Raw genomic sequence first — 50869 nt, 5'->3', positions numbered from 1 at the left:
AAGATAGGCGAGCATCCGAGCACCGCGCAACGCCGCCATGCAGCCGCGCAGTAGGTTGCTCGAGGCGCCCATGACGAACCGGCAAATCCTGGTCATCGGCCCTTCCTGGATCGGCGACATGATCCTGGCGCAGAGCCTTTTCAAGCTGCTCGAGCAGCAGGACGAAGACTGCGCGATCGACGTGGCCGCACCCGCCTGGACCCTGCCGCTGCTGGAACGGATGCCGGAAGTGCGTCAAGCCATCGCTCTGCCCTTTCAGCATGGCAAACTCGATCTGTGGCAGCGCATCCGCATCGGACGGGCGCTGCGCCCCAAGGGGTACGAGCAAGCCATCCTGCTCACCAATTCCTTCAAATCCGCCATCCTGCCTTTCGTCGCCGGCATCCCCCGGCGTACCGGCTTTCGCGGCGAGATGCGCTATGGACTCATCAACGACCTGCGTCGGCTCGATCCGGTTCGGCTGCCCATGACCGTGCAGCGCTTCGTCGCCCTCGGCCTGCCGCCCGAAGCCCCGCTGCCCGAGCCCCTGCCGCGCCCCGAGCTCATCGCCTCGCCCGAGGGGGCTTTGCAGGCGCTGCGCCGCCTGGGGCGCGAGCTGCCTGATAGCCCCGTCCTTGGCCTGTGCCCCGGCGCGGAATTTGGCCCCGCCAAGCGTTGGCCGGAAGAACACTACGCCGCCGTGGCCCGCTGGGCGTTGGAGCAAGGCTATGCAGTGTGGCTCTTCGGTTCGGCCAAGGACGCCGCGATCACCCAGGCCATCGATCGCCTGAGTGGTAACCGCTGCCTCGATCTGGGCGGCAAGACCCGATTGGGCGAAGCCATCGACCTCATGTCGCTGTGCTCGGCCGTGGTGAGCAACGACTCGGGCCTCATGCACGTGGCGGCCGCGCTCGATCGCCCCCTGGTCGCCCTCTACGGCTCCTCCGACCCGCACCACACGCCACCGATGAGCGAGCGCGCCTCCATTCTCCACCTGGGCCTGCCCTGCAGCCCCTGCTTTGCCCGCGAATGTCCTCTCGGGCATCTGAAATGTCTGCGCGACATCGCACCAGAGCAGGTCATCGAGCGCCTGGCACCCCGGCTGGCGGAGGCTTTGCCGAAGGCATGACCCGCCGGACGGACGTGGCGCACGGTGGGCACTCCTCAATAACCGTCCGTCTGCCGATAAGGCTGTACCTGACGCCCGCGCAGACCCGCAATGATCCCTCCGGCCTTGGCGAAATGCCTCAGGCCGTGGTACCAGCTGCGCTTGAATTTCCGATAGCCCCCAAGCAGCATGACTGGGGAAAAGACGAGGCGCAGCGTCCCTTCCACCCCATGCCGCACGAGTTCCTTGACGGCACGGCGTGCGGTTTTTTTGGCTCCGAACAATTTGGACTCGATATAGACGCGATTCGCGCTCGAACGATATTGGCGCTTCAGGCGCCAGCGGATCGTCAGCCGGTTCGGCACGACGGCCTCCGATGCCACGGCGTCGCTCAGATAGACGATGCGCCCGCCCTGGTGGACCAAGCGCATGAAAAAATCGGTATCGCTTCCCCCCGTGAGCGCCATGTTCGTATCGAATTGCAACGACTCGCCTTCAGGCCCGAGCACGCTGGTACGGAACATGACGTTGGCCGTGGCGGCGCGCTTGAGCAAAGCGCCGTGCTTGGTTTCGGCAAATCCCTTGTTCGCCAGCCAATCCTCGTACCCTGGCGGGAAAATGTAGCGCACGGGACCCGTATAGGCTTGCGCCTCGTAGGTGGCCACACCTCGTGCATAAGCCATCAGCCAGCCCGGATCGGCTTCTTCGTCATCGTCGATGAACGCGATCAAGTCCGCCTTGACCGACAGGGCATGGCGGCACACGGCGTTCCTGGCATGAGGAATGCCACGTCGCGGCTCGATGAAATAGCGGATCGGATACTTCGGATCGGGAAATGCACGGCTTATCATCTCGGCGAGATCCGACTGGGCGTCGTTGTCGACCACCACGATCTCGACCTTCCACCCTTCAGGGCATTCCTGTGCCAGCACCGAAGCAAGACAGCGGCGCAGCATTTCCGGACGCCGGAAGGTGCAAATGCCGATGATGAGATGCGGGCGCTCGCTCGAGGCCATCGATCACTCTCCTGGATCTTTCAGGTTGCTCACTGTGCCTCCACTTTGTCCGCCCTTGTCGCCTGTTCCGCTTCTTTGCGCGGCGATGCTGCAGGGCGCTGCAAGTAAAAAGCATAGATGAAGCCAAAGATCACGCTGTTCAAATAGAACCCCGTTTTGTAATTGATGTACGACTCGAAAGAGTTGACGACCCCCCAGAACACGAGAAAGGCCCAGGAGAACAAGAACACATCCCGCGGCATCGCCCCTTCCTGCCAGGCCACATACACGCTTCTGCCGATCGAGCCCACGATGGCGAGCATGCCGGCGAAGCCGACGATGCCAACCGCCACCAGGGCCTCGACATAGGAATTGTGCAGATGGCCGAATCGATCCTTGAACTCGGGTGTAAAGCGCTCATCGGCAGCGATCAATTTTTTGACCGAAAACACTCCCCAGCCGAACACGGGCCTCTCGGCAATCCAGTCAGGAGCAGCGCGCCACAGGGCGATCCGCGCCCCACTGCTCGACAATTGGGCGCGTTCATCGAAACGAGCCGCCTCCCGAAGGGTCTCCACCCCGATCTCTTCTTGAGCAAGGCGCGCAGTGACCCGCTCCGGGACGTCGAGCGCCGCGAACAGTACGGCCGCGATGACGGCTGCCAAGAGCAAGGGGATGGCATGGATTGGACGCCGCACCCAAATCCACACCGGCTGCAGCCCCCCCGTCATCAGCGCAAGCACCGCCGCCGTGAGGAGCGCTCCGAGCAATCCCAGCCACACGGCCCTCGTCTGCGTGGCGACCACCCCGAACAGCATGAGCGCTGCACACGACACGATTCCGCCAAGCGCCATGAGTCTTAGGGGAGACGAGCGCAGACGACCTACTCTGAAGCCGAAGAAAAGGATGCAGAGAAAAGCCGTACCGAAAAAAATTCCTGCGTGTTGGTCATTGCGGAATCCGAAATTGACTCGTTCACCACTCAAATAAATCAGCCAGTGCTTTTCAGGGTCATGTAAAACAAGAAAAAATACCAAACCGAGGAAGGCTCCGGCAAGAAGGTAAAACGGGTCGATTCTTTTCCAGACGATCGTTCCATAAGAAAGGACCAGGAAAAACGAAAAAAAATAGGCATAATTACTCGGTGGACGTCCGCCGAACAGATGATCCGGAACGGTCACATACTGCCAAAGATACTCGAGGTACAACAGCAACGAAAAAGCGAGACAAAAGACCACGAGCGAATTTTTTCTGATCTCCTGCCGCTCAAAGAAGAAAACGAGGAAAAGCAGCAAGAGGGCCTGATTGATCGTTTTCACGCTGCCATCGGTGACGAACCAGACGAAGGGAAAGGCAAGCGCCAAGAGACAAAACAATGCCCCCATCGCCTCCCGAGGCGAAATTTTCCTGATCGAATTCATGCTCGATCCATCCAAGGTTCGCCGAAAACGGAAATCATCCGCTCGATTTGAGCATCGTTTCGCTCCCGGTTTTTCTTCCACAGGCTGGTAGACTGGCTGCCGCGCCAGGGATAAGGAACGTGTTTCGTTCCTGAATGACGGACGAGCCGTCCATTGAGCCGCACCATCCAATACAGCCAGACATCGTCCGCTTCGGGACAGAGCTGCATGAATTTCTCCCGCTCGAGCACGGCAGGATGAAAGCAGCCAGGCGGATACAGAACCCCGCCGATGCCGATGGCGAAATTCACCGGACTGGCGCTCTGGTCGGTCACCTCGAGGGCCCATTCCTTATACGGACGGATGGCATCTCCCTCCAGGCGGATGCGGCGGAGTCGATGTGCGATCACGTCCTGCGGATGCTGGCGCCATGCCGCCACCAGCTCGGCCAGCCAATCCGGCCAGTAGTAGACGTCGTCGTCCGCCGTGACGATGATCGCCTCGGGGAACGATTCGAGCGCCGGAATGATCTTCTTGTACGATTTGATGTCCTCGCAATATCGGATCTCGAGCCCCTCTCGTTGCAGATCGAGTATTTTTTGCGGCAAAAGATCGGCATCCGCATGGGCGATCCAAAGGATCAGCCGCGTCGGCTTCAGACGCTGCAATAAAAGACTTTTCACGGTGAAATGCAGCGTCGCAAACCGTGGAGGATAGGAGGTCAAGGAGACGATCAAGTCGGGTTTACCGGAATAAACCGCCGGCGCATGGAATCGCCGTAACCGCCAGCGGCAGGAGAGGCGCAGGCGGTTGCCGAGCGGCATGAAGCGCTTGCGCCATTTTTCTTTCTTCTTGCGCAGAAATTGCCGTAGCTTCATGAGCATCGCTTTTGCTGCGGCGAGGAAAAGGAGCGCAGATGGTCGATCAGCTTTCCTTGCCGCACTCTGTCCCGATCCCCGAACACCCACGCGAAATAGGCTTGCCGCCGCGGGCGGTACCGATCCGCCTCGGCCAGGGACGATTCGATGAGATGCGGCACATTTTTTTCTTCCCGCGGCATCTTCATACCACATTCAGACAAAGAGAAAAGTTTCGCGATGTATTCTGCCGGAAACCTCTGGCTCAAGTCCGCCCTCCTGCTCGGAGAGAACCACGTCCCTTCCACGAAGAGGAGCGGCAGATCGTAATACAGCGCTTTTTCCGCCGCGGAGGCGCCATCGGCGATCACCAGATCGCCGATGGCGAACAAGGTCGACAGTTTGCAGGAAGTCAGATCCAGCAAGGTGTTGCCTCGTTCGCGGCACAGCCGCTGCAGACGCAGGAAACCGAGACGGTCTTTGAGGCGGGCCGTGACCGACTGGCTCGGATGCGGCCGCAGGATCAGGTTGTAGCAGCGCGGCACCTGCCGCAGTAGTTTCTCCGCCATTACGTCCCACGAGCCGTGAGGCTTGCCCATCGGAAGATAGAGCAGCGTCTTGGCCGCAGGATCCAAACCGGTTCGAGTCAAGAAGTTTCGCTTCAGTTCGGGCGTACGCTCGGGAAAAGCGAGAAAAGGCAGATAGCCGGAGGGGATCAGTTTTTCCTGCAGGTCGGAGGCGGCCAGAAGTTCGGCCATTCTCGGGCCGATGACGCAGATGTGATCGAAATGGCGCATCGCCTCGATATCGGCCGGAGACAGGAGCGCGTAGGCGATCATCGACCTGCTTCCTCGCAGGCAGTACCAAAGCCGAATACTTCCAGCGATTTTTTTCTCTTGAGGTAGGGCGTAAAGGTGTGCAAGCGGCAGTCGGCCAGCGCAGCGACTTTCTCACCATCGTCGCTCTCGACCAAAACCATCATGTCGGAACGCTTCGCGCCCAAGTCTTGCAGGCGCGCGTCGTCGAGCACGGGGATGTCGCGCTGGGCATAATAGATGAGACGCTCGTCGAGCGAATGGTAGGCGTAGAGCGGCACGGGCGGCGCGGTGCGTAGCCATTGCGTGAACGGCGAAAAGGCTGCGACGCGGTACTCGTAGATGCGGGATTCGACGAGGCCAAAATAGAGCGCATAAAGCGCCGGCAAGGCGATGCCCAGCGCCAACACCATCCGACGCAGTCGCGCACCGCCCGTCTCGAGGAGCTCGGCGAGGCGCACGCCCAGCAAGAGGGCGAGGAGAGGATAGATCGGCAGCAGATATTTGGCGTGCTTGTTGCTGAAAAGCGAATAGAGCACGAAAGGGATCGCGACGGCGAGGAGCAGCGCTTTGCGGTCGTGATCGCGCCACCAGCGCCGCACGGTGCGAAACGGCCGAACCAGCAACAAGAGGGATGCCGGGAAGAAATCCCCTATGATCCATATAACATAATCGTAAAATGGATCCGCGGCGGACTCCAGGACTTTGTCCACCATGTCGACTTCGATGATGGAAAACCATACTTCCCAACCCAGTCGCCAGGTCACTACGGCATACCAGGATAGCCCCACCAATAAAAAGACGAGCCAGCCGAGCGGATCGTAGAAGGCCTGCCAATGACGCGCGCTGCGCGATGAAAGGGCCAGAGCGAAGAGCGGCAAGGCGACGAAAAGCAAGACCAGGGGCCCCTTGGTGAGCATGGCTAGCCCCAGCAGCGCGTAGCTCAGCCGCAGCCAGGCGCGCCCGCCGTCGTCACGTATGTAGTGCAGAGCAGCGAGAAGGGAGCCGACGCACAGGGTGGTGAGCAGCATCTCGATCTCGGCGCGCCGTGCGAAGACGGCGAATCCGGCGTTGGCGATGAGGATCTGCGTCGCGAACAAGGCCGGCCACGGACCGAACACCTTCCGCGCATAGCGGTAGCAGACCCACACGCACAGGCTCGCCGCGAGCGCCGAAGGCAGGCGCACCGCCCATTCGTTGGCAGCGCCGAAAAGCCAGGAGCAGGCTGCAGCCAACCAGTAGAGGAGCGGCGGCTTGGCGAGATAGAGCTCGCCGTTGAGCCGCGGCAGCAGCCAGTCGCCGCTGCGAAACATCCCCTCCGCGGGAATGGCACGGCGCGCCTCGTTGAAGGACAGGAGCGCGATGTCGCCCAATCCCCAGTAGAACACCAGCGCGCCGAGGAGGAAGGTGGCAAAGAGCAGTCGCCGGTAGAGGGCGTCGTCGGCGCGAGGCACTGCCGCGGCTTGGACGAAGGACATGGATTCTCCGTCAGGAAGCCTGCCCGGGCAGGGCTTGCCAAAAGCATATCCGCATACCGGGAAGAGCCGTTGCGAGCCCGCCCCGAGGCGCTCGTGCCAGGCCGACAGAACGCAGGCTCATTGCGGCACCCCCTCCTTGGTCACCAGGATGTCCTCCATCACGAGATACTGGAGATCGGAACCGAAGAACATGTCGAGCGCGTCGCTCGGGCTGCACACCATGGGTTCGCCGCGGCGGTTGAGCGAGGTGTTGAGCACCACGCCGTTGCCGGTGAGTTTTTCCAGCTCCCGCATCAGATCGTAGTAGCGCGGATGCTGTTCGCGCCGCAGCACCTGGGCGCGGGCGGTGCCGTCCTCATGCACCACTTCCGGCACCCGCTGCCGCCATTCGGGTGCCACCTCGAAGGTGATGGTCATGAAGGGGGCCGGATGGTGGGACTGCAGCATCTGGGGAGCGACGGTATCGAGCATGCTGGGGCAGAACGGCCGCCAGCGCTCGCGGAACTTGATCTGGGCGTTGATGCGGTCGGCGATGCCGGGCACGCTGGGGCAGCCGAGGATGGAGCGCCCGCCCAGGGCGCGCGGGCCGAATTCCATGCGCCCCTGGAACCAGGCCACCGGATGGCCGTCGGTGAGCAGCCGGGCGACCCGCACGGGCACGTCGTCGATTTTCTGCCAGCGCGGGCGCGCCGGGTGTTTGGCGCAGGCGGCGATGATCTCTTCGTTGGTATAGGCCGGCCCCAGATAGACGTGCTCCATCTTCTCCACCGGCACGCCGCGCTGCATGCTGACGTAGGCGGCGGCGCCCACGGCGGTACCGGCATCGCCCGCCGCCGGCTGGACGAAGAGCTCCTTGACGTCGGGCCGGGCGACGATCTTCTGGTTGAGCTTGACGTTGAGCGCCCCGCCGCCGGCAAAGGCAATCAGCCCGGTTTCGTGGATGACGTCCCCGAGATAATATTCCATCATCTCCAGCGCCAGCCGCTCGAAGAGCGCCTGCATGCTTGCGGCGTAATGGATGTACGGTTCGTCGGCCACGTCGCCCTCGCGTCGAGGGCCCAGCCATTCGATCAGCTTGGGCGAGAAGTAATAACCTTTGCCTTTTTCCTTGTAACGGCGCAGACCGACGACGTTGACGTAGTCGGTATTGACCACCAATTCCCCATCCTCGAAGCGCGCCAGACGCGAGAAATCGTAGCGGGTGGGGTCACCGTAGGGCGCCATGCCCATCACCTTGTATTCGCCATCGAGCATCTCGAAGCCGAGGTATTCGGTGATCGCTCCGTAGACGCCGGCCAGGGAATCGGGATCGTAGAATTCCTTGATCTTGTGGATGACGCCGTTTTCGCCGTAGCCGAAGAAGGTGGTGGCATACTCCCCTTTGCCGTCGATGCACAGGATCGCCGTCTTGTCGCGAAAGCCGGAGCAATGATAGGCGCTGGCGGCATGGGCCAGGTGGTGTTCGACCGGGACGATCTCGGTTTTGCCGAGGTCGAACCCTAGCTGCTGCAGGCACCATTCGATGCGCTTCTGGTAGCGGTGGAAACGGCGGTTACCGGCAAAAATCGCATCCAGCGCCCGATCGGGCGCGTACCAATAGCGCCGGGCATAATGCCAGCGCGCAGGACTGCCGAAAAGGGGGATGGGCGCATAGGGGATGGCTACGGCGTCCACTTCGTGCGGCCGGATGCCGGCCCACTGCAGGCAGAATTTCGCCGATTCATAGGGCATGCGGTTCTTGGCGTGCTTGTCGCGCACGAAGCGCTCTTCCTCAGCCGCGGCGACCAGCGTGCCGTCGATGTACAGTGCAGCCGAGGGGTCATGCCCCAAGGCACCGGACAATCCCAGAATCTTCATGTCGTACTCACTTTTTCCTCGATGATCGACAGGCCGGCCCGCCGCAGCACCGGATCCGGCCCATAGACGCGCCGCAAGGCCGATTCCAGCAGAGCGCGGACCGGCGGCGCGTCCTGCCAGTTTTGCAGGAAGCGGCGCAGATCGCGGGCATGGCGCCTGCGGTACCTGCCGCTACGGGCGTGGCGGTATTGGCGCAAGGCATCGAGATCAAGCAGCCATGCACCTCGGTCGACGATCTTGAGGTTGTCGGCTTTGAGGTCGCCGTGCTCGATGCCCAGCAGGTACAGCTTGTGCAAGAGCTTCGCCAGGCGCTCGGCCACTTCGCGCCGGACTTCGTCAGCGACCGAGGCATCGGCGAAGAGTTCGTCGACAGCGGGGCCGTCCACCCATTCGGCGAAAAAATATGCCTGCCGCCGCAGCGGACCGAAGCGGCGCTCCAGCACGGCGAGCGGACGCGCCGTGGCGATGCCGTACATGCGCAGCAGATGGGCGTTGCACCAGGAACGCACGGCCCGGGAACGGCGCAGGGCGATCTTCAGGCCGTGCCAAAAGCCCTTGACGTTGTAGCGCTTGATGACGATACGGCGCGCGCCGGCGGTCACGACGCCGATGGTGCAGGTATTGCCCGTCTTGAGGCGGCGGCATGCCGGGCGCTCCAGCCAGTCATCGGGGCGATCGAGCAGCGCGCGCAGCTCGGGGCCATCATGGGCGCGGGCCACGGCAAGGAAACGATCCCAGCGCTTTTCCACGCGCACGTCGGTGCAGGTGCGCAGGACTTTCCTCATGGCGTACTCTTGCGCCACCTGGTAGCGATGCCGCCAGACGGCCTCTTCGAGACGCCGCAGCATCCGGGCATCGGTCTGCCAGCCGCGTACTTCGGCGTAGACCTGCAGCAGCTGGGGAAGATGAACGTCCTCCTCGACGTCGAACTTGGAGAGCAATAGCGCCAGATTGCGCAGCGAGCGGCGCGGACCGAGCGGGCCTCGTCCGGCACGGATCCCGTCGCCGTCGAGGGTGTAGACCCGTTCGCCCTGGATGAGGAAATTCTTGAGATAGAGATCGGTCTGGCGCACTCCTGCCTGGTGATGCCTCGCCACCACCCGCACCAGCGTTTCCATCAAGCGCAGGCGGGCCTGGGCGTCGCCGGCAAGGGACGCCAGATACTCCTCGGCGTTACAGGAATCCTCGATGGCCTCGAAAAGGAGCACCCATCCGGCGCCGTCGGGCAGCTGCGCTTCATATAGCAGCGCCGGCGTATCGATGCCCCGCTCCTGCAGCCAGCGCACACCGCGCCGGTCGCGTGCGGCGTGGCGCTCGGCGCGGGGGCCGATGAAAATTTTGGCGTAGATCGCCCTGCCCTGCCAGCGGCCAGAGCAGACGAGCCGGGCGCCGGGCACCCGACGGACCACGCGCTCACACACCACGCTCGTGCCGTCGCTCAAAGGCAGGGAGAACGGCCCGTCCTCCGCACCGAGCACGGCGGGCGATCCCAAAATCACGGTTTGCGCCGCAGTCTGCATAGATTCAGTTCGTCGACCGAGGTCACGAGTTCGACGTCGATTCCTTCTAGGGCAGGCGGTTGCTCGGTGATCAGCCAGATCTCGCCCCGCTGCTCGAGCAGGGCAGGAAGATCTTTCGCGGCCACCGGCGGAATCACCCGTCCGGCATAGAAGGAAATCGCGCCATCGCCCGGTTTGGCATCATTCGGCCTGTCTTGATAGAGTGGAACTTCCGGGCCGGGAAGTTGGGCAGCCAGCGTCTTGGCGGCGGTCTTGTGCGGCTCCTTCGACAGATTGGCCTCGCCGTAGAGATAGAGCGCCGCGCTCACCACGGCCACCAGCAGCACGGGGAAAGAAAGCACCCGGGTATTCAGGAGCCGGTACGACACCAAGGGCAGCGCCAGAAGCGCCAGCCAGGGCAGAAATTCCAGCGCCGCGCTTTTATTCTTGAAGACCAGGTAGCCCATGGCCGCGAGCGCCGCCACACAGAACAGCCAGAACAAGATGCGGTTGAAGCGGACGAACCCGCCGCCGGCTTCGGCCAGATAATGGCCGAGGATCAAGGAAAGCGGCGGCGCAAAGAGAAGCGCGTACTGCATCTGCTTGTTGACGGTGAAGGAGAGCAGGACGAACACCACCGCCAGCCACAGCCAGGCGAAACGGATCACCGGCGGCAGACTCCCCTGGCCGCGCTGCCGATGGGCCCACCAACCAGCCGGCAGCAGCAGAATCCCCCAGGGGGCGAAGAATTCGAAGAAATGCTGCGGATACCACCACAGCGGCTTGGCATGGGTGCCGCTGACGAAGGTTTCGTCCACTTGCCTGCCGATGAAATACTGGGCGGCATCAGGCAGCGTCGCCAGCAGCCAGGCATACCAGCCGAAGGCGACGAGGAAGAGAACTGCCAATCCCGGCAGGCTGAAGCAGTTCTGCAGGAACTGCCGCACCCCGGCGCCGCGCCGCTGCAGCAGCGACCACGAGAGCAGCGTGAGGAGCGGAATGGCGAGCGCCGCCGGACCTTTGCTCAGGAAACCGAGCCCCAGGAGCAGGCCGAAGAGCATGCGGCGACGGAACTCGCCGCCCCGTTCGAGCAGGTCGTAGCCGACGAAGCAGGCTGCGGCGATGAAGAAGAGCAGGATCGCATCCGCCTCGCCGCTACGAAAGTAGCGCAGGCCGATGAAACTGACCACCAGCACCAGGCCGGCGTTGGTCGCCGCCCTCGCCCCTAGCCGGGGCATGCTCCATAGCGTCAGAAGAAAGGCCGACAGCAACCCGAACAGCACCGCCGGCAGGCGCGTGGCGGTCTCGTTCACACCGAACAGCCGGTAGCTCGCCGCGGTGAGCCAGTACGGCAGGGGCGGTTTCTGCAAGCGGAGCTCCCCGTTGTAGCGCGGCACCAGCCAGTCGCCGCTCACCACCATCTCGCGCGCCGTCTCGGCAATGCGCACTTCCTGGATCTTGTACAGCGGCCGCTCGCCCAGACCGATGAGCAGGGCCGGCAGCAGCAGCGCAAGCATCACGAGCAGCGAGGAATAGGATGTTTTCATCGTCGTGTCCCTGACAAATTTCCAGTCTCGTCGAACGGCGTCCTCAGCCAGCGTCCGTGGAACTTGTGGTAGAGCCGGCGCGCCCGCGCTTGCACCTGCCGCCAGAACGAGCGCTCGCCGACGAGGGTGCGGCGCAGGCTGCCACGGTAGAGGCGGATGAAGCGCAGGCAGTCGCGGCGGCTCAGGCCGATGTCCAGCGCCGAGAAATACAAGGCGGCAAGGTCTTTCATCCGATCGCGCCGGGAAGTGACGCGACGCACACCGACGCGGTGCAGGTCCATGAGATAGATCAGGATCTCCCCCTGCCGCAGGCGCTCCCCATCGAGGCAGAAATGGCAGAGATAGAAGTCGCGGTGGTTGAGCCCGTGTTCGTGCAGCGTGCGCGCGATGCGCGCGACTTCGGCGAGGATCGCGCGCTTGTGCGCCAAGGGCGGCGGGGAATGGGGCCAGTCGCGGCAATGATCTTCCAGCGAGACGATGTCCCCCAGGTCGCGCGTCATCACGAAGGAGCGTCGCCGGGCGGGGTTCGAGCCGCGGCTGGCATAGGCGACGCCGGGTGTGGTGGGAATGCCCAGCGCTCGAAGCCGCTCGATGGCGCGCCACTCGACGGAAGCATCCACCACGGGCCACTTGCCGGAGAAGAGATTCTTGAAGATCTCGCGCCACCCCACGCCCAAATGCTGCTTGACGAAGTAGGATTCGTCCCCTAGGCGCACCCTCAGGGTGCGCCGGCCGGGGACGTCGCGAAACACCTCCCCCTGCAGCGCCATGACGCGTTCGAACGGATCGCCGGGTGGCAAGAGGGAAAGGATCTCGGCGGGCAGATGATCGGGCGGCCGTCCCGCGCGGCACGGCGGCGCGGGCACGCCGCCCATCGCTCCGCCCACGGCACTTCGCGCCTGCGTGGATTCAGTCTCGACCACGGCCTTTCCTCTTTTCCCGGGCGATCTCCTCCAGCAGCTCCGCCTCCAAAGTAGGAGAACGGCGCGCGGCGATGTCCGCGGTGTAGCGCCTGCCGGCCTCACCCCATTGCGCGCGCTCCTGGGGCGAAGCCAGCATGCGCGCCAGGGCTTGGTCCATTTGGCGCTGATCGAAAGGCGACGGCAGCACCAGGCCGGCGCCCGCCGCGGCGACGTGCTCGGCGTAGCCACAGACGTCGGTGACGAGCACCGGCAGCCCCGCGGTCATGGCTTCGATGAGCACGAGCCCGGCGAGCTCGGAGCGCGCGGCATGCACGAGGAGGTCGGAGCCCATCATCAGGCGGGGAACGTCCGAGCGACCCGAGGTGAGGATCAGGCGATCCTCCACCCCCAGGCGCTGGGCGAGCGCCACCATGGCGTTCGGACGATCCTCGCCCACGGCGAGCAGCCAGGTGTCGGTGCGCAGCGAGCGCGGCAAGGCGGCCACGGCGCGGATGGCCCGATCCAGGCCTTTGCGCACGAAGGCGGAGCCCACCATCAGAATGACGGTGGCCGAGTCGGGCAGGCCGAATTCGGCGCGCACCGCATCCCGCGCCTCGCTCCGATCGATGCCGGAAAAATCATCGAGGGGAATGTTGGGCAGGAGCACGTGAAAGCGCGCATCGGGCGTGTGATACCAACGCTGGTAGATGCTCCGCTCGCGCGCCGTCAGCAACAGGATGTGGCAAGAACCCTCGCGGCCCATGACCGCCCTTTCGCACGCGGCGAAGAAGCGGTACCGGCCGGTCAGACGGTAGAGCCAGCCGCGCTCGGCGTGCGCCCGCTCGATGAAACAGGGGTCGGCCGCGTAATAGACGTCCAAGCCGGGCATGCGGTTGAAGCCGACCACCAGATCGGGCTCATCGGCGCGCAGCCGCGCGGTGATGGCGTCGATCAGACGCCGATGGCGCCGATGATTGAGCCCGCCAGAGACCGGCAAGAGGACGACCTCGATGCCTTCCCCAGGCGGATCGCCGCGCCATTGGCCGGTATAGATCCGAACCTCATGCCCCCGCGCCGCGCAATCGCGGGCGATGCGCAGCATGTCGCGCTGCGCCCCGCCGTAGGGAAAATACTTGAAGATCACGAAGGCAAGCTTCATCGAAGACCGTCATCGCCGCCGCACGGCCAAAGTTTCCATTGTATGCGAAAATTCCCCCATGCCACGCCTGCTGCTCATCAAGACTTCGTCGCTGGGCGACGTCATCCACAACCTCCCTATCCTCGCCGACATCCGTGTCCACCATCCCGACATGCGGTTCGACTGGGTGGTGGAAGAAAGTTTCGCCGACATCCCTGCCCTGCACCCGGCGGTAGACCATGTCTTTCCGGTAGCGATCCGCCGCTGGCGCCGCAGCCTTTTTTCTGCCGCCACATGGCGCGAGATCGCCGCGGTTCGCCAGCGCCTCAGGGCGTGCCGCTACGACCTCGTGCTCGACAGCCAAGGATTGCTCAAGAGCGCGCTGATCGCCCTGCAGGCACGCGGCGAGCGGCACGGCTACGATCGGCGCTCCATCCGCGAGCCGCTCGCTGCCCTCTTCTATCCCCACCGGCACACCGTTTCGCGTGCGCTGCACGCGGTGACGCGCAACCGCCTGCTGGCAGCGGCCGCACTCGGCTATCCCCCTCCGCAGACGGCGCCCGACTACGGCATCCGCCCCCCCCGGCAGCCCTTGCCGCTCGAGCTGCCGCCATGCTACGCCGTCGCCCTGCACGCGAGCAGCCGCGATTCCAAGCTGTGGCCGCAGACGCATTGGGTCGAACTCGGGCGCACGCTGGCCGCAGCCGGAGTGCCGCTCGTCTTGCCTTGGGGCAACGAGCGGGAACGGGAGCGCGCCCAGGCGATTGCCGCCCAGGTGCCGCACGCCCTGGTGCTGCCGCGCTTGCGCCTTGCCCAGCTCGCCACGCTGCTTGCCGGTGCCTGGGCCGTGGTGGGCGTGGATACGGGTTTGGTCCACCTTGCCGCGGCGCTCGACGTCCCCACCGTCGCGCTCTACACCGATACCGACCCGCAGCGCACCGGCGTCTTCCCCGGCCGCGCGCAGTCGGCGATCAATCTCGGCGGCGTCGGCCAGGTTCCAGCGCCCGCCGCCGTCCTGGAGGCGCTGGAGCGTCTCGACCGGCCCCCAGCCATGTCCCGGCACAGCGGCTGACCCTCCAAGCCGGGAGCGCGGTTTCCCCTCGCCGCCGTGTTCCGGGCGTGTTTCCTGCGACAAAGCGATCATCGGATCGATGCCACGATCGCTCTTGACCCGTGTCAAGGCGCCGGGTGCAGCGCCTCGCTACAGTGAGCGCCGGAAGCCCCGACATGGAGACATAAATGAGCACGATCGCCACCTTATTCACCCGAGACCACCGCCATGCCGACGACGGCTTCGCGGCGGTGGAAGCAGCGCTGCTCACCGGTCCTACCGCCTCGGCTCTCGACGCCTGGGAAGCGCTGGAGGCCGAATTGCTGCATCATTTCCTCGTAGAGGAGGAGGCGCTCTTTCCCGCATTCGAAGCCACCACGGGCATGAGCAGCGGACCCACCGAAGCGATGCGGCTCGAGCACGCGCAGATGCGCGAGCTCTTCGCGCCGCTTGCCGCCGCCATTGAAGCGGAAGAGACGGAGTCGGTGCGCGATCTGCTCGAGACCCTGCTCGTGATGCTGCAGCAACACAACATGAAAGAAGAGAACGTGCTCTATCCTCTTTGCGACCAGGCGCTGGCAACGGCACAGCGCGAGGCGATTGCCCGACGGCTCGCCGCGACTTCGCCATGACCGGCTCACCCCGCTTCCACCGAGCCCCCGAAGGCTACGCGGAGACGGAGGCGATGCTCTTCGACGCGCGGGAACTGCTGCCGCCCGATCCTTTCGTGCGCACGCTCGAGCTGCTCGAACGGCTGGAAGGTGGGCGCTGGGTGCGGCTGCTGCTCTATCGCGTCCCCTGGCCGCTCTTCGAGGCGATCGAACCGGACGGCTGGACGCACCGGGAGTACGTCCACGACGACGGCACGGTGGAGGTTCATCTTTTCCGCCCCTTGAACGGCATCGAGACGAACGCGCGATGAAAGCCCAGCCGCTCGACGTCAAATCCTCACCGCCGTACGCGGTGCCGCTGCGCTGGTTCGCGCTGGCGCCCCCCATGCTCGCGCTCACCGGCCTACTGCTTCTCTTCGAAGGGCCAACGGCGGTGCTCAGCCGGTGGACACCAGCCGCGCTCGCGCTCACCCACCTCACGGCGCTCGGATTCATGGGCAGCGTGATGCTGGGATCGCTGGTCCAAGTGCTGCCGGTGCTCGCCGGCGCCGTCTGGCCGCCGATGATGTTCCGCTGGCATCTGTTACCCGCCGCCTGGGGAACGGGGGTGCTGCTGCTCGCCGCCTCCTTTCTCTGGCCGAATCCGGCGCTGACGGGAACGGCCGCGATGCTCCTCACGGGCACGCTCGCGGTCTTCCTCTCCATCGCCTTCCTCGCCCTGGCATCCGCCCGCAATCCGGCCGGCGGGGATCTGCGCCGGGCCTTGACCGGATTCGCCCTCACGGCGCTGCTGGGGCTGGGGCTACTCGCGCAGCGCGAGGGAATCTGGCTGGCGGATCATTTCGCCTGGGTGAGCTGGCATGTGGCGAGCGCCTGGAGCGTGTGGGGGCTGGGACTGGTGGCAGCGATCGCCTACGCGGTGGTGCCGATGTTCCAGCTCACGCCGCCCTACCCGGAGCGCTTCCGGGCGCGCTGGGGTAAAGCCCTGTGGCTGCTGCCGCTGGCCGTCGGCGCGGGCGTGGCGTTCGGCAACAAGGTGGCCACGGGCACGGCCGTACTCGGTGCGCTGCTCTTGGTGCCGCCCTTCGCGGTGCAGACGCTGCAGCTGCAGGCGCGCAGCAAACGCCCCCGGCACGACGCCACCTGGAAACTGTGGCGCATGGCCATGGTCTCGACCCTGGCGGCGCCACTCGCGGCTCTCCTTGCGGCGGGAGACGTGCTCTCGCCCTGGTGGGCAGGGGTGATCGTCTTCTGGGGTGGATTCGCGGCGGTGATCTGCGGCATGTGGGTGAAGATCCTGCCCTTTCTCACCTGGCTGCACCTGCAGCAGCGCCCCGGCCGCCAGGGATTCCCCCCGACGATGCTGCGCATCACGCCCGAAGCGCAGGCCGACCGGCTCTGGAGGATGCACGCGCTCGCCGCTGCACTGCTCCTTGCCGGGCTGATCTTCCCCGAACCGTTCATGCGCCTGGCGGGGCTGGCGGTGATCGCCTGCGCGGCGCAGCTGGGGTACATCCTGTGGCTGGCGGTGCGCACCTACCGCCGCTGGCCGAAGACGACGCAAGCGCAGGTCGAAGTACCTCCCTCGACGACCTCACCGGGGTGAGCGCCATGGACTACGACACGCTCAAGACCTTGCACCTCACGTTCGTGAGCCTGAGTCTGGCCGGTTTCCTCGTTCGATACGTCCTCGCCGAGTACCGGCCAGCGCTCCTGCAACGGCGCCTGCTGCGGGTCCTGCCCCACGTCAACGACACGCTGCTCTTCGCCGCCGGCATCGGCCTTGCCGTCCTGCTGCGCCTCTCTCCATTCACTGTTTCCTGGTTCGGCGTGAAGCTGCTGTGGCTGCTGGCCTATATCTTCGCCGGTTCGGTCGCCCTCGGGCACGGACGCACACCTCGCCAGCAACGGCTCGCCTTCGTCCTCGCCCTTTTCTCGTTTGCCCAGATCGTGGGTTGCGCGGTACGCAAATCGCCTTGGGGATGGTTCGGTTAGACGGAATCGGGCGACTTGACGCGAATCAATGCGCCGCCAGCCGCCCTTCCCTATCCTCGGTCTGCCGAATCCCCAAGGAGAACAGCATGGCCTCTTTCTTCAGCACGAGCGCCGCCCGCAACATGTTCTATGGCGGCACGCTCTTTTCCGTCCTCTTGTTCCTCGGCGTGACGTTGCACACGGAGAGCGTGCTGCCGCAGCGCGACCAGCGGGCGCAGATCGCGACCAACCCGGCCATCGCCGCCGGCAAGCGCATCTGGGAGGAGAACAACTGCATCGGGTGCCACACCCTGCTCGGCGAGGGTGCCTATTTCGCCCCCGAACTGGGCAACGTCTATAAACGGCGCGGACCGGAGTTCATCAAAGCTTGGATCCAAAGCCAACCCACCGGCGCACCCGGTCGCCGTCAGATGCCGCAGTTCCATCTCAGCGAGCAACAGCTCGACGATCTGGTGGAATTTCTGCGCTACGTCTCCGAGATCGATACGGCCGGCTGGCCCCCCAACATCGAAGGATGACCGGTTCCCCCAGGAGAATTTCCCATGAAATACGCTTCCCAGGCGGTCGCGAAACCCTATTTCGTCGCCGCGCTCGCCCTCTTCGTCGCCCAGATCCTGTTCGGCCTCGTGATGGGGCTCCAGTACGTGGTCGGCGACTTCCTCTTTCCTCACATCCCCTTCAACGTGGCGCGGATGGTGCACACCAACGCGCTGATCGTCTGGCTGCTGATGGGGTTCATGGGCGCGGCCTACTACCTCGTACCGGAAGAGGCCGAACGCGAGCTGCACTCACCGCGGCTCGCGCTCGTCACTTTCTGGGTCTTCCTCGTGGCGGCTGGCTTGACGGTGATCGGTTATCTTTCCGTCCCTTATGCCACGCTCGCCAAGCTCACCGGCAATGAATTCCTACCGACGATGGGACGCGAATTCCTCGAGCAGCCGACACTCACCAAGATCGGCATCGTGCTGGTGGCCCTGTCGCTGCTCTACAACCTGTCACTGACCTATCTGCGCGGGCGCAAGACGGCGATCACCTCGGTGCTGCTCTTCGGCCTGTGGGGACTGGCGCTGATGTTCCTCTTCGCTTTCGTCAATCCGATCAACGTGGTGCGCGACAAATTCTACTGGTGGTGGGTGGTGCACCTGTGGGTGGAAGGCGTGTGGGAACTGGTGCTGGGAGCGATCCTCGCCTTCGTGCTCGTCAAGATCACCGGTGTCGACCGTGAGGTGATCGACAAGTGGCTCTACGTGATCGTAACCCTGACGCTGGTGAGCGGACTGATCGGCACGGGGCACCACTACTACTGGATCGGTCTGCCGGAATACTGGCAGTGGCTCGGCTCGCTCTTCTCGGCGCTGGAGCCGTTGCCCTTCTTCGCCATGGTGCTCTTCGCCTTCAACATGGTCAATCGCCGCCGGCGCGATCATCCCAACCGGGCCGCGACGCTGTGGGCGCTGGGCACCAGCGTGATGGCCTTCCTCGGCGCGGGGGTCTGGGGATTCCTGCACACGCTCGCGCCGGTGAATTACTACACCCACGGCACGCAGCTCACCGCCTCGCACGGACACATGGCCTTCTACGGCGCCTACGTGATGGTGGTGCTGACGATCCTCTCCTACGCCTGGCCGCAGCTGCACGGGCGCACCGCGCAGGGCAACCGCTCGCAGGTGCTGGAGATGTGGGGATTCTGGCTGATGACGGTGTCGATGGTGTTCATCACCCTCTTTCTCACCGCTGCCGGCCTGCTGCAGGTCTGGCTGCAGCGCATGGGTGATACGCCGCTGCCCTTCATGGCGGCGCAGGAGAAAATCGCCTTCTTCTACTGGCTGCGGGAAGGCACGGGCGTGGTGTTCCTGGTCGGGCTTTTGACCTATTTGGCGAGTTTCTTCATCGGCGTAAAGGGCAGCCCCGCCTATGGTGAGGCAGCGCGTTCTTGAGCCGGACGACAAAGGGCGGAGGCTCGAGTCTCCGTCCTTTCTTTCCCCCGAACGTTTCAGTGGCTGGTACCGCCGGAGCGTTCCAACTTGTTCGCGACGTTGTACTTGCCGATGGGCTTGTTCATGGGGATGCGGCGCACGAGCTGCAGCGTCTGCGTATCGATCACCCACAAGGCGCCATCGGGAGCCGGCTCCATGACGCTCGCCAGCGCATGGCGGCCATCGCGCGTGAATTCCACGTGCGCAAACGTCTTCCCCGCTTCGGGGCGCAACGTCGCCACGATCTGCAGCGTCTCCTTGTCGAGAACTTGGATGCCGTCGCGACACTCTTTTGTCATCATACCGTCGACGAAGGCATAGCGGCTGTTCTCATGGGTGCGCACGAAGAACCCCTGCCCGCACAGCGGCACCTCGGCGACGGTATGCCAGTCGTCGAGGTCGATCACCGACAGCACCGGCCGCTGCAGATTGGTCGAGGCCATCAGGGTTCGCCCCTGCCGCTCGAAGACGACGCCGGAACCGAGATGCGGCATCCCGTCGAGGGCGAGTTCGGCCACGGGGCGGCCGGCGTCGAGATCGATCACCTGGGCGCGGCCGTCGCGCGAAGCGCCGAGGACGCGGCGGTAGGACGGGTCGAAGAAGAAATCGTCGAGCACCAGATCCAGATCGACGCGGCGCGGATGCAAAAAACCGGGACGGCCGAGCGCCTCGGCCATGCGGTAGTCGTGCACCAGCCCGTCGTAGACCGGGGCGGCGTGCTCGTCGTAGCTCACTTCCCACAGTTGCGGCAGGTCCTTGAGCGCGACGACGAAGCTGCGGCGAGGAGCCGCGTCATAGACGGCCGAGACGCGCGACTCGGTCTTGCCGTCGCGGCTCGTCGCCGTGAGAATCTTCACCGGTTCGAGATCGGCATCGAGGATGACGAGCGTGTGAGGAAGGTAATTGGCCACGGCCACGAAGCGTCCATCCGCCGAGACTGCGAGGTTGCGTGCGTTGATGCCGACGCGCACCTGGGCCACGCGTTCGAGCGCCCACAGGTCGAATTTCTCCACCCAGCCGTCGCGCGAGGCGGTGTAGACGAAGCGTCCGTCCGGCGAGAATTTCGGTCCCCCATGCACGGCAAAATGCGTCGGCAGACGGGCGAGCACGGTGAAGCGATCGCCGTCGAGCACGCTCAGGTGATGATCCCCCTGCTCGACCACGACGAAGAGGTTGCGCGGATCGGCCTCATGGATCGGCCGCGCGAGCGGACGCGGCGGTTGCGCCTCGCGACTGGCGCGAATGTGTTCCTCGTCCCACTGCGGCGGCTCGGCAGCGGGACGCAGCAGCCAAGTGGCGAGCGCGGCGAAGTCCTCCTCGGCCAGCGTCCCGGCAAAAGAGGGCATTTGCGTGGCAGGGCGACCGTCGCGGATCACCGCCGCGATCTGCGGCGCCCGCAGGCGCTCCAGGCTCTCGGGCAGCAATGCTGGCCCCAGCCGCCCCCAGCGATCGGGGCCGTGACAGCTCGCACAATGCCGGGCATAGAGGACGGCTGGCTCCTCGGCTCGGGCAAGGGGGACGACGCCGAGCGCCGCGATGAGACAGGCAAGAAGGGGTTTCACGCGGCGATCTCTTCGTCGTAGAGGTAACAACCGGGATCTTCTCCCCAGGGCGATCCGGCACCGATCTTGGCGCGCACGCGCGAACTGCCGTTACACAGGTCGAGGAAACGGCAGCGGGCACAGCGCCCCTCGAGCCGGCGGGGATGTTCGCGCAATCGTGCCAGCAGCATGTCTTCGGCATCGGACCAGATGGCCGAGAAGGGGCGCTCGCGCACATCGCCGAGCCGCAGATGCCACCACATCGTGTCCGGATGCACTTTGCCCAGATTGTCGATGTTGGCGATATTGACGCCGCTCGCGTTGCCCCCCCATTGCCGCAGCTTGGCCTCGATGTGCGCCGCCCGCTCGGGGAAACGCCGCCGCACCCACAGCAGGAAGAAGGCGCCGTCGGCATCCTGGTTGCCGGTGGTGTATTCGCGCTTTCCTCCTTCCTGCCATTCCTGCAGACAGCGCTCGAAGAGCGTCTCCAGCGCCCAGCGGGCGGTCTGGACCGCGGCGTCCTGAGCGCGGTTCTTGCGGCCGCGTCCGGCGTAATTGAGGTGCGAGAGATAGAAGCGGGGCACGTTCTCGGCACGAACCCAGTCAAGAAGCGGCACGAGGTCGGCGGCGTTGCCCTCGGTGAGGGTGAAGCGCACCCCTACCTTGAGGCCGCGCGCCACGGCGCCGCGCACGGCCCGTGCGCTGGCGGCGAACGCCCCCACGTGACGGCGAAAACGGTCGTGCGTGGCCTCTAGCCCGTCGAGGCTGATGCCCACATAGTCGAATTCGGCCGCGGCGATGCGATCGAGCATCGCCTCGTCGATGAGCGTGCCATTGGTCGACAGCGCCACGTACATCCCCTGTGCTTTGGCGTGCGCGGCCAGGGTGAAGAGATCCGGCCGCAGCAACGGCTCGCCGCCGGAGAGGATCAGCGCCGGCACGCGAAAGCGCGCCAGGTCGTCGATCACCGCGAGCGCCTCGGCGGTGCCGAGCTCGCCGGCGAAGTCGGCGTCGGCCGACAGGGAATAACAGTGCTCGCAAGCGAGGTTGCAGCGCCGGATCAGGTTCCAGATCACCACCGGCCCTGGCGGACGACGGCGCGGCCCGACCGGCGTGGGCGAGAAGAGTTCATCGACGAAGGTGCTCAGGCGAAACACGGTCCTGCTCCTTTCAGAAATCCAGCCGCACGCCGGTTTTTTTCAGGATGCGGCTGGAGAACAACACCTCGTGGGCGCGCACGGCTCCCGGAAAGCACGCAGCGAGCCGGACGGCGGCAACCGCGACCGCCCGCTCTACCTCGGCGCGCTCGCGGGCGTGGAACATGGCGAACAGGTTGTAGCGCCACAGCGGCAGGGCACGCGGTCGGCGGTAGCAGTGGCTCACTTCGCCCTGCGCGGCGAGCCATTGCCCGAGCTCGTCGACGCGCTCGTCGTCCACATCCCACACGCTCATGCCATTGGCGACATAGCCCAAGGCATAGTGGTTGGGGGCGGCGGCGATGCGGCGGATCACCCCGACCGCGTGCAACCGCGCGAGCCGTGCGAAGACTTCCTCCGGCGCCCAGCCCAAGCGCTCGGCCAGCGCGTGGTACGGCCGCACTGCGAGCGGCAGCCCTTCCTGCGTAGCCAACATCAACGCCCGGTCCCGCTCGTCGGGCACGAAGGGCGCCTCGCCGTTCATGGACGCAACCTCAAGCGCACGAAATACTCGCGCTCCTTGGGGAAGAGCCACACCGGCAGAGAGACGGCATTCTCGATCGCCCGCGCCGTCTCGACGATTCCCTCGGGGCGCGTGGCCGCGAGCACGAACCACATGTTGAGCGCGTGTTCGCGGCGGTAGTTGTGTGCCACCTGGGGAAAGGCGCCGACGGCGACCGTCACCTCGTCGAAGCGCTCCTCGGGCACCGCCATCGCCGCCAAGCAGAACGCGCCCCCCATGCGCTCGACCTGGAAGAAGGGCCCGAAGCGCGTCACGATCCCCTCGGCGAGATAGCGCCGCAGCCGCTGCAGGACCTCCTCCTCGCTCACCCCGAGCCCTGTGGCCAATACGGCGAAAGGCCGCTCACACAGGGGCAGGTCATCCTGCAGCGCCCACAGCAGCTGCCGATCGAGATCATCGAGCGTCGCCGGCCTCCTCTCTCTCATCGCTCCCGCCCCGTGTAGTCCGCGCCGGTCTGCTTGTATTCCTTGGTGCTGAAAAGCACCCGGTGCGGCCAGCGATCGAGCCCGAGCTCAACCCCAAGACGATGGCGCTCGCGCAACACCGTCTCGCGATCGCGGCCATGGATCATCGCATAGAGGTTGTAGGGCCAGTGCGGAGGCGCGCGGAAACGTTCGTAGCACAAGCTCACCGCCGGCTCGAGAGCAAGCCGCTCGCCTGCCTCGCGCACTGCATCGTCGGACACATCCCACACGCACATGGCATTGGCCCGGTAGCCGAGACGGCGGTGACGCACCACCGCCCCGATGCGGCGCACCACCCTCGTGCCGATCCACTGCTCGAGCTGGGCGATCACCGCCGTCTCCGACCAGCCGATTGCCTCCCCCACCGCGGCATAGGGATGCGGCACCAGCGGCAAACCCGCCGAGAGCGCATGGACCAAGGGTTCCATCTCGGCCGAGAGGCTCGCCTGCGTCGGCACCTCCGCCTTGATTGGCGCGCGTTTCTTCTCTCCAGTCAGATCGAAGCCGAGGTCGACGAAGAATTCGGTGCGCAACGGCAGGGCGATCACCGGTACGTCCAGAGCCCGCTCGATCGCCACGAGTATCGCCCGGCCCCGCGATTCGGAAGGAGACGTGATTACGAACCACAGATTCCATTCGTCCTCGCGGGCATAGTTGTGATTCACCTCGGGAAAGATGCTCACGCACTCGGCAACCGCATCGAGCTTGTCAGGCGGTACGCGCGCGGCCGCGAGCGTACTCCAGCCAAGGCGCCGCGGTGCCCACACCGGCCCCAGCCGCGCCATCCATCCTGCCTTCCGGGCGGCGGCGAACGCCTCGATCACCTTTGTCTCGCCCGTTCCCTCGTACCCGGCAACGGCCGCAAAAGGCGAAGGCACGAGTGGGAAACCCCGCTGCCAGCGATTGACCAAGGAAAGCAGCGTATCCATCGGCTCACATTCCGAAACGCGTAGCGCGATAGGTGAAGAAGATGCCGCTGGGGCTGCGGGCCGCGAGGCGGTCGAGCTCCCGGTGCGTCTTCGCATCATAGACCACGATCCGGTCGTCGTCGCGGCACGATACCCACAGCTGATCCCCCTTGGGCGTGAATTCCATGTGCAGCACCGCCCGCCCCGGTTCGAGCGTATCGCGCACCGTCAGCGTCTCGGCGTCGATCACCTGCACGCGCCCGTTGTCGGGGAAAGCGAAGTTCACCCAGATCTCCCGTCCATCGGGACGGGCCATGACGAAGACCGGCTGCCCCGCCACCGCCACGCGCCCAAGCTCGCGCCAGTCACGCCGATCGACGACCAGCACTTCGTGCCGCCCGATCGCCGGCAGGAACAGGCGCTCGCCGGCCTGCGCCCAGCCCCGCAGATGCGGCATCTTATAGACGGGCAGAGGGGTCTCGCCCCGGCCATATCCGTCAAGGATACGACGCACCCCGGCCTCCGGATGCCAGGAATCCCACAGCGCCACACCATCTTCGCCAAAAAGCCCGGCAAGGTAGAAACGCCCGTCCGGAGTCACCAGTCCGTCATAGGGCTGGCGACCGGCAGAGGCGCACTCCGTACGGGGAGTGTCGGGCACGGAGAAGTCGCTCACACAGATCTCCCCCGCATCGAAGAGCGCGTAGGCGAAACGCTGCCCCGGCAGATCGGCCAACCCTACCACTTTCGATGCCTTGCCATCCGGCCCCGGCTTGGTCGGCACCTCCGCCACCAGGTGTAGATCGTCGGCGGAAAACGCCTTGATGCCGCCGGGTTCGTAGTTCTGCGCCACCACCAGCCGCCCGTCCTGCGAAATGGCCCCACCGATGGAATTTCCTGCCTGCTGCACGCGGGCGACGATGCCCGGTCGCAGCAGATCCAGCTTGGTGAGCGCCCCGTCGCGGCCGAAGACGTAGGCAAAGCGCTGGTCGCGCGAGAACACCACTGAGGCATGCGACAGATCCCCCAGCCCTTCGACGCGGGCGAGCACCTCGGGCGTGGTGTGCGCCACGATCAGCACGCTGCCGCTCGCCCGCTCGATCACCACTCCCAGATCGCCCGTACCGCGCTCCTGCGCCCCAGACAGTCCTACGACGCCGGCACTCAGTGCGAAGACGAACCAGCGGGCAGCGGAGGAAAGCCTTCTTGCAAACGCTCGACGATCCATGTGATCTCCTCCGTACCGAGTAGCCCCAAAAAGGGCGGCATCGGCGTGCCGGGGCGGCCTTGGGCGATCGCCGCCGCCAGCATCTCCCCGTCCTTGCCGGCGAGCCGCTCCGCCGTGAGCGCCGGCCCCAGCCCACCTCGCAGGCTCAGGCCGTGGCAAGCACCGCAGTCCTGGCGCACCAGGCGCACGAGCGCCTCCTGACGCTCTACCCCCGGTTCGGCGTGGACCGCAGCGGCGAAGACCAGCCCCCAAGCCACGCCGAATACCCCCTGCCAGCACCGCATCCCCTCGCCCTTCGTCTCAATAGACGTCATGCTGCGTGTTATAGACGTTGAAGTGCCCCGTCGGCGTGATCAAGCGCGGATCCTTGATCACCGCTTTCAGCTGCAGCGTCTTGTCATCGACGATGACCAGCGCCGACTGCTTGTCTTTCGCCGACCACACGGCGAACCACACTTCAGTGCCGTCCTTGTTGAATTCGGGCTGCACCACCCGCTTGGCCCCGTCGTCATCGATCCCCGCCCATTCGGCGATTGGCAGCACCTTGAAGCCTTTGTCCAAAGCATCGATGTCGAACACCGCCACCGATTGCGAAATCTTCGCATCTGGGTTGAGCGGGGTATCCACGTAGAGATGCTTGGACTTCGGGTGCGTCTTGATGAAGAGGCTCCCTCCACCTTGGCCGGGCAAGGACTGCACCACTTTCCAGGCATATTGCGGGTGCTTTTGCGGGTCGGTGCCGATGAGCGCGATCGAATCGTCGCCCAGATGCCCCGTCGCCCACACTGGACCGTACTTCGGGTGGACGAAGTTCGCGCCGCGCCCCGGGTGCGGAATCTTGCCGACATCGACGAGCGCGGCGCGTTTGCCTTCCTTGGCGTCGATCACCGCCACCTTGTTCGACTGGTTCGCCGCCACGAGGAAATAGCGTTTCGAGGCATCCCAGCCGCCGTCGTGCAGGAAACGCGCCATCTCGATTTCGGTGATCTTCAGGTTGTGCAGATCGGTGTAATCGACGAGGTGCGCCTTGCCTGTCTCCTTGATGTTCACGACGAATTCCGGCCGGAAATGACTCGCCACGATGGAAGCCACCCTCGGCTCGGGATGATATTCCTGCGTGTCGACCGTCATGCCGCGCGTGGCGACGATCTTGAGCGGCTCGAGCGTGTCCGCATTCATGATGACGTACTGGGGCGGCCAATAGGAACCGGCAATGGCGTATTTGTCCTCATAGCCCTTGTACTTGGAAGTCTCGACCGAACGCGCCTCCAGGCCGACGCGAATCTCGGCCACGGTGTCCGGTTTCTCCATCCACAGGTCGATGAGGTTGATCTTGGCGTCGCGCCCGATCACGTAGAGATAGCGCCCGGAAGCAGAAAGCCGCGAGATATGCACCGCGTAGCCCGTCGGGATGATGGCGATGATTTGTTTCGTGTCCCCGTCGATCAGCGCCACCTGGCCGGCGTCACGCAGCGTCACCGAGAAGAGGTTGTCGAGGTTGTAGGCATTCATCTTCTTCTTCGGTCGCTCCTGCGGCGGCACCAGCACTTTCCAGGTCGCCTTCATCTCCGGCATGCCGTATTCGGGCGGCTGCGGCGGCGTCTGCTGCACGTAGCGCGCCATGAGGTCGACCTCTTCGTCGGTAAGCTCGCCCGAAGTGCCCCAATTGGGCATCCCCGCCGGCGAGCCGTACTTGATGAAGACCTTCAGGTACTCGCTGCCTTTCTCCAGAGTGATGTCCGGCGTGAGTGGCTTGCCCGTGGCCCCCTTGCGCAGCACGCCGTGACAACCGGCGCACCGTTCGAAATAGATCTTGCGCCCTTTCTCGAACTCCGTCTTGGTCATCGGCGGCGCTTTCGGATTGATGTCCTGGTACATCTCCACCTCGGCCAAGGGCGAGCTGCCGGCCTGATAGCGGATCTCCTCCTCGGTGACCGGCTTCTCCTGTGCCCAGGCCATGCCAATGGCCAGCGGCAGCACCGCCAGCGTGCCCAACGCTTTTCTGCCCCGTCCCATGATCGATCCTCCCCGCCGATGAAAAAATTTGCGATGCTTCCACTCTAGAGACGACGCAAGGCGATTTCCTTGACACAAGTCAATTCGAAGAAAATGGTCTTCGCCGCACCATCTTGACTGCGATCAAGGACGATCTGACGCCTGAACAGCACAATGTCCCCCAACCCTGCCTGCGGAGTCTCTCGATGACCGACATCCCTCTGCAAGAACCGCACCCATCCACCTCCGCCCGTCCGAGCCTTGCCGCCTGGCTGGCGATGGCCTTCCGCCCCTTTTATCTGCTCGGAGCCCTGCTCGCGGTGCTCGCCGTACCCTACTGGGCGGTCACCCTGCGCGGCGCACCTGCCCTGCCGGGCGTGTGGTGGCATGCGCACGAGATGGTCTGGGGCTTCGGCGCAGCGATCGTCGTCGGTTTTCTGCATACGGCGGTGGCAAGCTGGACGGGACAGCCGCCGCTTCGCGGCGTCCGTCTCGGCGTGCTCGTGCTGCTGTGGCTCGTGGCTCGGCTGGCCTGGTTCCTCGGCGAGCGCGCCTTTCCTGCCGCTGCAGGCGCCGCGCTTGCCTTTCTTCTCCTTGCCGCGTTCTGGCTTGCCCGCTCCGTGCTCGCCGCGCGTAACCGGCGCAACTACGTCGTGCCGCTCCTGCTGCTGCTGTTCGCGGGCTTCGAGGCGGGGTTTTTCTGCACGGTGCAAGGAAAACTCGACGGCGAGCCCCTCGCCTGGCTCGATGCCGGCGCCCTGTGGCTCGCCGGGATGATCTTCTTCCTCGGCATGCGGGTCATCGCCTTCTTCACCAGCCGGGCGCTCGGTCTGCCGCAAGTCCCCAATCCAGCCTGGGTGCAGGCCGGTACCGTGGTCGGCGGGTTTGCGCTGGCGCTTGCCACGGCCCTCGGTGCGCCCGCGCCGCTCATCGCCGTGCTCGCCGTGGTGACGTCCGGCATCGCCCTGCGCCAGAGCCGGCGCTGGCTGCACCGGACCGTCTGGACCAACCCCATGGTGTGGATCTTGCATCTCGGCTTCGCCCTGACGGCGGCAGGGGTCCTCGCCTACGGACTGGCCGCTTTCGCCCCGGCCTGGCGCAGCGCCGCGGTGCACCTGCTCACGGTGGGCGGCATCGGCTCCATGACGCTCGGCATGATGACGCGCACGGCGCTCGGCCACACCGGCGATCACCCCAACCGCACCCCTCGCGGCCTCCACTCCGCCTTCCTCGTGCTGCTCGCCGCGGCGCTGCTGCGCGAACTCGCGACCTTCCCGGCCATGGGGAACGGCATGCTGCACGCAAGCGCCTTCGCCTTCGCGCTCGCCTATCTCCTCTACCTGTGGCGTTTCGTCCCGCGCCTCGTGCGCCCGCGCCCCGATGGACGTCCCGGTTGAACGCCCGCGCTCTTTCCATCTTCCCGCGCGGCATGAAGACGCAGGCCAAACCGTGGTACAAACCGCAACCAGGATAAAGACCGCAGGGAACGAGACGATGAAGCGGAAAACGATCGCACCGAAAGTCTATCTGGTAGGCGCCGGCCCCGGCGACCCGGAACTGCTCACCGTGCGGGCGCTGCGCCTGCTGCAGGCCGCCGAGGCGCTCGTCTACGACAACCTGGTGAGCCCGGCCGTGCTCGAGTGCGTCCGCCCCGAGGCGCGGCGCGTCTTCGTCGGCAAGCGCGCCGGCCGGCATACGCTCCCCCAGGAGGAGATCAACGCGCTTCTCGTCGAACTCGGGCAGACCGGCGCAGTGGTCGTGCGGCTCAAGGGGGGCGACCCCTACATTTTCGGGCGCGGCGGGGAAGAAGCCGAAGCGCTCGCCGCAGCCGGCATCCCTTTCGAGGTCGTGCCCGGCATCACGGCGGCCTGCGGCATGGCCGCGAGCCAGGGCATTCCCCTCACGCACCGCGACCACGCCCAATCCTGCCTCTTCGTCACCGGGCATCTCAAGGACGGCGCCCTGCTGCTCGACTGGGAAGCGCTCGCCCGGCCGCGCCAGACGGTGGTCTTCTACATGGGGGTGAGCACCCTGCCCACGATCTGCCGCGAACTCGTCGCCCACGGCCTGCCGGCCGACACGCCCGCGGCCGTGGTGCGCAACGCGACGCTGCCCGATGCCGAACGCCTCAGCGGCACGCTGGCGAGCCTGCCTGCCTTGGCGGCCGCCGCCGAACTCGTCCCGCCGGCGCTGCTGGTGGTGGGCGACGTGGTGGGGCTTGCCGAGCGGCTCGCGCCCCGAGCGGCGGCCCTTGCTGAATCCACTGTCACATCGAAAGCCACGCCATGACGCTTCCCGCCTATGAACCGGCCAGCGACGAGGTCGAGCTCTTCGAACACGCCTGGCGCAACCGCCTGCCCGTGCTCATCAAAGGCCCCACCGGCGTGGGCAAGACCCGCTTCGTCACCCACATGGCGGCGCGCCTTGGCCTACCGCTCTTCTCCGTGGCCTGCCACGACGATCTGACCGCCGCCGACCTCGTTGGACGCCATCTCGTGCAAAACGGACAGACCGTGTGGCAGGACGGGCCGCTCACGCGCGCCGTGCGCGAGGGCGGCATCTGCTATCTCGACGAGATCGTCGAGGCGCGCAAGGACGTCACCGTCGTCATCCATCCGCTCGCCGACCACCGCCGCACACTGCCGCTCGAGCGCACGGGCGAGCTGCTGGCCGCACCGCCCGAATTCATGCTGGTCGTCTCCTACAATCCCGGCTACCAGAATTTCCTCAAAGGGCTCAAACCCTCCACCCGGCAACGTTTCGTGGCGCTGCGTTTCGGCTTTCCCGACGAGGCGCGCGAAATCCGCATCCTGCAGCGAGAAACGGGGTGCGACGCCTTACTCGCGCGGCGTCTCGTCGCCCTGGGTAACGCCATCCGCCGGCTCGACGGGGTCGATCTCGAAGAAGTGGCCTCGACGCGGCTCCTCGTTTATGCCGCCCTGCTGATCCGCGGCGGCCTGCCGGTGCTCGCCGCCTGCCGCGCGGCGCTCGTCGAGGCGCTGTCCGACGATGCCGAGGTCACCGCCGGGCTAGAAGAGCTGGTGCGCACCGTGCTCGGCGAATAGCCATGGAGACCTGGGCCGGAGCGCTGTGGGATCGCTGGGTGCGGCACCTCGCCGAAGCGCACCACCCCCAGGCCGAAATCCGCCTCGAATCCTTACGGCGCCCCCTGTCGGTATTCTTCCGCGGCGTGGGCGGCGAGGCCGGACGCAGATTCGCCGTGGCCGAACGCCGTATCCACGAAGGGCGGCGTACGTGGCGCGAACGGCTCGCCGGAACCGGCCGTCTTACCGAACTTCCCCATCTCACCGCCGACGAGCTGCGCCTTCCCGCCGCGATCGCCCATTTTCCCAAACGCCCCCTCAACCGCGACCTCTATTTCTGGCTCGCCCTGCTCGCTGCCCATTTCGTCCCCAACGGCGAACCGTGGTGGCTCGCCAACCAGCGCGCCACCGCCGTGGCGCTCGCCCGCTACCCTGCGTGGCAGGAACGCTATGATCGCCTCGTCGCAGCAAGCCTCGCGCTTCGCCCCCTACCGCACCAGCTGCCTCCGGTCGACGCTGCCGTGGAAGAAGCGATCCGCGCCGCCCTGCGTGCTCCCGGCAGCGTGCGCACCTTTCCGGCCTCACCGCGCCCGCCGCGGCCGGTGATGCTGTGGCTGATGCCTCAGGAGACCGATGCCGCGGCGGCTCGGCGCCGTCCCCCGCCTACCGCCAAGGACGGGGCTTCCTCTTCGGCCGCGGCCCCGATCCAGACCGAGGCGACGGAAGACCCTGGCTCGCAGCACGGCATGCTGCTCGCGTTTCGCGCCGAGAGCCTGCTGTGCTGGGCGGAATACGTGCGCGTCGACCGCTCGCTCGAAGACGCCGAGGGGGACGAAGCCGGACGTGCCGCCGCCCAGCTCGAACGGCTGGCGCTCGCCGAGGACTCCGACCCCGTCGCCTCCCGCGTGCGCATGGACCTGGAACGCCCGCCCGCCGCAGACGCCGATGAAAGGCTGAGGGAGGGAATCCTGCTGCCCGAATGGGATTATCGCCGCGGCCAGTACCGCCCCGATCACTGCCGCATCGATCTGCCCCGTGACGAGGCGATGCCCGCCCCTTTGCCCGGACAGCTTCGCCCGCTCACGCAACGACTGCGCGCCGAACTCGAACGCATCCGCAGCGAGCGCCGGCCCCAGGCGGGTCAGCCCGAGGGCGACGCGCTCGATCTTGACGACTGGGTCCGTCGCCACGCCGAACTGCGCTCCGGCTGCCCCGTCTCGGCGCAACCGCGCTATATCGACACCCCGCGCACGGCGCGCGACCTCTCCTGCCTGCTGCTCGCCGACGTGTCGCTGTCTACCGACGCGCACGCCGATGATGCGCACCGCGTCATCGATGTGATCCGCGACGCGCTGCTCGTGTTCACCGAGGCGATCGAAGCGGCGGGCGACGCCCTTGCCGTGGCCGCCTTTTCCTCGCTCGGCCACGCACACGTGCGTTACCATCGACTCAAAGATTTCGGCGAGCGCAACGGGCCGGCCGTGCGCGGTCGCATCCTCGCGCTACGCCCCGGCGACTACACCCGCCTCGGCGCAGCCATCCGCCACGCCGCCGACCGGCTCGCCGCCACGGCTTCGCGGCAAAAACTGCTGCTCGTGCTCACCGACGGCAAACCGCACGACATCGACCACTACGACGGCCGCTACGGCATCGAAGACACACGGCGCGCCCTCTTCGAATGCCGCCGGCGCGGTATCCGCCCCTTCTGCGTCGCGATCGACCGCGAAGCCGCCGATGTTCTGCCCTACCTCTTCGGCCATGATGGCCACGTCGTCGTGCAACGCCTCGGCGAACTCGCCGCCCGCCTGCCGCGGCTCTACGCCGAGCTCACCCGGCCGTGAAACCGCTCGCATTCAGCGCCGCTCTTCCCTCCCCCCATAATCCCTCAACCGCCCCACGTCCGGCACCACCACCCTACGCCCTTCGGATCGCAACACTCCCTGCTGCGCGAGCTCGTGGAAAACGCGCGACAGCGTCTCCGGCGTCAGGTTGAGGCGCGAGGCGATCACGTAGCGCGGCAGTGGCAGCTCGATCGTTGCCTCCCCGCGCTCGTGCTCGCAGGATTGCAGCAGATAGCCGATCACCCGCTGGGCCGCCGTCTGCAACGAATACGCCTCGATATCGCGCACCATGACGCGCAACCGCATCGCCATGCCGGCGAGCATGCGACGGCAAAAGTCCGGCCGACGCTCCAGCAATTCATCCACCGCCTCCTTGGGCACGAAGACGAGCTCGGCCTCGCCGAGCGCCGCCGTCGACACCGGATACGGTTGGTCGAGAAACATCACCGCCTCGCCGAAGGTCCCGCCCGGCCCGACGGTGTCGACGATCTTCTCCGCCCCCGAAGGAGAATCGAGAAACAGTTTGATGCGCCCGCGCTCCACCAGGTAAAAACCGCGCGCCGGCTCGCCGCGCAAGAACAGCACCTCGTCGCGCGCGAGCTGCACTGGCCGGCAGCGCCGCGCCAGCGCTTCCAACTCCTCCTCGTCCAGCAAGGCGAACAATGCCACCCGTCGCAGCCGGTTCGCGAGATGCTGCGTCTCGTCCATCATCCCCCCTCAATACAGCCGCGGCTCCCCCGGAGGCCGCGTCTTGAAGCGCCGGTGCACCCAATGGTACTGCGCCGGCATGCGACGGATCTCGCCTTCGAGCCAGCGGTTCATGCGTGCCGCGTCGGCTACTTCGTCTTCGGAAGGGAAATCCGCCCAGGGTTCGCCGAAGCGCGTCACGTAGCCCTTTCCATCGGGCAGCATCTCGGTGACGCAGGGCACCACCGCCGCGCCGGTGAGCCGCGCCAGGCGCGACAGACCCGTGATCGTGGCCGCCGGCACACCGAAGAACGGCACGAAGACGGACTCCTTGCGCCCGTAATCCAGGTCGGGCAGGTAATAGAGCGGCCGACCGGCGCGCAAAGCGCGCACCACCGGTCGGATACCGTCCTGGCGCGCCACCTGCAGCTGATCGCCGAAGCGGGAACGCCCCCAGTTGAGCCATCGATCGGCCACCGGGTCCCTTTTGGGGCGCGAATAGACGTAGACCCCGTCGTACTCCATCGCCACGCGCGTGCCGCCCATGTCCAGCCCAAGAAAGTGGGGCACGAGCAGGATCACCGGTCGTCCCTGGGCGCGCACGCCATCCGGATGCTCCTTGCCCTCGAGCCGCACCAGCCGCCGGATGCGCTCGGCCGGGGCAAACCAGGAAATCCCCCGCTCCAGGATGCTGCGCCCCAGCAGGCGGAAGTGCTCGCGCAGCACGGCACGCCGCTCGGCCTCCGTCCATTCGGAAAAGCACAGCCGCAGATTCACCTCGGCCACGTGGCGCCGCGAGCGCGCCAGATGAAAGAGCAGCGCCCCGAAACCGCGGCCGAGCGCCGCCAGCAGCGGCAGCGGCAGCCAATGCAACACCCACAGCAAGGCAACCAGCAGACGGGACATTTCCTCATTACCTTGAAGAAGATTTATAATTATCGCTCATCCGCCGAGTTAATCCGACAACTTGCGGGGCGGAGAGCTTGTGAAGAAATCGTCGCGAGCGGGTCGAGTGCGAGGCGCACGGAGCGCAGCGACGAGACATATCGCGAAGATAGGCGAGGAGCGAGCACCGCGCAACGACGCAATCGGGCCGCGCAGCAGATCGATTCACAAGCTCGGACAAGAAATACCGCTAAAGCGTCGCCCGCTCCCCTGATCCCCAGAGCCGGCACGCCGCCTCACGGGGATCGAAGGGAGCGATTGCATGGCCAAGGAATACCTCTTCACCTCCGAATCCGTCTCGGAAGGGCACCCGGACAAGGTCGCCGACCAGATCTCCGACGGCGTGCTCGACGTCATCCTCGGCGAAGACCCCCACGGGCGCGTCGCCTGCGAGACCCTCGTCTCCACCGGGCTCGTGGTCATCTCCGGCGAGATCACCACCAAGGCACACCCCAACTACCGCGAGATCGCGCAGGACGTCATCCGCCGCATCGGCTACGATGATTCCGACATCGGCTTCGACTACAAGTCCTGCGCCATCCTCACCGCCATCAACCGCCAATCGCCCGACATCGCCCAGGGCGTGGGCAAGGCTTTCGACGATCCGCTCGACCAAGGCGCCGGCGACCAGGGCCTCATGTTCGGCTACGCCTGCACGGAAACCCCGGTGCTCATGCCGCTGCCCATCTACTACGCCCACCGCCTCATGCAGCGCCAGGCCGAAGTGCGCAAGGATGGCAGGCTTCCCTGGCTGCGGCCCGACGCCAAGTCGCAAGTCACGGTACGCTACGTCGACGGCAAGCCCACCCAGGTGGAGACGGTCGTCCTCTCCACCCAGCACCACCCCGACATCACCTACGACGAGATCCGCGAGGCGGTGATCGAGGAGATCATCCACCCCATCATCCCATCGCAGCTGCGCGCCCCCGACATCAAATATCTCATCAATCCCACCGGGCGCTTCGTCGTCGGCGGCCCGCACGGCGACTGCGGCCTCACTGGGCGCAAGATCATCGTCGACACCTATGGCGGTGCGGCGCATCACGGCGGCGGCGCGTTCAGCGGCAAGGATCCTTCCAAGGTCGACCGCTCGGCGGCCTACGCCGCCCGCTACGTGGCGAAGAACATCGTGGCCGCGGGTCTGGCGGATCGCTGCGAAGTGCAGATCGCCTACGCCATCGGCGTGGCCCGTCCCGTGAGCCTCATGGTCGAGACCTTCGGCACCGGCAAGGTCCCCGACGAGAAGATCGAGGCCCTCGTGCGCCAGCACTTCGACTTGCGCCCGCGCGCCATCATCGAAATGCTGGACCTCCTGCGTCCCATCTATTCCAAAACCGCCGTCTACGGCCACTTCGGCCGCGAGGAACCCGAATTCACCTGGGAGATGCTCGACAAGGCCGAAGCGCTGCGCTCCGACGCCGGGCTGTAACGCCCACCCCGCGGGCGGCCGGACCTCCGGCCGCCCTTGGTGCTACGCCCTTTTGCTATAATCCCCGCCAACCGAGGAGCGCTGCAACCCGCACGGGCCAGGCTCGGTTCAGATCCAACGGCGCTCACCCGTCTTCTCCGGCCGGACGGAAGACGCAGGTGAGCTGCGCATCCGCTCGGCCTCGTTCCCGAATAGGAGCATTTCGATGAACCAGGCCGCATCCATTTCCGAGTACGTCGTCGCCGATCTTTCGCTGGCCGAATGGGGCCGCAAGGAGATCCGCATCGCCGAGAGCGAGATGCCCGCGCTCATGGCGCTGCGCCGCGAATACGCCGAGCAAAAACCGCTCACGGGCGCCCGTATCGCCGGCAGCCTGCACATGACCATCCAAACCGCCGTGCTCATCGAGACGCTGGTGGCGCTGGGCGCGCAGGTGCGCTGGGCCTCGTGCAACATCTTCTCCACCCAGGATCACGCCGCCGCGGCAATCGCCGCCGAAGGCATCCCCGTCTTCGCCAAGAAAGGCGAGACGCTGGAAGAATACTGGGACTACACCCACCGCATCTTCGAGTGGCCCGACGGCGGCCACGCCAACATGATCCTCGACGACGGGGGCGACGCCACCCTCCTGCTGCACCTGGGCACCAAGGCCGAGCGCGACCCGAGCGTGCTCGACCACCCCACGAGCATCGAGGAGAAAGCGCTCTTTGCCCGCATCCGCGCACAGCTCGAACGCGACCCTTCCTGGTACTCGCGGCGCATTGCGGCGATCCGCGGCGTCACCGAAGAGACCACCACCGGCGTGCATCGCCTCTACCAGATGCAGGAGCGCGGCGAACTGCGCTTTCCGGCGATCAACGTCAACGACTCGGTCACCAAGTCCAAGTTCGACAACCTCTACGGCTGCCGCGAATCGCTCCTCGACGGCATCAAGCGCGCCACCGACGTGATGATCGCCGGCAAGATCGCCGTCGTCTGCGGCTACGGCGACGTGGGCAAGGGCTCGGCCCAGGCGCTGCGGGCGCTGCGCGCCGAAGTGTGGGTCACCGAGATCGACCCCATCTGCGCCCTGCAGGCGGCGATGGAAGGCTACCGTGTGGTGACCATGGAAGAAGCCTGCGACAAGGCCGACATTTTCGTCACCGCCACCGGCAACTACCACGTCATCACCCACGAGCACATGCGCCGCATGAAAGACCAGGCGATCGTGTGCAACATCGGCCACTTCGACAACGAGATCGACGTCGATTCGCTGCGCCACTACCGCTGGGAGAACATCAAGCCGCAGGTCGACCACGTCATCTTCCCCGACGGCAAGCGCATCATCCTGCTCGCCGAAGGGCGGCTGGTAAACCTCGGCTGCGCCACCGGGCACCCCAGTTTCGTGATGAGCTCGTCGTTTGCCAACCAGGTGCTCGCGCAGATCGAACTCTACACGCACCCCGAGCGCTACCCCGTGGGCGTCTATCGACTGCCCAAACAGCTCGACGAGAAAGTCGCCCGGCTGCAGCTCACCCGCCTCAACGTCCAGCTCACCCGGCTCACGCCCGAGCAGGCAGCCTACATCGGCGTGCCCCTCGACGGGCCCTACAAGGCCGAACACTACCGCTACTGAGCCTGTAGACGCCGACCGTCGCGTGCGACGGCGGCGCCCCCTGATCCCACCACTCTCCCCAGGAGCGACCGATGCCGCCGCTCGAGATCTCCGTCGAATTCTTCCCCCCACAAACGCCCGAAGGGGAGGCCAAGCTCGAGGAGGCGCGCCGGCGCCTCACCCAGCGCCTGCGCCCGGCCTACCATTCCGTCACCTACGGTGCCGGCGGCTCCACCCGCGAGCGCACCTTCGCCGTGGTCGAGCGGCTGCACCGCGCCGGGCTCGACGTCGCCCCGCATCTGTCCTGCATCGGCGCCACCCGCGCCCAGATCCGCGAGATCCTGCAACAGTACCAGGCGCTCGGCGTGCGCCGCCTCGTGGCGCTCAGGGGTGATCTCCCCTCCGGCGTGCGCGACCCCGGCGAGCTGCGCTACGCGAGCGAGCTCGTCGACTTCATCCGCGCCGAAACGGGCGATCACTTCTGGATCGCCGTCGCCGCCTACCCCGAATATCACCCGCAGGCCCCCAGCGCCCTGGCCGACCTCGACGCGTTTGCCCGCAAGATGCGCGCCGGCGCCGACTGCGCCCTCACGCAGTACTTCTACAACCCCGACGCTTACGCCCACTTCGTCGAGGAAGCCGGAAAACGCGGCGTCACCGCCCCCATCGTGCCCGGCATCATGCCGATCACCAGTTTCGCGCGGCTCGCGCGATTTTCGGATGCCTGCGGCGCCGAGATCCCGCGCTGGATCCGCAAGAAGATGGAAGCCTACGGCGACGATGCCGAATCGGTGCGCGCCTTCGGGCTCGAAGTAGTCGTGCGTCTGTGCGAGCGCCTGCTCCAGCTCGGCGCCCCGGGGCTGCATTTCTACACCATGAACCAGGCCGAGCCAACGCTGGCGATTGCCGAGGCGCTGGGCTTGACAGCACACCGCAGCAGGTGATCGCTGCGGCGCAGCCCCCGAAGCCGGCGCATCGCCCGGCGCTTCCACGGCCTCGCAAGGACGATCTCCCGATCACGTCGCGCAGGGCAGCGCCGCGCCCCAAGCTGCGAACCTTCTTGCCGTCTGGCCGGTCGATGCTTACACTAAAAGCATGATGCATGTAGCGGAGCCTTCCATGTCGAGCTTGACGATCTCCCAGATCGACGAAACCCTAGAGTCGGCCTTGAAACGGCGTGCCGCGCAAGACGGCGTTTCGGTGGAAGAGGAAGCCCGGCGTCTGCTGCGTCGCGCCGTGCTGGAAGAGGAAACGCCAGGGCTTGGCCAGCGCATTGCTCAGCGCTTCCACGACCTCGGAGTGGACGGTCTCCCCATCCCCCCCCGCACGGCCCCGCGACCGCCTCCCTTCCAAGACGAGACGGCATGATCCTGCTCGATACCAATGTCCTGTCCGAACTCATGCGCCCCACCCCGGCGCCGCAGGTGCTCGCCTGGCTCGATCGCCAAGTGCCCTCCCAGGTCTACCTCTGTGCCACCGTCCGTGCCGAAATCGAACTGGGCATCGCCCTTTTGCCAGACGGCCGGAAGCGCCAAGCACTCTACAGCGTTGCGCAGAGCATGTTCCGAGAAAATTTTGCCGATCGCTGCCTTCCCTTCGATGAGTCCGCCGCCATTCGCTATGCGGAAATCGTGGCAGTGCGCCTGCGCACTGGACGTCCGATCAGCGTAGAAGATGCCCAGATCGCGGCGACCGCCCTCAGTTGCGACCCGACGCTCGCAAGCCGCAACGTACGCGATTTTTCTGGCATTCCGGGTCTGCGCCTCGTCGATCCATGGGCGATGACACCTTGAGGTCAATGGTCTTTAAGCCCGCCATACGCCAACCGAAATACTCCGTTCGCCCCTTATAATTCAAACGGCTTCTTGCCGTGAGCCCCCATGCACACTGCCCTCGCTCTGCTCGCCGGCCCCCTTTTCGAGCACTCGCCCGACGCCATCCTCATCGCCGATACGAACGGCGTGGTGCGCGACGTCAATGCCGAATTCACCCGGCTCACCGGCTACGCACGCGAGGAAATCGTGGGCAAGACGCCGCGCCTGCTCAAGTCCGGCCAGATGCCCCTCGAGTTCTACCGCACGCTCTGGCAAACGGTGCTCTCCGGGCAGCGCTGGCGCAACGACATCCTCAACCGCCGCAAGGACGGTTCGCTCTACTGGGCCGACGAGATCATCCAGCCGATCACGCTCGACGGGGAAACGGTGCTGGTCTCTTTTCAGCGGGACGTCACCGAGCTGCGGCGGATGCGAGAAGCGCTGGACGAAGAACGCGCCCGCCTGGACGGTTTTCTGCGCGCGAGCCCCGCCGTGCTCTACGCAGTTCCGGCCAACGGCACCACTCAACCCCTCTTCGTCAGCGAGAACGTCAAGGACCTCTTGGGCAACCTACCGGTAGAACCGTGTTCCGATCCGCATTGGTGGCTGGAGCGCATCCACCCCGAGGATCGCGACGCGGTGCAGCGCACGCTCGACTTCCGCCGCTGGCCCGACGACACGCTCCTGCGCCGCTACCGGCTGCGCCATGCCGACGGCCACTATGTCTGGGTGGAAGACAAGGTCACCCTGGTACGCGACGGACAAGGTCGGCCCCAGTTTCTCAGCGGAGCACTCCTCGACGTCAGCCGCGAAGCCGAGCAAAGGGCGCTGCTCGACAAGCTCGCCCGCCACCTGCCCGGCGTCATCTACATCTTCAAACGTACACCGGACGATCACATGTCCTTCCCCTACGCGAGCGAAGGCATGCGCCGCATCTGCGGCATCGACCCGGAAGCGGTGCGCGAAGACGCCACGCCCTTCTTTGCCTCGGTGCACCCCGAAGACCAGGCGGCGATGAGGGAAACCTCCGACCATTCCGTGGCCACGCTCGAACCCTGGCGGCTCCTCTACCGGCACGTGCACCCCGACGGGCGCATCGTCTGGGCCGAGGGCGAAGCCACCCCCGAACGCCAGCCCGACGGATCCACCCTGTGGTACGGCTTCATCGCCGACGTCACCGCGCGCGTCGAGGCCGAGCGCAAGCTGCGCGAGCAGGAAGTCCTCTACCACACCGTGCTCGATAACCTCCAGGAAATCTGCTACGTGGCCGAGGTCACCCCCGAGGGATTCCGCTTCCGCACTGGCAACGCCAAGCTCTACGAGCTGTTCGGCCTGTCGCCCGAGCGCTGGATCGGCGCGAGCCCCCGCGAGCTCTTTCCACCGCAGACCGCCGAACACATCGAAAAGAATCTCCGACGCAGTCTGGAGGAAGGACGGACCCTGCGCACCGAGACCGCGATGGCTACCGCCCACGGCTGGCGCGAGTTCTCGGCCTCCATCACCCCCCTGTTCGACGAAAACGGCCGGGCACGCTACCTCGTCGGCCTGGTGATGGACGTCACCGAGTACAAGCGCGCCATCCGCCGCGCCCAGGAAGCCTCGAGGATCGCCGCCGAGCGAGCGCAGACCCTGAAGACGCTGCTCGATGCCGTCGGCGAAGGCATTTTCGGCATCGACACGGACGGTGCGATCGTCTTCTGGAACCCCGCGGCGGAGCGTATCCTCGGCTACCGCGCCAGCGAAGTCCTCGGGCTCGACGCCCATCAGACGATCCACGGTCAGCACCCCGACGGCACGCCCCATCCGCGCCAGGAATGCCCCGTGCTCCGTGCCATGCTGGAAAACAAAATCATCGCACGGAAGGAAAGCTACTTCCACCACCGTGATGGGCACCTGATCCCCGTGCTGCTCACCGCCACGCCCGTGCCAGGAAGCGGCGCCGTGGTCGTCTTCACCGACATCACGCAGATCAAGGCCATGCAGGAAGAGCTTCGGCACCAGGCCGAGACCGATCCGCTCACGGGCTTGGCCAATCGCCGCCGGTTCTTCACCGCCCTGCTGCTTGCCGGCGAACGCGTGGCCCGCAAAGGGGACCGTTGCGCCGTCCTGATGCTCGATCTCGATCACTTCAAAGCGGTGAACGACCGCTACGGGCACGCCGTAGGCGATGCCGTGCTGCGCTCCTTTGCCGAGATCCTGCGCGATTCGCTGCGCAGCTCCGATCTCGCCGGCCGCGTCGGCGGCGAAGAATTCGCCGTGCTCCTGCCGCACACCGATCTTGCCGGCGCGCTTCTGCTCGCCGAGCGCATCCGCCACGCCGTGGCCTCCTACTGCCGCGTGCCCCAACACCCCGAACTGCGCATGACGGTAAGCATCGGCGCCAGCGAACTGCTGCCCGAAGACCCCTCCCCCGAAGTCGCCCTCGCGCGCGCCGACGCCGCCCTCTATCGCGCCAAGCAGGCCGGGCGCAACCGGGTGGTGGCCGCCTGTGCGACCTCGCAGCCCGATTGACCCGGCCCTCGCTCACTCTGATCGCTCAAGACGGCCCACCCTTCCGGCCAAAGTATCGCTCCGTCTCCGCCTTCACCACCCGGGCGAGCAGCAGCAAGGCCACCAGGTTGGGCACCGCCATCAGGCCATTGGCCACGTCCGAGAAATTCCACACCAGCTCCAGCTTCACCGTGGCTCCCACCAGGATCACCGCCACGAACACCGTGCGGTAGATGCGGATCGCCTTGTGCCCGAAGAGGAACTCGAACGCTTTCTCGCCATAGTAGCTCCAGCCGATCACCGTGGAATAGGCAAAGAGCACGGTGGCGATGATCACCACCCAGGCACCGACGCTGCCGAGGTTGTGCGCGAAACTGCGCATCGTCAGATCCGCCGGCGAAACCCCTTCGAGCCAGTGCGGCGCCGTCAGGATCACCAGCGCGGTCATGGTGCACACCACCAGGGTGTCGATGAAGGTCTGGGTCATCGACACCAGGGCCTGTTTCACCGGATCGTCGGTCTTGGCTGCCGCCGCGGCGATCGGCGCCGACCCCAGCCCTGATTCGTTGGAGAACACGCCGCGCGCCAGGCCATAGCGCATCGCCGCCGCCACCGTTGCCCCAGCGAAGCCGCCCGCGGCCGCATGCGGGTGGAAGGCGTAGTAGAAGATCGATTCGAGCGCCGGCAGCAGTCGATCCCATTGCAAAACGAGCACGACGATCGCCGCCAGGCAGTAGAAAAAGATCATGAAGGGCACGAGCCAGGCAGTGAAGCGCCCGATGCTCTTCACCCCGCCCAGGATCACCAGCGCGGTGAGAAAGAGCATCACGCCGCCCGAGACCCAGGTTGGGATGCCGGCGGTGGAGGCGAGCAGCTGCGACACCGCATTGACCTGCGTCATGTTACCGATGCCGAAGGAGGCGATCACGGTGAAGACGGCAAAGAGTACGCCGAGCCAGCGCATCCCCAGACCGTTGGTAAGGTAATACATCGGCCCGCCCTTGTAGCCGAGCGCCCCCGGCTCGCGGTACTTCACCGCCAGTACCGCCTCGGCATACTTCGTGGCCATGCCCACCAGCCCCGTCACCCACATCCAGAATACCGCGCCCGGCCCACCAAGGGTGATGGCGGTCGCCACCCCGACGATGTTGCCGATACCCACGGTGGCCGCAAGCGCCGTGGTGAGCGCGGCGAAATGGCTGATATCTCCCGCGGCGCTCGGCTCCTTGTGGAAGATCAGGCGAAAAGCATGCCCCAAAGCGCGGAACTGCACGCCCCGCAGCACGATGGTGAGATACAGGCCGGTGCCCACCAGCAACACCAGCATCGGCACGCCCCAAACGAAGTTGGCCAACGTCGAGAGCAATCGGTCTAGGGTTTCCATGTCTCGCTCCTCTTTGGTGTTTTAGGTCGGTTCACGCTCAAGGAAGGCGTCGGCGCGATCGCATGATGATAAGCCGAGGTTGTACCGCTCCTCAACCCTCCCCTGCCGGGGTGCGATTGACTTCGATGGTCAGGTGACTCAGGGCCGACAGGTCTTTGAGCCGCTCCTTGTACTGCTGGGCGCTCTCCGGCTGCGAGGAATCGAGCGTGACGATGCAGGCGAAGGTCTGCGGTCCCAGGCGCCAGACGTGCAGATCGGTGACGCGGGTGAGGCCGTCGCGCTGCAGGCGATCGACGATCTCGTGCTCGAGCGCGCCGAAATCCTCCGCGTCGAGCAGCGAGCGCATGGACGTGCGCGCAAGCCCCGCGCTCCAATAGAGGATGACGGCGGCGCCGACCAGGCCGATCAAGGGGTCGAACCAGGCCCACCCCCCCCATTTCCCCGCAGCGAGCGCGGCGATCGCCAGCACCGAGGTGAAGGCATCGGCCAGCACGTGCAGGAAGGCGCCGCGGTAGTTCGGATCGACCGGGGCGCGCCCGATCGTCTCCGCGACCGTCGCCCCACCCTGCTGCTTCGGCGCACGACCATGCTCGTGCCCATGCGCCGTATTATCCCCTTCATGCCCGTGGCCGTGCGCATGTCCATGACCGTGGTCATGCTCGTGCCCCGCCCCAAGGATCACGGCGCTCGCCAGGTTCACGACGAGTCCGATCACCGCCACCAGCAGCGCCTCGTCGTAGGCGATCGTGCGCGGCGCAAGCAGCCGCTCGACCGACTCCCACACCAGCCCCAGGGCGACGAGCGCAAGCAGCAGCGCGCTGGTATAGCCGCCGAGCGCGCTCACCTTGCCGGTGCCGAAGGTGAAGCGCGGGTTGGCGGCATGCCGCTCGGCATAGTGATAGGCGAACACCGCCACGCCGAGCGCGGCCACGTGCGAGCCCATGTGCCAACCATCGGCGGTGAGCGCCATCGAACCGGTGAGATAGCCGAAGGCGATCTCGAAGAGCATGGTCACGAAGGTGAGCGCCACCACCCACGCGGTGCGGCGCATGCGCTGCCGGGCATGGGGATCGACTTCGAAGGGATGCTGCCAGGGCTCGAGCGGTGGCGTGGAAGACATGGTCGAAGCCATGAAAAAGGTCCGGTGCCAGAACGATTCTCATTCTAGCACCGGACCCACGCGAGCACGGCTCGCGCCAAACTCCAGCGCGACCGACTCCCGCTCAGGATTACGGCTTGATCGCGACCTTCAGCACGCCGTCGCGCTGGTTGGCGAAGAGGTCGTAAGCGGCCACGATGTCGTCGAGCTTATAGTGGTGCGTCACGAGCGGCGTGAGGTCCACGCGGCGGCTGGCGACCACTTCGAGCAGGCGACGCATGCGCTCCTTGCCGCCGGGGCACAGGGTGGTGACGATCTTGTGGTTACCCAGCCCGGCGGCGAAGGCATCGAGCGGCAGTTCGAGTTTGCCGGAATACACGCCCAGGCTCGAGAGCGTGCCGCCCGGCTTGAGCGCGCGCAGGCAGGATTCGAACGTGCGCTGGGTGCCCAGCGCCTCGATGGCCACGTCCACGCCGCGCCCGTTGGTGATCTCCATGATCTTCTGTACCGGATCGACCTGCTTGAAGTCGATGACGATGTCGGCCCCGAGCCGACGGGCGATCTCGGCGCGCTCCGGCACCGTTTCCACGGCGATGATCTTGGTGGCGCCCTTGAGCTTCGCTCCCGCAGTGGCGCACAGGCCGATGGGCCCCTGGGCGAAGACGACGACGATGTCGCCGATGCGCACTTCGCCGCTCTCGGCCCCCGAAAACCCCGTGCTCATGATGTCGGGGCACATCAGCACTTCTTCGTCGGTGAGGCCATCGGGAACGGGAGTGAGGTTTGCCTGGGCGTTGGGGATGCGCACGTACTCGGCCTGGCAGCCGTCGATGGTGTTGCCCAGTTGCCAGCCGCCCATGACCTTGCCGCCGCACTGGCTGGAGACGCCGTCGAGGCAACTGTTGCACTGCCCACAGGGCGTGATCGCCCCGGCGATGACGCGCTGGCCGACTTCGAAGCCGGTGACGGCGCTGCCGAGCTTCTCGATGATGCCCACCGGTTCATGACCGATGATGAGGCCGGGCCGCACGGGGTATTCCCCCTTGAGGATGTGCACGTCGGTGCCGCAGATCGTCGTGGTGGTGACGCGCAGCAGCGCATCGGTGGGCCCGATCTCGGGAATCGGGCGCTCCTGCAGCTCGATGCGCCCCGGCGCGACGAACACGGCGGCTTTCATGGTCTTCTTCATAGAGTTCTCCTTGCACGACGGTGAAGCGGCACCATGCGGCCTCACACTTCCATCAGCATAGCACCGTCGTGGTGTCAGGATCATGAAAACGCGGATTTGCCAGAAAAAACCACGTCATTTTTCGCATCGATCCGCCTCGCCCTGCCCTAAAATGTTCAGCAACCATCCTTCCGAGCCGAGGTCCAATCATGTCTCTCAGCGTAAAGAGCAAGCTCATCACCTCGTTCTGCGCCGTGGCGGCGATGATCGCCGTCGTGATCACCGTCACTTCTTACAATCTGTCGCTCATGGCGGAGGCCGTCGAGGAAGTCGACCGCTCGCACGGAGTCATTACTGCCCTCACCCGCATGCGCGAGGCGCTCATCAACATGGAGACCGGCGTACGCGGTTTCGCCCTCTCGGGCAAGGAGAGTTTTCTCGAGCCGGTCCAAATCGGCGAACAGGAATTCCAGAAGGCATTCCAGGAAGCTTTGGCGAACACCAAAACTCCGCAGCGTCGCGCGGCGATCGAACGGCTGGCAGCCATGGGCAAGGAGTGGCAGCAGCAAGGGCTCACGCCGCTGATCGCCCTGCGGCAAGAAATCAATGCCGGCAGGGCCTCGTTTGCCGAGATGGAAGCGCTCGTGCGCAGCGAGCGCGGCAAGGCCAAAATGGATGAGATTCGCGCCACCTTTGCCCAAATCATTGAAGAACGGCACGGTCTGCTGCAGCAAAGGCTCCAAGAGTTGGACGAGATCTCCGCCCAGACGCAGTGGGTTCTATACGGCAGCGGCGCGGTGGCCTTCGCCCTGGCGATCACGTTCGCCCTGGCGCTCGCGCGCAGCATCGGAGGGCGCATCGCCATCGCGCTGCAGGCGGCCGAGGCCACCGCTGCCGGGGATCTCACCACGCCGGTGCGCGTCGAGGGTAGCGACGAGATCGGCCGGATGCTACAGGCGGTGGCCACGATGCAGCAATCGCTGCGCGAGATGCTGGGAGAGATCCGGCGCAACACCGATCACCTCTCCGAGGCCGCCACGACGCTTGCCACCGTCGCCGGCGACGTGGAGCGCGCCGTCAATGAACAGAACGACGCCTCCTCCACCATGGCCGCAGCGGTGGAAGAGCTCACGGTGAGCATCGGCGAGGTGGCGAAGAACGCCGAGGAAGCGAGCAGCGTGGCCCGCGAATCGGGTGCCATCGCCAAGGAAGGTGGTGAGGTGATGCAGCGTACGGTCGAGAGTATCAAGAAGATCGCCGATCGCGTCACCGAAGCGGCCAAGGACATCGGCCAGCTGGAGAAACACTCCGCCGAGATCACCTCCATCGTCAACGTGATCGAGACGATCGCCGAGCAGACGAACCTGCTCGCCTTGAACGCCGCCATCGAAGCGGCGCGCGCCGGCGAATACGGCCGCGGCTTCGCGGTGGTGGCCGACGAGGTGAGGAAACTGGCCGAGCGCACCACCGTGTCGACCCAGGAGATCACCGAGATGATCGCCCACATCCAGCAGGGCACGAAGCAGGCAGTGACGGCAATGGAGACCAGCGTGGCCGAGGTCGAACAGGGGGTGCAGCTCGCCAACGCCGCGGGCGAGTCGATCGAGCGCATCGCCGAGGGCTCGGGGCGCGTCATCGACTACGCCAGCCACATCTCCGACGCGCTCAAGGAACAGTCGGTGGCCAGCAACCAGGTGGCCCGCAACGTCGAGACCATCGTGCAGATGGCCGACAAGAACCATCAGACGGTCAACCGCGCCACCGCCGCCGTGAAACTCATCGAAGACGCGATGCAGACGCTGCGCCAGGCGGTAGGCCGGTTCAAGATCGGCTAGGGCTCAGCGCGTACGGCGAACACCCGCAGCCGGGCCGGCACGAGCCGCACCGGCTGGCCGGGGGAAAGCGCCAAGGCGGCGCAGCGCTCGCGCGGCAGCTCGACCTCGAAGCGGCGCGCGGGCTCGCCCTCCCCGTCCAGTTCCACCCGGGCGCTCGCCCCGAAGGCCAGGATTCGGGCCACGCGCGCCGGCACGCCCTGCCCCGACTCGGCCGGAACGATGTCGAGCTCGAAAGGCCGGGCGAAGGCGACCACTTCCTCACCGGCGGGAAGCGGTGCCTCGTGCGGCAGCAGCGACTCGCCCACCCGCAGCCCCGTTGCTTCCAGCCGCCCCTCGAAGCGGTTGACCGAACCGAGGAAGTCGTAGACGAAGGGCGTGGCGGGATGGTGATAGACCGCCTCCGGCGTTCCCACCTGTTCGACGCGGCCGCGATGCATCAGCACCACGCGGTCGGCCACCTCCAGCGCCTCTTCCTGGTCGTGGGTGACGAAAATCGAGGTGACGTGCAGCTCGTCGTGCAGGCGCCGCAGCCAGCGGCGCAGCTCCTTGCGCACCTTGGCGTCGAGCGCCCCGAACGGCTCGTCGAGCAGCAGCACCTTGGGTTCGACCGCCAGCGCCCGGGCGAGCGCGATGCGCTGGCGCTGCCCGCCGGAGAGCTGCGAGGGGAAGCGATCGGCGATCCAGTCCAGTTGCACCAGTTCGAGCAGCGCCATCACGCGGCGGCGGATCTCGGCCTCGCCCGGGCGCTCGCGCCGCGGTTTCATGCGCAGGCCAAACGCCACGTTGTCGAACACGCTCATGTGGCGGAAGAGCGCATAGTGCTGGAAGACGAAACCGACGCGGCGTTCGCGCACGTGGGTGTCGGAGGCGTCCTCGCCATCGAAGAGCACCTGCCCCGAGTCCGGCTGCTCCAAGCCGGCGATCACGCGCAGGAGCGTGGTCTTGCCGCAGCCCGAAGGGCCCAGCAACGCCACGAGCTCGCCGTCGGGGAAGGCGAGCGAGACGTCGGCCAGCGCAGTAAAGGCGCCGAAGCGCTTGCAGATGTGTCGGACTTCGATGCTCATGTGCGGCTCCCACGGCGCAGGGCGGCAAAATCGCCGCGACGCTCGATGGCGTGCTTGACGACCAGGGTCACCAGGGCGAGCAGCGCCAGGAGCGAGGCGACGGCGAACGCCGCCGAGAACTGGTATTCGTTGTAGAGGATCTCGACGTGCAGCGGCAGGGTGGTGGTCTGGCCGCGGATGTGGCCGGAGACGACGCTCACCGCGCCGAATTCGCCCATGGCGCGGGCGTTGGTGAGGATCACGCCGTAGAGCAGGCCCCATTTGACGTTGGGTAACGTCACGTGCCAGAAAGTGCGCCAGCCGCTCGCGCCCAGCACCACCGCCGCCTCTTCTTCCTCGCGCCCCTGCGCCTGCATGAGCGGCACGAGCTCGCGCGCCACGAAGGGGAAGGTGACGAAGACGGTGGCGAGCACGATGCCGGGAACGGCGAAAAGGATCTTCACCTCGTGCGCCGCGAGCCACGCGCCGAACCAGCCGGAACTGCCAAAGAGCAGCACCAGCCCCAGCCCTGCCACCACCGGCGAGACCGAGAAGGGGAGATCGATCAGGGTGAGCAGCAGCGCCTTGCCGCGGAAGGAGAATTTCGCGATCGCCCAGGCAGCCGCCACCCCGAAGACGAGATTGAGCGGCACGGCGACGGCGGCGGCAAGGAGCGTCAGCTTCAACGCCGCAAGCGCGTCGGGCTCGACGAGTGCGGCCAGATACACCGCCCAGCCCTTGCGCAGCGCCTCGACGAAGACGGCCGCAAGCGGCAGCAGCAGAAAGAGACCGAAGAAGGCGAGCGCGAGCGCGATCAGGGCGCGGCGTACCCACGCGGGCTCGGCCGTGACCGGCCGCAGGGCGGCACGGCGGGCAGGCAGTTCGAGGGCAGGCAGCGCGGCAGCGGCGTCCATTTCATTGCTCCTTGCCGCCGCGGCGGGCGGCCCAGGCTTGCAGGGCGTTGATGACGAGCAACAAGGCAAAAGAGGTGGCCAGCATCACGGTGGCGATGGCGGTGGCCCCCGCCTCGTCGTACTGTTCGAGCCGGCCGATGATGAGCAGCGGCGCGATCTCCGAGACGAAAGGGATGTTCCCGGCGATGAAGATCACCGAGCCGTACTCCCCCACGGCACGGGCGAAGGCGAGCGCAAACCCGGTGACGGTGGCCGGCAGCACGTGCGGCAGGATCACGTGGCGGAACACCTGCCAGCGGCTCGCCCCCAGGCTCGCGGCCGCCTCCTCGAATTCCGGCTCGAATTCCTCCAACACCGGCTGCACCGTGCGCACCACGAAAGGAATGCCGATGAAGACGAGCGCCACGAGAATGCCCAGCGGCGTGAACGCGACCTTGACCCCGAGCGCGGCAAGCCACCCGCCCAACCAGCCGTTGGGCGCGTAGAGCGCGGTGAGCGCGATGCCGGCCACCGCCGTGGGTAGCGCAAACGGCAGGTCGATGAGAGCGTCGACCAGGCGCTTGCCGGGAAAGGAGTAGCGCACCAGCACCCAGGCGAGCAGCAGGCCGAAGACGGCATCGATCGCCGCCGCCGCGAGCGCCGCCCCGAAAGAAAGCCGGTAGGCGGCGAGCACCCGCGGGTTGCTCACCACGCCCACGAACTCGCCCCAGCCCAGCTCCAGCGTTTTGCCGAACACCGCCGCCACCGGCAGCAGCACGATGAGCGAGAGGTAGAGCAGCGTATAGCCCAGCGTGAGGCGGAAACCCGGCAGCACGCCCGTGTGCGCAGCCATCATTTCTGCCCGAGGATCTGGTCGAGCACGCCGCCATCGGCGAAGTGCGTGCGCTGCACCGCCGCCCAGCCGCCGAAGACTTCTTCCACGGTGAAGGTGCGCACCGCGGGGAAACGCGCCGCGTGACGCTGGCGCACCTGGGGGTCACTGGGGCGGAAGTAGTGCTTGGCCATCACCTCCTGCGCCGGCTCGCTGAAGAGAAACTGCAAATAAGCGCGCGCCACCTCCGCCGTGCCGCGTTTGGCCACCACCGGCTCCACCACCGCCACCGGCGCCGGCGCCTCGATGGAGACGGACGGATAGACGATCTCGAACTCCTTGCCGCCCAGCTCCTGCGCGATCAGGCGAGCCTCGTTCTCGAAGGTGACGAGCACGTCGCCCACCCCGCGCTGGGTAAACGTGGTGGTCGCCCCGCGCCCGCCGCCGTCGAGCACCGGCACGTTGCGAAAGAGCGTGGCGACGAAGGCGCGCGCCCCCTCGTCCGAGCCCGTCTTCTGCCGGGCGTAGCCCCAGGCCGCGAGATAGGTATAGCGGCCGTTGCCCGTCACCTTGGGATTGGGCACGATCACCTGCACCCCCTCGCGCACGAGATCGTCCCAATCGCGGATGGCCTTGGGATTGCCCCGGCGCACGAGGAAGACCATGGTGCTGGTGTAAGGCGCCGCCCCGTGCGGAAAGCGCGAGCGCCAGTCGGGCGCGACGAACCCGCGCTCGGCCAAGAACTCGAGGTCGGACGCCTGGTTCATGGTCACCACGTCCGCCTCCAGCCCCGCCGCCACGGCAAGCGCCTGCTTGGACGAGCCGCCATGCGACTGACGGATCGTCACCGCCTCCCCCTTGCTCGCCTGCCACGAAGCAGCGAAGAGCGGGTTGATCTCTTTATAGAGCTCGCGCGAGACGTCGTAAGAGACATTGAGCAGACTCGTCTCGGCCCGCGCCGGGCCGGCCGCGACCAGTGTCAGCAAGGCCGCCAAGGCGGCAAGAAAACGCCAGGAACGCATCGTCCATCCTCCGGTGAGATGAAGAGGATGGTAGCGAAGGGGTATAGGCGGTTCAACGGGGCGGGGGTTGGTAGGTTATTCTTCGAAAGAATAAATTCGATTAACCGTATCCATTTGGCTAAAGTACTGCAGGGTTTCCCCTTGCCTCGATATACAGGGCATCTCGAAAAACCCCTCCACCCCCGGTCTCTGATAAAAATCCTCTGTCCTGATTCGAGAGGAGCCCGAACCATGGCGCGCCGCACCGCGATCCAGCCCGACCTCTTTGCCGCAGAAGAACATCGCGCCAAGCTCGATCGCTTGGGCGATCCCCTGCAGGAGATGGACTCGGTGATCGACTTTGCGGCGCTGGCGGCGGAAGTGGAGAAGATTTTTCCCTCGAAGGATCAGCCCAAAGGCGGACGGCCGCCCTATCCGATCGAGACGATGGGGCGCATCGTCGTGTTGAAGCGCCTCTATGGGCTCTCGGACGAACAGATGGAGTTCCAGCTCCTCGATCGGATGCGCTTCAAGCGCTTCTGTGGGCTGGAGCACTCGCGCACGGTTCCGGATCGCACCACGATCTGGCCAAAGGCTACCGGTCGCAGATCCAGCGCAAGGCCAAGCCCCAACGGCCACTGCCCAAGCGCCAGAAAGCGCGCAACAGGCGCATTGCTCGCGTGCGTGCGCGGGTCGAGCACGTGTTT

At 66.0% G+C, this 50869-nt stretch carries 47 protein-coding genes and 1 riboswitch; of the genes, 20 read left to right on the top strand and 27 right to left on the bottom strand.

The features are described 5' to 3' along the window. The first annotated feature begins 70 nt into the window (after window positions 1–70). A complete protein-coding gene (gene waaF / locus OA56_RS09385) occupies window positions 71–1108 on the top strand; it encodes a lipopolysaccharide heptosyltransferase II (protein WP_461584898.1) in 1038 nt (345 codons plus the stop codon). Window positions 1109–1143: 35 nt separating this feature from the next. On the opposite strand, the gene OA56_RS09380 is transcribed toward waaF, so the two are convergent. From OA56_RS09380 to OA56_RS09335, 10 genes are all read right to left on the bottom strand, one after another. Then, window positions 1144–2103, bottom strand: coding sequence for a glycosyltransferase family 2 protein (locus OA56_RS09380; protein ID WP_461584896.1), 960 nt, complete (start codon window positions 2101–2103; stop codon window positions 1144–1146). A gap of 29 nt (window positions 2104–2132) precedes the next feature. Further along, on the bottom strand, window positions 2133–3503 hold the full coding sequence (locus tag OA56_RS09375) for an O-antigen ligase family protein (RefSeq protein WP_461584894.1): 1371 nt from the start codon (window positions 3501–3503) through the stop codon (window positions 2133–2135). Next, a complete protein-coding gene (locus OA56_RS09370) occupies window positions 3500–4306 on the bottom strand; it encodes a glycosyltransferase family 2 protein (protein ID WP_461584892.1) in 807 nt (268 codons plus the stop codon). Before OA56_RS09370 ends, OA56_RS09375 begins: the two co-directional genes overlap by 4 nt. Before the next feature lie 50 nt (window positions 4307–4356). Then, window positions 4357–5178, bottom strand: a complete 822-nt coding sequence (locus OA56_RS09365) for a hypothetical protein (protein WP_461584890.1) — start codon at window positions 5176–5178, stop codon at window positions 4357–4359. Further along, window positions 5175–6632, bottom strand: coding sequence for an ArnT family glycosyltransferase (locus OA56_RS09360; RefSeq protein WP_461584888.1), 1458 nt, complete (start codon window positions 6630–6632; stop codon window positions 5175–5177). The genes OA56_RS09365 and OA56_RS09360 overlap by 4 nt, the downstream gene beginning before the upstream one ends. 117 nt (window positions 6633–6749) lie before the next feature. Continuing rightward, entirely contained in the window at window positions 6750–8489 is a 1740-nt protein-coding gene (locus OA56_RS09355) for a carbamoyltransferase family protein (RefSeq protein WP_461584886.1), read from the bottom strand. Continuing rightward, window positions 8486–10009, bottom strand: coding sequence for a lipopolysaccharide kinase InaA family protein (locus OA56_RS09350; RefSeq protein ID WP_461584884.1), 1524 nt, complete (start codon window positions 10007–10009; stop codon window positions 8486–8488). The genes OA56_RS09355 and OA56_RS09350 overlap by 4 nt, the downstream gene beginning before the upstream one ends. Next, entirely contained in the window at window positions 9985–11535 is a 1551-nt protein-coding gene (locus OA56_RS09345) for an ArnT family glycosyltransferase (RefSeq protein WP_277081407.1), read from the bottom strand. The genes OA56_RS09350 and OA56_RS09345 overlap by 25 nt, the downstream gene beginning before the upstream one ends. After that, window positions 11532–12410: a lipopolysaccharide core heptose(I) kinase RfaP gene (rfaP, locus tag OA56_RS09340; protein ID WP_461584900.1), complete on the bottom strand. Its 879-nt coding sequence runs from the start codon at window positions 12408–12410 to the stop codon at window positions 11532–11534. Before rfaP ends, OA56_RS09345 begins: the two co-directional genes overlap by 4 nt. Before the next feature lie 34 nt (window positions 12411–12444). Beyond that, window positions 12445–13596, bottom strand: a complete 1152-nt coding sequence (locus tag OA56_RS09335) for a glycosyltransferase family 4 protein (protein ID WP_461584882.1) — start codon at window positions 13594–13596, stop codon at window positions 12445–12447. Between the two features lie 58 nt (window positions 13597–13654). Here OA56_RS09335 and waaC point away from each other — a divergent pair, with 58 nt between their 5' ends. The 7 genes from waaC to OA56_RS09300 all read left to right on the top strand — a co-directional run bounded on the left by waaC (window position 13655) and on the right by OA56_RS09300 (window position 19169). After that, complete coding sequence (waaC, locus tag OA56_RS09330; protein ID WP_055423987.1) at window positions 13655–14647, top strand: lipopolysaccharide heptosyltransferase I; 993 nt, start codon at window positions 13655–13657, stop codon at window positions 14645–14647. Window positions 14648–14814: 167 nt separating this feature from the next. Further along, on the top strand, window positions 14815–15258 hold the full coding sequence (locus tag OA56_RS09325; protein ID WP_055423946.1) for a hemerythrin domain-containing protein: 444 nt from the start codon (window positions 14815–14817) through the stop codon (window positions 15256–15258). Then, window positions 15255–15548: a DUF2249 domain-containing protein gene (locus OA56_RS09320; RefSeq protein ID WP_461584879.1), complete on the top strand. Its 294-nt coding sequence runs from the start codon at window positions 15255–15257 to the stop codon at window positions 15546–15548. The genes OA56_RS09325 and OA56_RS09320 overlap by 4 nt, the downstream gene beginning before the upstream one ends. Continuing rightward, entirely contained in the window at window positions 15545–16843 is a 1299-nt protein-coding gene (locus tag OA56_RS09315) for a hypothetical protein (protein WP_461584877.1), read from the top strand. Before OA56_RS09320 ends, OA56_RS09315 begins: the two co-directional genes overlap by 4 nt. A gap of 5 nt (window positions 16844–16848) precedes the next feature. Beyond that, window positions 16849–17232 (top strand): SirB2 family protein, encoded by a 384-nt coding sequence (locus OA56_RS09310; RefSeq protein WP_055423949.1) that lies wholly within the window; start codon window positions 16849–16851, stop codon window positions 17230–17232. 86 nt (window positions 17233–17318) lie between these two features. Then, window positions 17319–17750, top strand: coding sequence for a c-type cytochrome (locus tag OA56_RS09305; RefSeq protein ID WP_055423950.1), 432 nt, complete (start codon window positions 17319–17321; stop codon window positions 17748–17750). 24 nt (window positions 17751–17774) lie between these two features. Next, window positions 17775–19169 (top strand): cbb3-type cytochrome c oxidase subunit I, encoded by a 1395-nt coding sequence (locus OA56_RS09300; protein WP_461584874.1) that lies wholly within the window; start codon window positions 17775–17777, stop codon window positions 19167–19169. A gap of 56 nt (window positions 19170–19225) precedes the next feature. Here the strand turns inward: OA56_RS09300 and OA56_RS09295 are convergent, their stop codons facing one another. From OA56_RS09295 to OA56_RS09260, 8 genes are read right to left on the bottom strand one after another with little or no spacing between them, the layout of a single operon-like run. Then, window positions 19226–20770 carry a cytochrome D1 domain-containing protein gene (locus tag OA56_RS09295; protein ID WP_461584872.1) on the bottom strand — a complete coding sequence of 515 codons (1545 nt, stop codon included), beginning with the start codon at window positions 20768–20770 and terminating at the stop codon, window positions 19226–19228. Next, on the bottom strand, window positions 20767–21906 hold the full coding sequence (nirJ, locus tag OA56_RS09290) for a heme d1 biosynthesis radical SAM protein NirJ (protein WP_461584870.1): 1140 nt from the start codon (window positions 21904–21906) through the stop codon (window positions 20767–20769). The genes OA56_RS09295 and nirJ overlap by 4 nt, the downstream gene beginning before the upstream one ends. A gap of 13 nt (window positions 21907–21919) precedes the next feature. Further along, the gene (gene ahbB, locus OA56_RS09285) at window positions 21920–22429 is read right to left on the bottom strand and encodes a siroheme decarboxylase subunit beta (protein WP_461584868.1); all 510 of its coding nucleotides are present in this window, start codon (window positions 22427–22429) and stop codon (window positions 21920–21922) included. Next, the gene (locus OA56_RS09280) at window positions 22426–22893 is read right to left on the bottom strand and encodes an Lrp/AsnC family transcriptional regulator (protein ID WP_055423955.1); all 468 of its coding nucleotides are present in this window, start codon (window positions 22891–22893) and stop codon (window positions 22426–22428) included. Before OA56_RS09280 ends, ahbB (OA56_RS09285) begins: the two co-directional genes overlap by 4 nt. After that, window positions 22890–23861 carry a siroheme decarboxylase subunit beta gene (gene ahbB / locus OA56_RS09275; RefSeq protein ID WP_055423956.1) on the bottom strand — a complete coding sequence of 324 codons (972 nt, stop codon included), beginning with the start codon at window positions 23859–23861 and terminating at the stop codon, window positions 22890–22892. Before ahbB (OA56_RS09275) ends, OA56_RS09280 begins: the two co-directional genes overlap by 4 nt. A 4-nt stretch (window positions 23862–23865) precedes the next feature. After that, the gene (locus OA56_RS09270) at window positions 23866–25068 is read right to left on the bottom strand and encodes a cytochrome D1 domain-containing protein (protein ID WP_461584865.1); all 1203 of its coding nucleotides are present in this window, start codon (window positions 25066–25068) and stop codon (window positions 23866–23868) included. Continuing rightward, complete coding sequence (locus OA56_RS09265; RefSeq protein ID WP_141056188.1) at window positions 25005–25352, bottom strand: c-type cytochrome; 348 nt, start codon at window positions 25350–25352, stop codon at window positions 25005–25007. Before OA56_RS09265 ends, OA56_RS09270 begins: the two co-directional genes overlap by 64 nt. Before the next feature lie 16 nt (window positions 25353–25368). Further along, complete coding sequence (locus OA56_RS09260) at window positions 25369–27084, bottom strand: cytochrome D1 domain-containing protein (RefSeq protein WP_461584862.1); 1716 nt, start codon at window positions 27082–27084, stop codon at window positions 25369–25371. Between the two features lie 185 nt (window positions 27085–27269). Here OA56_RS09260 and OA56_RS09255 point away from each other — a divergent pair, with 185 nt between their 5' ends. The 4 genes from OA56_RS09255 to OA56_RS09240 all read left to right on the top strand — a co-directional run bounded on the left by OA56_RS09255 (window position 27270) and on the right by OA56_RS09240 (window position 31948). Further along, complete coding sequence (locus tag OA56_RS09255; protein WP_461584860.1) at window positions 27270–28460, top strand: NnrS family protein; 1191 nt, start codon at window positions 27270–27272, stop codon at window positions 28458–28460. A gap of 97 nt (window positions 28461–28557) precedes the next feature. Beyond that, the gene (gene cobA / locus OA56_RS09250) at window positions 28558–29352 is read left to right on the top strand and encodes a uroporphyrinogen-III C-methyltransferase (protein ID WP_461584858.1); all 795 of its coding nucleotides are present in this window, start codon (window positions 28558–28560) and stop codon (window positions 29350–29352) included. Further along, window positions 29349–30128 carry a CbbQ/NirQ/NorQ/GpvN family protein gene (locus OA56_RS09245; protein WP_028873875.1) on the top strand — a complete coding sequence of 260 codons (780 nt, stop codon included), beginning with the start codon at window positions 29349–29351 and terminating at the stop codon, window positions 30126–30128. Before cobA ends, OA56_RS09245 begins: the two co-directional genes overlap by 4 nt. A gap of 2 nt (window positions 30129–30130) precedes the next feature. Further along, window positions 30131–31948 carry a nitric oxide reductase activation protein NorD gene (locus OA56_RS09240; RefSeq protein WP_461584856.1) on the top strand — a complete coding sequence of 606 codons (1818 nt, stop codon included), beginning with the start codon at window positions 30131–30133 and terminating at the stop codon, window positions 31946–31948. Window positions 31949–31960: 12 nt separating this feature from the next. Here the strand turns inward: OA56_RS09240 and OA56_RS09235 are convergent, their stop codons facing one another. After that, the gene (locus OA56_RS09235) at window positions 31961–32659 is read right to left on the bottom strand and encodes a Crp/Fnr family transcriptional regulator (protein ID WP_055423963.1); all 699 of its coding nucleotides are present in this window, start codon (window positions 32657–32659) and stop codon (window positions 31961–31963) included. Window positions 32660–32665: 6 nt separating this feature from the next. Next, window positions 32666–33541 carry a lysophospholipid acyltransferase family protein gene (locus OA56_RS09230; protein WP_028873872.1) on the bottom strand — a complete coding sequence of 292 codons (876 nt, stop codon included), beginning with the start codon at window positions 33539–33541 and terminating at the stop codon, window positions 32666–32668. A 301-nt stretch (window positions 33542–33842) separates the two neighbouring features. Between OA56_RS09230 and metK the strand changes: the two genes are divergently transcribed. The 6 genes from metK to OA56_RS09200 all read left to right on the top strand — a co-directional run bounded on the left by metK (window position 33843) and on the right by OA56_RS09200 (window position 40928). Beyond that, window positions 33843–35009, top strand: coding sequence for a methionine adenosyltransferase (metK, locus tag OA56_RS09225; RefSeq protein WP_461584853.1), 1167 nt, complete (start codon window positions 33843–33845; stop codon window positions 35007–35009). Between the two features lie 67 nt (window positions 35010–35076). Beyond that, window positions 35077–35142, top strand: a riboswitch (S-adenosyl-L-homocysteine riboswitch). Window positions 35143–35214: 72 nt separating this feature from the next. After that, window positions 35215–36624, top strand: coding sequence for an adenosylhomocysteinase (gene ahcY, locus OA56_RS09220; protein WP_461584851.1), 1410 nt, complete (start codon window positions 35215–35217; stop codon window positions 36622–36624). Window positions 36625–36695: 71 nt separating this feature from the next. Next, entirely contained in the window at window positions 36696–37547 is an 852-nt protein-coding gene (gene metF, locus OA56_RS09215) for a methylenetetrahydrofolate reductase [NAD(P)H] (protein WP_461584849.1), read from the top strand. Between the two features lie 175 nt (window positions 37548–37722). Then, a complete protein-coding gene (locus OA56_RS09210) occupies window positions 37723–37971 on the top strand; it encodes a FitA-like ribbon-helix-helix domain-containing protein (RefSeq protein WP_028873868.1) in 249 nt (82 codons plus the stop codon). Continuing rightward, window positions 37968–38396 (top strand): PIN domain-containing protein, encoded by a 429-nt coding sequence (locus OA56_RS09205; RefSeq protein WP_461584847.1) that lies wholly within the window; start codon window positions 37968–37970, stop codon window positions 38394–38396. The genes OA56_RS09210 and OA56_RS09205 overlap by 4 nt, the downstream gene beginning before the upstream one ends. Window positions 38397–38483: 87 nt before the next feature. Further along, on the top strand, window positions 38484–40928 hold the full coding sequence (locus OA56_RS09200; protein ID WP_461584845.1) for a sensor domain-containing diguanylate cyclase: 2445 nt from the start codon (window positions 38484–38486) through the stop codon (window positions 40926–40928). A gap of 25 nt (window positions 40929–40953) precedes the next feature. Here OA56_RS09200 and OA56_RS09195 read toward each other — a convergent pair whose 3' ends face one another. The 3 genes from OA56_RS09195 to OA56_RS09185 all read right to left on the bottom strand — a co-directional run bounded on the left by OA56_RS09195 (window position 40954) and on the right by OA56_RS09185 (window position 44579). Then, the gene (locus tag OA56_RS09195; protein ID WP_141056159.1) at window positions 40954–42291 is read right to left on the bottom strand and encodes an alanine/glycine:cation symporter family protein; all 1338 of its coding nucleotides are present in this window, start codon (window positions 42289–42291) and stop codon (window positions 40954–40956) included. A gap of 91 nt (window positions 42292–42382) precedes the next feature. Beyond that, window positions 42383–43423 carry a CDF family Co(II)/Ni(II) efflux transporter DmeF gene (gene dmeF / locus OA56_RS09190; RefSeq protein WP_206202219.1) on the bottom strand — a complete coding sequence of 347 codons (1041 nt, stop codon included), beginning with the start codon at window positions 43421–43423 and terminating at the stop codon, window positions 42383–42385. A gap of 97 nt (window positions 43424–43520) precedes the next feature. Beyond that, window positions 43521–44579: an NAD(P)-dependent alcohol dehydrogenase gene (locus OA56_RS09185; RefSeq protein ID WP_037989189.1), complete on the bottom strand. Its 1059-nt coding sequence runs from the start codon at window positions 44577–44579 to the stop codon at window positions 43521–43523. 188 nt (window positions 44580–44767) lie between these two features. On the opposite strand from OA56_RS09185, the gene OA56_RS09180 reads away from it, so the two are divergent. Further along, complete coding sequence (locus tag OA56_RS09180) at window positions 44768–46393, top strand: methyl-accepting chemotaxis protein (RefSeq protein WP_461584842.1); 1626 nt, start codon at window positions 44768–44770, stop codon at window positions 46391–46393. Here OA56_RS09180 and OA56_RS09175 read toward each other — a convergent pair. Genes OA56_RS09175 through OA56_RS09160 form a run of 4 tightly spaced genes read right to left on the bottom strand, consistent with a single transcriptional unit; the run spans window position 46390 to window position 50183 of the window. Continuing rightward, the gene (locus tag OA56_RS09175; RefSeq protein WP_461584840.1) at window positions 46390–47457 is read right to left on the bottom strand and encodes a sulfate/molybdate ABC transporter ATP-binding protein; all 1068 of its coding nucleotides are present in this window, start codon (window positions 47455–47457) and stop codon (window positions 46390–46392) included. The two genes, OA56_RS09180 and OA56_RS09175, sit on opposite strands and share 4 nt — an antisense overlap. Continuing rightward, window positions 47454–48350 (bottom strand): sulfate ABC transporter permease subunit CysW, encoded by an 897-nt coding sequence (gene cysW / locus OA56_RS09170; RefSeq protein WP_461584838.1) that lies wholly within the window; start codon window positions 48348–48350, stop codon window positions 47454–47456. Before cysW ends, OA56_RS09175 begins: the two co-directional genes overlap by 4 nt. Before the next feature lies 1 nt (window position 48351). Beyond that, window positions 48352–49185 (bottom strand): sulfate ABC transporter permease subunit CysT, encoded by an 834-nt coding sequence (gene cysT / locus OA56_RS09165; protein ID WP_461584836.1) that lies wholly within the window; start codon window positions 49183–49185, stop codon window positions 48352–48354. After that, on the bottom strand, window positions 49182–50183 hold the full coding sequence (locus tag OA56_RS09160; protein ID WP_461584834.1) for a sulfate ABC transporter substrate-binding protein: 1002 nt from the start codon (window positions 50181–50183) through the stop codon (window positions 49182–49184). Before OA56_RS09160 ends, cysT begins: the two co-directional genes overlap by 4 nt. A 231-nt stretch (window positions 50184–50414) precedes the next feature. Between OA56_RS09160 and OA56_RS09155 the strand changes: the two genes are divergently transcribed. Continuing rightward, on the top strand, window positions 50415–50869 hold a 455-nt coding region (locus OA56_RS09155), incomplete at its 3' end, for a transposase (protein ID WP_461584832.1).

This window comes from Tepidiphilus sp. HLB4 (genome assembly GCF_054823945.1).
This window is presented reverse-complemented; position numbering and strand designations above follow the sequence as displayed.

What these genes read in the sequence shown, in the direction of transcription:
- ahbB (WP_055423956.1), bottom strand. Translation starts at nt 23,861, where the DNA reads ATGGATACGCTGCTTTCCTTGGTCAATCGCTGGCAGCGGGGTTTCCCA.
- OA56_RS09200 (WP_461584845.1), top strand. Translation starts at nt 38,484, where the DNA reads ATGCACACTGCCCTCGCTCTGCTCGCCGGCCCCCTTTTCGAGCACTCG.
- OA56_RS09240 (WP_461584856.1), top strand. Translation starts at nt 30,131, where the DNA reads ATGGAGACCTGGGCCGGAGCGCTGTGGGATCGCTGGGTGCGGCACCTC.
- metK (WP_461584853.1), top strand. Translation starts at nt 33,843, where the DNA reads ATGGCCAAGGAATACCTCTTCACCTCCGAATCCGTCTCGGAAGGGCAC.
- ahcY (WP_461584851.1), top strand. Translation starts at nt 35,215, where the DNA reads ATGAACCAGGCCGCATCCATTTCCGAGTACGTCGTCGCCGATCTTTCG.
- cobA (WP_461584858.1), top strand. Translation starts at nt 28,558, where the DNA reads ATGAAGCGGAAAACGATCGCACCGAAAGTCTATCTGGTAGGCGCCGGC.
- OA56_RS09280 (WP_055423955.1), bottom strand. Translation starts at nt 22,893, where the DNA reads ATGAGAGAGAGGAGGCCGGCGACGCTCGATGATCTCGATCGGCAGCTG.
- OA56_RS09310 (WP_055423949.1), top strand. Translation starts at nt 16,849, where the DNA reads ATGGACTACGACACGCTCAAGACCTTGCACCTCACGTTCGTGAGCCTG.
- OA56_RS09160 (WP_461584834.1), bottom strand. Translation starts at nt 50,183, where the DNA reads ATGCGTTCCTGGCGTTTTCTTGCCGCCTTGGCGGCCTTGCTGACACTG.
- OA56_RS09365 (WP_461584890.1), bottom strand. Translation starts at nt 5,178, where the DNA reads ATGATCGCCTACGCGCTCCTGTCTCCGGCCGATATCGAGGCGATGCGC.
- cysW (WP_461584838.1), bottom strand. Translation starts at nt 48,350, where the DNA reads ATGGACGCCGCTGCCGCGCTGCCTGCCCTCGAACTGCCTGCCCGCCGT.
- OA56_RS09235 (WP_055423963.1), bottom strand. Translation starts at nt 32,659, where the DNA reads ATGATGGACGAGACGCAGCATCTCGCGAACCGGCTGCGACGGGTGGCA.
- metF (WP_461584849.1), top strand. Translation starts at nt 36,696, where the DNA reads ATGCCGCCGCTCGAGATCTCCGTCGAATTCTTCCCCCCACAAACGCCC.
- OA56_RS09230 (WP_028873872.1), bottom strand. Translation starts at nt 33,541, where the DNA reads ATGTCCCGTCTGCTGGTTGCCTTGCTGTGGGTGTTGCATTGGCTGCCG.
- OA56_RS09300 (WP_461584874.1), top strand. Translation starts at nt 17,775, where the DNA reads ATGAAATACGCTTCCCAGGCGGTCGCGAAACCCTATTTCGTCGCCGCG.
- OA56_RS09345 (WP_277081407.1), bottom strand. Translation starts at nt 11,535, where the DNA reads ATGAAAACATCCTATTCCTCGCTGCTCGTGATGCTTGCGCTGCTGCTG.
- OA56_RS09210 (WP_028873868.1), top strand. Translation starts at nt 37,723, where the DNA reads ATGTCGAGCTTGACGATCTCCCAGATCGACGAAACCCTAGAGTCGGCC.
- OA56_RS09245 (WP_028873875.1), top strand. Translation starts at nt 29,349, where the DNA reads ATGACGCTTCCCGCCTATGAACCGGCCAGCGACGAGGTCGAGCTCTTC.
- OA56_RS09315 (WP_461584877.1), top strand. Translation starts at nt 15,545, where the DNA reads ATGAAAGCCCAGCCGCTCGACGTCAAATCCTCACCGCCGTACGCGGTG.
- OA56_RS09325 (WP_055423946.1), top strand. Translation starts at nt 14,815, where the DNA reads ATGAGCACGATCGCCACCTTATTCACCCGAGACCACCGCCATGCCGAC.
- OA56_RS09370 (WP_461584892.1), bottom strand. Translation starts at nt 4,306, where the DNA reads ATGCCGCTCGGCAACCGCCTGCGCCTCTCCTGCCGCTGGCGGTTACGG.
- waaF (WP_461584898.1), top strand. Translation starts at nt 71, where the DNA reads ATGACGAACCGGCAAATCCTGGTCATCGGCCCTTCCTGGATCGGCGAC.
- dmeF (WP_206202219.1), bottom strand. Translation starts at nt 43,423, where the DNA reads ATGGCTTCGACCATGTCTTCCACGCCACCGCTCGAGCCCTGGCAGCAT.
- OA56_RS09305 (WP_055423950.1), top strand. Translation starts at nt 17,319, where the DNA reads ATGGCCTCTTTCTTCAGCACGAGCGCCGCCCGCAACATGTTCTATGGC.
- OA56_RS09350 (WP_461584884.1), bottom strand. Translation starts at nt 10,009, where the DNA reads ATGCAGACTGCGGCGCAAACCGTGATTTTGGGATCGCCCGCCGTGCTC.
- OA56_RS09205 (WP_461584847.1), top strand. Translation starts at nt 37,968, where the DNA reads ATGATCCTGCTCGATACCAATGTCCTGTCCGAACTCATGCGCCCCACC.
- OA56_RS09265 (WP_141056188.1), bottom strand. Translation starts at nt 25,352, where the DNA reads ATGCGGTGCTGGCAGGGGGTATTCGGCGTGGCTTGGGGGCTGGTCTTC.
- OA56_RS09255 (WP_461584860.1), top strand. Translation starts at nt 27,270, where the DNA reads ATGACCGACATCCCTCTGCAAGAACCGCACCCATCCACCTCCGCCCGT.
- ahbB (WP_461584868.1), bottom strand. Translation starts at nt 22,429, where the DNA reads ATGAACGGCGAGGCGCCCTTCGTGCCCGACGAGCGGGACCGGGCGTTG.
- OA56_RS09270 (WP_461584865.1), bottom strand. Translation starts at nt 25,068, where the DNA reads ATGGATCGTCGAGCGTTTGCAAGAAGGCTTTCCTCCGCTGCCCGCTGG.
- OA56_RS09335 (WP_461584882.1), bottom strand. Translation starts at nt 13,596, where the DNA reads ATGAAGCTTGCCTTCGTGATCTTCAAGTATTTTCCCTACGGCGGGGCG.
- OA56_RS09375 (WP_461584894.1), bottom strand. Translation starts at nt 3,503, where the DNA reads ATGAATTCGATCAGGAAAATTTCGCCTCGGGAGGCGATGGGGGCATTG.
- OA56_RS09180 (WP_461584842.1), top strand. Translation starts at nt 44,768, where the DNA reads ATGTCTCTCAGCGTAAAGAGCAAGCTCATCACCTCGTTCTGCGCCGTG.
- OA56_RS09175 (WP_461584840.1), bottom strand. Translation starts at nt 47,457, where the DNA reads ATGAGCATCGAAGTCCGACACATCTGCAAGCGCTTCGGCGCCTTTACT.
- OA56_RS09380 (WP_461584896.1), bottom strand. Translation starts at nt 2,103, where the DNA reads ATGGCCTCGAGCGAGCGCCCGCATCTCATCATCGGCATTTGCACCTTC.
- rfaP (WP_461584900.1), bottom strand. Translation starts at nt 12,410, where the DNA reads ATGGGCGGCGTGCCCGCGCCGCCGTGCCGCGCGGGACGGCCGCCCGAT.
- OA56_RS09195 (WP_141056159.1), bottom strand. Translation starts at nt 42,291, where the DNA reads ATGGAAACCCTAGACCGATTGCTCTCGACGTTGGCCAACTTCGTTTGG.
- OA56_RS09320 (WP_461584879.1), top strand. Translation starts at nt 15,255, where the DNA reads ATGACCGGCTCACCCCGCTTCCACCGAGCCCCCGAAGGCTACGCGGAG.
- OA56_RS09185 (WP_037989189.1), bottom strand. Translation starts at nt 44,579, where the DNA reads ATGAAGAAGACCATGAAAGCCGCCGTGTTCGTCGCGCCGGGGCGCATC.
- OA56_RS09355 (WP_461584886.1), bottom strand. Translation starts at nt 8,489, where the DNA reads ATGAAGATTCTGGGATTGTCCGGTGCCTTGGGGCATGACCCCTCGGCT.
- OA56_RS09260 (WP_461584862.1), bottom strand. Translation starts at nt 27,084, where the DNA reads ATGGGACGGGGCAGAAAAGCGTTGGGCACGCTGGCGGTGCTGCCGCTG.
- OA56_RS09360 (WP_461584888.1), bottom strand. Translation starts at nt 6,632, where the DNA reads ATGTCCTTCGTCCAAGCCGCGGCAGTGCCTCGCGCCGACGACGCCCTC.
- cysT (WP_461584836.1), bottom strand. Translation starts at nt 49,185, where the DNA reads ATGATGGCTGCGCACACGGGCGTGCTGCCGGGTTTCCGCCTCACGCTG.
- waaC (WP_055423987.1), top strand. Translation starts at nt 13,655, where the DNA reads ATGCCACGCCTGCTGCTCATCAAGACTTCGTCGCTGGGCGACGTCATC.